This window comes from Rouxiella sp. S1S-2 (assembly GCF_009208105.1).
GTDB lineage: Bacteria > Pseudomonadota > Gammaproteobacteria > Enterobacterales > Enterobacteriaceae > Rouxiella.
Genome location: NZ_WFKL01000001.1, coordinates 1728062 through 1785732, shown reverse-complemented (window position 1 = coordinate 1785732; position 57671 = coordinate 1728062). Strand labels below are relative to the sequence as shown.

The 57671-nt window shown below is 49.8% G+C and carries 55 protein-coding genes and 1 tRNA gene (1 of these 56 cut by a window edge); 39 read left to right on the top strand and 17 right to left on the bottom strand.

What is annotated here, in order from left to right; all coding sequences use genetic code 11:
• Window positions 1–354, bottom strand: the start of a protein-coding gene (icd, locus tag GA565_RS08265) for an NADP-dependent isocitrate dehydrogenase (RefSeq protein ID WP_084983473.1). Its footprint begins 900 nt before the window's first position; the window shows 354 of its 1254 coding nt (coding positions 1–354); it begins with the start codon at window positions 352–354; its stop codon lies off the left edge, out of view.
• Window positions 355–486: 132 nt separating this feature from the next.
• On the opposite strand from icd, the gene rluE reads away from it, so the two are divergent.
• The 3 genes from rluE (at window position 487) to mnmA (ending at window position 2823) form a co-directional block, all read left to right on the top strand.
• Entirely contained in the window at window positions 487–1113 is a 627-nt protein-coding gene (gene rluE, locus GA565_RS08260; protein ID WP_152198080.1) for a 23S rRNA pseudouridine(2457) synthase RluE, read from the top strand.
• Window positions 1106–1546 carry an NUDIX hydrolase gene (locus GA565_RS08255; RefSeq protein WP_152198079.1) on the top strand — a complete coding sequence of 147 codons (441 nt, stop codon included), beginning with the start codon at window positions 1106–1108 and terminating at the stop codon, window positions 1544–1546. Before rluE ends, GA565_RS08255 begins: the two co-directional genes overlap by 8 nt.
• Window positions 1547–1716: 170 nt before the next feature.
• The gene (gene mnmA, locus GA565_RS08250; RefSeq protein ID WP_152198078.1) at window positions 1717–2823 is read left to right on the top strand and encodes a tRNA 2-thiouridine(34) synthase MnmA; all 1107 of its coding nucleotides are present in this window, start codon (window positions 1717–1719) and stop codon (window positions 2821–2823) included.
• A gap of 64 nt (window positions 2824–2887) precedes the next feature.
• Here mnmA and GA565_RS08245 read toward each other — a convergent pair whose 3' ends face one another.
• A complete protein-coding gene (locus GA565_RS08245; protein WP_152198077.1) occupies window positions 2888–3319 on the bottom strand; it encodes a lysozyme inhibitor LprI family protein in 432 nt (143 codons plus the stop codon).
• A 247-nt stretch (window positions 3320–3566) separates the two neighbouring features.
• On the opposite strand from GA565_RS08245, the gene hflD reads away from it, so the two are divergent.
• The 5 genes from hflD to GA565_RS08220 all read left to right on the top strand — a co-directional run bounded on the left by hflD (window position 3567) and on the right by GA565_RS08220 (window position 9275).
• Window positions 3567–4193, top strand: coding sequence for a high frequency lysogenization protein HflD (gene hflD / locus GA565_RS08240; RefSeq protein ID WP_152198076.1), 627 nt, complete (start codon window positions 3567–3569; stop codon window positions 4191–4193).
• Window positions 4194–4265: 72 nt separating this feature from the next.
• The gene (purB, locus tag GA565_RS08235) at window positions 4266–5636 is read left to right on the top strand and encodes an adenylosuccinate lyase (RefSeq protein WP_152198075.1); all 1371 of its coding nucleotides are present in this window, start codon (window positions 4266–4268) and stop codon (window positions 5634–5636) included.
• A 226-nt stretch (window positions 5637–5862) separates the two neighbouring features.
• Window positions 5863–6537, top strand: coding sequence for a two-component system response regulator PhoP (gene phoP / locus GA565_RS08230; RefSeq protein ID WP_055778939.1), 675 nt, complete (start codon window positions 5863–5865; stop codon window positions 6535–6537).
• 21 nt (window positions 6538–6558) lie between these two features.
• A complete protein-coding gene (phoQ, locus tag GA565_RS08225; RefSeq protein ID WP_152198074.1) occupies window positions 6559–8013 on the top strand; it encodes a two-component system sensor histidine kinase PhoQ in 1455 nt (484 codons plus the stop codon).
• 140 nt (window positions 8014–8153) lie between these two features.
• Window positions 8154–9275: a cupin domain-containing protein gene (locus tag GA565_RS08220; protein WP_152198073.1), complete on the top strand. Its 1122-nt coding sequence runs from the start codon at window positions 8154–8156 to the stop codon at window positions 9273–9275.
• 64 nt (window positions 9276–9339) lie between these two features.
• Here GA565_RS08220 and GA565_RS08215 read toward each other — a convergent pair whose 3' ends face one another.
• Together GA565_RS08215 and rsuA are read right to left on the bottom strand one after the other, a co-directional pair.
• A complete protein-coding gene (locus tag GA565_RS08215; protein ID WP_152198072.1) occupies window positions 9340–10557 on the bottom strand; it encodes a Bcr/CflA family multidrug efflux MFS transporter in 1218 nt (405 codons plus the stop codon).
• Window positions 10558–10601: 44 nt separating this feature from the next.
• Complete coding sequence (rsuA, locus tag GA565_RS08210) at window positions 10602–11306, bottom strand: 16S rRNA pseudouridine(516) synthase RsuA (RefSeq protein ID WP_152198071.1); 705 nt, start codon at window positions 11304–11306, stop codon at window positions 10602–10604.
• Window positions 11307–11620: 314 nt separating this feature from the next.
• Here rsuA and GA565_RS08205 point away from each other — a divergent pair, with 314 nt between their 5' ends.
• Complete coding sequence (locus GA565_RS08205) at window positions 11621–13381, top strand: DEAD/DEAH box helicase (protein WP_152201369.1); 1761 nt, start codon at window positions 11621–11623, stop codon at window positions 13379–13381.
• 148 nt (window positions 13382–13529) lie between these two features.
• Window positions 13530–13814 carry a 50S ribosomal protein L25 gene (gene rplY / locus GA565_RS08200; RefSeq protein ID WP_045047279.1) on the top strand — a complete coding sequence of 95 codons (285 nt, stop codon included), beginning with the start codon at window positions 13530–13532 and terminating at the stop codon, window positions 13812–13814.
• A gap of 96 nt (window positions 13815–13910) precedes the next feature.
• Here the strand turns inward: rplY and yejK are convergent, their stop codons facing one another.
• Complete coding sequence (gene yejK / locus GA565_RS08195) at window positions 13911–14921, bottom strand: nucleoid-associated protein YejK (protein WP_152198070.1); 1011 nt, start codon at window positions 14919–14921, stop codon at window positions 13911–13913.
• 210 nt (window positions 14922–15131) lie between these two features.
• On the opposite strand from yejK, the gene GA565_RS08190 reads away from it, so the two are divergent.
• The 4 genes from GA565_RS08190 (at window position 15132) to GA565_RS08175 (ending at window position 17892) form a co-directional block, all read left to right on the top strand.
• Window positions 15132–15359, top strand: a complete 228-nt coding sequence (locus GA565_RS08190) for a YejL family protein (protein ID WP_055778961.1) — start codon at window positions 15132–15134, stop codon at window positions 15357–15359.
• Window positions 15360–15383: 24 nt separating this feature from the next.
• Window positions 15384–17153: an LPS biosynthesis-modulating metalloenzyme YejM gene (gene yejM, locus GA565_RS08185; RefSeq protein ID WP_152198069.1), complete on the top strand. Its 1770-nt coding sequence runs from the start codon at window positions 15384–15386 to the stop codon at window positions 17151–17153.
• Between the two features lie 76 nt (window positions 17154–17229).
• A tRNA-Pro gene (locus tag GA565_RS08180) sits at window positions 17230–17306 on the top strand.
• A gap of 175 nt (window positions 17307–17481) precedes the next feature.
• Window positions 17482–17892, top strand: a complete 411-nt coding sequence (locus GA565_RS08175) for an Exc2 family lipoprotein (RefSeq protein ID WP_152198068.1) — start codon at window positions 17482–17484, stop codon at window positions 17890–17892.
• A gap of 115 nt (window positions 17893–18007) precedes the next feature.
• On the opposite strand, the gene GA565_RS08170 is transcribed toward GA565_RS08175, so the two are convergent.
• Window positions 18008–18778, bottom strand: coding sequence for a DeoR/GlpR family DNA-binding transcription regulator (locus GA565_RS08170; RefSeq protein WP_152198067.1), 771 nt, complete (start codon window positions 18776–18778; stop codon window positions 18008–18010).
• Window positions 18779–18877: 99 nt separating this feature from the next.
• Here GA565_RS08170 and GA565_RS08165 point away from each other — a divergent pair, with 99 nt between their 5' ends.
• The 10 genes from GA565_RS08165 to GA565_RS08120 all read left to right on the top strand — a co-directional run bounded on the left by GA565_RS08165 (window position 18878) and on the right by GA565_RS08120 (window position 31052).
• Complete coding sequence (locus tag GA565_RS08165) at window positions 18878–19651, top strand: inositol monophosphatase family protein (RefSeq protein ID WP_152198066.1); 774 nt, start codon at window positions 18878–18880, stop codon at window positions 19649–19651.
• 39 nt (window positions 19652–19690) lie between these two features.
• A complete protein-coding gene (locus tag GA565_RS08160) occupies window positions 19691–20827 on the top strand; it encodes an MFS transporter (RefSeq protein ID WP_152198065.1) in 1137 nt (378 codons plus the stop codon).
• A 1-nt stretch (window position 20828) separates the two neighbouring features.
• Window positions 20829–21212 carry a VOC family protein gene (locus GA565_RS08155; RefSeq protein ID WP_152198064.1) on the top strand — a complete coding sequence of 128 codons (384 nt, stop codon included), beginning with the start codon at window positions 20829–20831 and terminating at the stop codon, window positions 21210–21212.
• 222 nt (window positions 21213–21434) lie between these two features.
• Window positions 21435–22466 carry a Gfo/Idh/MocA family protein gene (locus GA565_RS08150; RefSeq protein WP_152198063.1) on the top strand — a complete coding sequence of 344 codons (1032 nt, stop codon included), beginning with the start codon at window positions 21435–21437 and terminating at the stop codon, window positions 22464–22466.
• A 106-nt stretch (window positions 22467–22572) separates the two neighbouring features.
• Window positions 22573–23304 (top strand): MurR/RpiR family transcriptional regulator, encoded by a 732-nt coding sequence (locus tag GA565_RS08145; protein WP_152198062.1) that lies wholly within the window; start codon window positions 22573–22575, stop codon window positions 23302–23304.
• Between the two features lie 146 nt (window positions 23305–23450).
• Window positions 23451–24959 (top strand): PTS transporter subunit EIIC, encoded by a 1509-nt coding sequence (locus GA565_RS08140; protein ID WP_152198061.1) that lies wholly within the window; start codon window positions 23451–23453, stop codon window positions 24957–24959.
• Window positions 24960–24982: 23 nt separating this feature from the next.
• Window positions 24983–26416 (top strand): 6-phospho-beta-glucosidase, encoded by a 1434-nt coding sequence (locus GA565_RS08135; protein ID WP_152198060.1) that lies wholly within the window; start codon window positions 24983–24985, stop codon window positions 26414–26416.
• A gap of 414 nt (window positions 26417–26830) precedes the next feature.
• Window positions 26831–28714: a beta-glucoside-specific PTS transporter subunit IIABC gene (locus GA565_RS08130; protein WP_152198059.1), complete on the top strand. Its 1884-nt coding sequence runs from the start codon at window positions 26831–26833 to the stop codon at window positions 28712–28714.
• Between the two features lie 17 nt (window positions 28715–28731).
• Window positions 28732–30153 (top strand): glycoside hydrolase family 1 protein, encoded by a 1422-nt coding sequence (locus GA565_RS08125; RefSeq protein WP_152198058.1) that lies wholly within the window; start codon window positions 28732–28734, stop codon window positions 30151–30153.
• Window positions 30154–30218: 65 nt separating this feature from the next.
• Window positions 30219–31052 carry a PRD domain-containing protein gene (locus GA565_RS08120; RefSeq protein WP_152198057.1) on the top strand — a complete coding sequence of 278 codons (834 nt, stop codon included), beginning with the start codon at window positions 30219–30221 and terminating at the stop codon, window positions 31050–31052.
• 77 nt (window positions 31053–31129) lie between these two features.
• Here the strand turns inward: GA565_RS08120 and GA565_RS08115 are convergent, their stop codons facing one another.
• A complete protein-coding gene (locus tag GA565_RS08115) occupies window positions 31130–32116 on the bottom strand; it encodes an aldo/keto reductase (protein WP_152198056.1) in 987 nt (328 codons plus the stop codon).
• A gap of 173 nt (window positions 32117–32289) precedes the next feature.
• On the opposite strand from GA565_RS08115, the gene GA565_RS08110 reads away from it, so the two are divergent.
• Entirely contained in the window at window positions 32290–33204 is a 915-nt protein-coding gene (locus tag GA565_RS08110) for a LysR family transcriptional regulator (RefSeq protein ID WP_152198055.1), read from the top strand.
• A 190-nt stretch (window positions 33205–33394) separates the two neighbouring features.
• On the opposite strand, the gene GA565_RS08105 is transcribed toward GA565_RS08110, so the two are convergent.
• Window positions 33395–33598, bottom strand: a complete 204-nt coding sequence (locus tag GA565_RS08105) for a hypothetical protein (RefSeq protein ID WP_055779014.1) — start codon at window positions 33596–33598, stop codon at window positions 33395–33397.
• A gap of 456 nt (window positions 33599–34054) precedes the next feature.
• Here GA565_RS08105 and GA565_RS08100 point away from each other — a divergent pair, with 456 nt between their 5' ends.
• A complete protein-coding gene (locus tag GA565_RS08100) occupies window positions 34055–34360 on the top strand; it encodes a hypothetical protein (protein ID WP_152198054.1) in 306 nt (101 codons plus the stop codon).
• A gap of 139 nt (window positions 34361–34499) precedes the next feature.
• Entirely contained in the window at window positions 34500–35186 is a 687-nt protein-coding gene (locus GA565_RS08095) for a LexA family transcriptional regulator (protein WP_152198053.1), read from the top strand.
• 81 nt (window positions 35187–35267) lie between these two features.
• Here GA565_RS08095 and GA565_RS08090 read toward each other — a convergent pair whose 3' ends face one another.
• Both GA565_RS08090 and GA565_RS08085 read right to left on the bottom strand, forming a co-directional pair.
• The gene (locus tag GA565_RS08090) at window positions 35268–35495 is read right to left on the bottom strand and encodes a YgdI/YgdR family lipoprotein (RefSeq protein WP_152198052.1); all 228 of its coding nucleotides are present in this window, start codon (window positions 35493–35495) and stop codon (window positions 35268–35270) included.
• A gap of 16 nt (window positions 35496–35511) precedes the next feature.
• Window positions 35512–35718 (bottom strand): YgdI/YgdR family lipoprotein, encoded by a 207-nt coding sequence (locus tag GA565_RS08085; protein ID WP_139804115.1) that lies wholly within the window; start codon window positions 35716–35718, stop codon window positions 35512–35514.
• Window positions 35719–36054: 336 nt separating this feature from the next.
• Here GA565_RS08085 and GA565_RS08080 point away from each other — a divergent pair, with 336 nt between their 5' ends.
• Window positions 36055–36585 carry a glyoxalase superfamily protein gene (locus GA565_RS08080; RefSeq protein WP_152198050.1) on the top strand — a complete coding sequence of 177 codons (531 nt, stop codon included), beginning with the start codon at window positions 36055–36057 and terminating at the stop codon, window positions 36583–36585.
• A gap of 60 nt (window positions 36586–36645) precedes the next feature.
• Here GA565_RS08080 and GA565_RS08075 read toward each other — a convergent pair whose 3' ends face one another.
• Entirely contained in the window at window positions 36646–37914 is a 1269-nt protein-coding gene (locus GA565_RS08075) for a phosphatase PAP2 family protein (protein WP_152198049.1), read from the bottom strand.
• 209 nt (window positions 37915–38123) lie between these two features.
• Here GA565_RS08075 and GA565_RS08070 point away from each other — a divergent pair, with 209 nt between their 5' ends.
• Together GA565_RS08070 and GA565_RS08065 are read left to right on the top strand one after the other, a co-directional pair.
• Window positions 38124–38879: a DUF3750 domain-containing protein gene (locus tag GA565_RS08070; protein WP_152198048.1), complete on the top strand. Its 756-nt coding sequence runs from the start codon at window positions 38124–38126 to the stop codon at window positions 38877–38879.
• Between the two features lie 212 nt (window positions 38880–39091).
• Entirely contained in the window at window positions 39092–39916 is an 825-nt protein-coding gene (locus GA565_RS08065) for an alpha/beta fold hydrolase (protein ID WP_152198047.1), read from the top strand.
• Between the two features lie 53 nt (window positions 39917–39969).
• On the opposite strand, the gene cybB is transcribed toward GA565_RS08065, so the two are convergent.
• Together cybB and GA565_RS08055 are read right to left on the bottom strand one after the other, a co-directional pair.
• Window positions 39970–40545: a cytochrome b561 gene (gene cybB / locus GA565_RS08060; protein ID WP_152198046.1), complete on the bottom strand. Its 576-nt coding sequence runs from the start codon at window positions 40543–40545 to the stop codon at window positions 39970–39972.
• Between the two features lie 121 nt (window positions 40546–40666).
• Entirely contained in the window at window positions 40667–40828 is a 162-nt protein-coding gene (locus GA565_RS08055; protein WP_072156479.1) for a YqaE/Pmp3 family membrane protein, read from the bottom strand.
• 187 nt (window positions 40829–41015) lie between these two features.
• On the opposite strand from GA565_RS08055, the gene GA565_RS08050 reads away from it, so the two are divergent.
• The 4 genes from GA565_RS08050 to GA565_RS08035 all read left to right on the top strand — a co-directional run bounded on the left by GA565_RS08050 (window position 41016) and on the right by GA565_RS08035 (window position 44461).
• The gene (locus GA565_RS08050; protein WP_152198045.1) at window positions 41016–41354 is read left to right on the top strand and encodes a hypothetical protein; all 339 of its coding nucleotides are present in this window, start codon (window positions 41016–41018) and stop codon (window positions 41352–41354) included.
• 118 nt (window positions 41355–41472) lie between these two features.
• Window positions 41473–41715: a DinI family protein gene (locus tag GA565_RS08045; protein ID WP_055779050.1), complete on the top strand. Its 243-nt coding sequence runs from the start codon at window positions 41473–41475 to the stop codon at window positions 41713–41715.
• Window positions 41716–41826: 111 nt separating this feature from the next.
• On the top strand, window positions 41827–43590 hold the full coding sequence (locus GA565_RS08040) for a penicillin-binding transpeptidase domain-containing protein (protein WP_152198044.1): 1764 nt from the start codon (window positions 41827–41829) through the stop codon (window positions 43588–43590).
• A gap of 484 nt (window positions 43591–44074) precedes the next feature.
• A complete protein-coding gene (locus GA565_RS08035; protein ID WP_152198043.1) occupies window positions 44075–44461 on the top strand; it encodes a helix-turn-helix domain-containing protein in 387 nt (128 codons plus the stop codon).
• Here GA565_RS08035 and GA565_RS08030 read toward each other — a convergent pair whose 3' ends face one another.
• The gene (locus tag GA565_RS08030) at window positions 44462–44947 is read right to left on the bottom strand and encodes a nuclear transport factor 2 family protein (protein ID WP_152198042.1); all 486 of its coding nucleotides are present in this window, start codon (window positions 44945–44947) and stop codon (window positions 44462–44464) included.
• Between the two features lie 140 nt (window positions 44948–45087).
• Between GA565_RS08030 and GA565_RS08025 the strand changes: the two genes are divergently transcribed.
• Window positions 45088–45699, top strand: a complete 612-nt coding sequence (locus GA565_RS08025; protein ID WP_226950924.1) for a TetR/AcrR family transcriptional regulator — start codon at window positions 45088–45090, stop codon at window positions 45697–45699.
• A 64-nt stretch (window positions 45700–45763) separates the two neighbouring features.
• Here the strand turns inward: GA565_RS08025 and ompC are convergent, their stop codons facing one another.
• Window positions 45764–46864, bottom strand: a complete 1101-nt coding sequence (gene ompC / locus GA565_RS08020; RefSeq protein WP_152198041.1) for a porin OmpC — start codon at window positions 46862–46864, stop codon at window positions 45764–45766.
• 849 nt (window positions 46865–47713) lie between these two features.
• Here ompC and GA565_RS08015 point away from each other — a divergent pair.
• From GA565_RS08015 to rcsB, 4 genes are all read left to right on the top strand, one after another.
• Window positions 47714–49756 (top strand): DUF4034 domain-containing protein, encoded by a 2043-nt coding sequence (locus GA565_RS08015; protein ID WP_152198040.1) that lies wholly within the window; start codon window positions 47714–47716, stop codon window positions 49754–49756.
• A gap of 182 nt (window positions 49757–49938) precedes the next feature.
• Window positions 49939–51105 (top strand): MFS transporter, encoded by a 1167-nt coding sequence (locus tag GA565_RS08010; RefSeq protein WP_152198039.1) that lies wholly within the window; start codon window positions 49939–49941, stop codon window positions 51103–51105.
• Window positions 51106–51126: 21 nt separating this feature from the next.
• A complete protein-coding gene (gene rcsD, locus GA565_RS08005) occupies window positions 51127–53871 on the top strand; it encodes a phosphotransferase RcsD (RefSeq protein ID WP_152198038.1) in 2745 nt (914 codons plus the stop codon).
• A gap of 4 nt (window positions 53872–53875) precedes the next feature.
• Window positions 53876–54526, top strand: a complete 651-nt coding sequence (gene rcsB / locus GA565_RS08000; protein WP_055779076.1) for a response regulator transcription factor RcsB — start codon at window positions 53876–53878, stop codon at window positions 54524–54526.
• Between the two features lie 113 nt (window positions 54527–54639).
• Here rcsB and GA565_RS07995 read toward each other — a convergent pair whose 3' ends face one another.
• A complete protein-coding gene (locus tag GA565_RS07995) occupies window positions 54640–56112 on the bottom strand; it encodes an aspartate aminotransferase family protein (protein WP_152198037.1) in 1473 nt (490 codons plus the stop codon).
• Between the two features lie 18 nt (window positions 56113–56130).
• Window positions 56131–57513: a diaminobutyrate--2-oxoglutarate transaminase gene (locus GA565_RS07990; RefSeq protein WP_152201365.1), complete on the bottom strand. Its 1383-nt coding sequence runs from the start codon at window positions 57511–57513 to the stop codon at window positions 56131–56133.
• Window positions 57514–57671 lie beyond the last annotated feature (158 nt).

Genomic DNA, 57671 nt, shown 5'->3' with positions numbered 1-57671 from the left:
GGCTACGTTCAGGGAACGAATGCCGCCGCCGACCGGCGTAGTGAGCGGGCCTTTGATGGCAACGCGGTAATCGCGGATCAGATCCAGCGTTTCCTGCGGTAACCAGACGTCTTGGCCGTACAGCTCTACAGATTTCTCACCGGTGTAGATTTCCATCCAGGAAATTTTGCGCTCACCGTTGTAAGCCTTCTGAACAGCTGCATCGACAACTTTGAGCATTGCCGGAGTAACATCAACACCGATACCGTCTCCCTCAATAAAAGGGATGATAGGATTATTAGGAACAACCAGTTTACCCTTGGCATCAACGGTAATCTTGGTACCTTTAGCCGGAACAACTACTTTGCTTTCCATTAACCTCTCCTTCAGCGCATTATTTGTTAAATATTTGTAGGATGCGGGTCAATACTACTTGAATATTTTCCCGACGCCAATCGCAAACAATTTTCAAGTATAATGCGCCAATAATTCGCCATCACAACGACTATGAATAAATTCTTTGTTAAAAATCACAGCATTAAACGTTTCAGCACCAAGCCACATAAGGATAAAATTTTGTTAAAAGAGGAACGAAAAGTCCTTCTTTTCAACAAGCCTTTTGACGTGCTGCCACAGTTTACTGACGAAGCTGGACGCGCCACGCTGAAGGACTATATTTCAGTCGAAAATGTGTATGCCGCGGGTCGACTCGATAGAGACAGCGAAGGTCTTTTGGTGCTGACCAATGACGGGCAACTGCAGGCAAAATTGACTCAACCCGGCAAACGCACGGCCAAAATATATTTTGCACAGGTCGAGGGCGTGCCCGACGAAGCTGCACTGATGGCCTTTAGCCGCGGGTTGCCGCTTAAAGATGGGAAAACATTGCCCGCTGGTATTGAGGTCGTAGACCAGCCCGCGTGGCTTTGGGAACGCGTTCCGCCAATTCGTGAGCGCAAAAGCATTCCTACCAGCTGGCTAAAAATCACCCTATATGAAGGTAAAAACCGTCAGGTGCGACGCATGACCGCGCATATCGGCTATCCTACGTTACGGCTTATTCGCTACAGCATGGGTGAGCTGACACTGGGTGATTTGGCGCCGGGTGAATGGAAGGAGATAACGCATGTTTAAACCGAATGTCACCGTCGCCTGCGTGGTTCAGGCCGAAGGCAAGTTTTTGCTGGTTGACGAAATTATTCACGGCAGGCTAACGCTAAATCAGCCGGCCGGTCACCTTGAAGCGAATGAAACGTTGATTGCCGCCGCGCGTCGCGAACTATTTGAAGAAACCGGCATAGACGCAGCCCCGCAATTTTTCATGGGTTTGCATCAATGGCAGGCGCCAGATCAGACCTCATTCCTGCGTTTTTGTTTCGTGATTGATTTACCCGAAATTGTGGCTACAACCCCGCAGGACAGCGACATTTCCGGCTGCCGGTGGCTGAGCGCCGAAGAAATATTTAGCTCCCATCATCTTCGCTCGCCGCTCGTTGCCGAGAGTATTCGCCTGTATCAACAGACCGCACGTTACCCGTTGGAAGTTCTCGGCAATTATAATGTATAAGCCATCACCGTCTGCGGCGTAGCACCATTCACCTGTGCAGCCCTACGTACAACGTGATAAAATTTTGCCTGCTATTTTTTATGCCCCCGAACGAAATGCAGTCGGCGCGCGGCCTTCATCCTCGTGTGGACGGCGTTTAACGGGTTATGATTCTATGTTTTGGAACTGCTATGTCTGACAACAGCCAGAAAAAAGTGATCGTCGGAATGTCCGGCGGTGTCGACTCCTCAGTATCTGCTTACCTGCTGCAACAACAGGGGTATCAGGTCGAGGGACTCTTTATGAAGAATTGGGAAGAGGACGACGATGAAGAGTACTGCTCGGCCGCAACTGACCTTGCCGATGCGCAAGCGGTAAGCGACAAGCTGGGTATCAAGCTGCACACCATTAATTTTGCCGCAGAGTATTGGGACAACGTATTCGAGCATTTTCTGCAGGAATACAAGGCCGGACGCACGCCTAATCCCGACATTCTGTGCAACAAAGAGATAAAATTTAAAGCATTCCTTGAGTTCGCAGCGGAAGACCTGGGCGCGGATTATATTGCAACCGGACACTACGTGCGCCGCCAGGACAGCCATGGCAAGAGCCAGCTTTTACGCGGCCTCGACGGCAATAAAGACCAGAGCTACTTCCTTTATACCTTGGGAAGCGACCAGATTGCCAAAAGTCTGTTCCCAGTGGGCGAGCTTGAGAAGCCAGAAGTGCGCCGTATTGCCGAAGAGCAAGAGTTAGTTACCGCCAAGAAAAAAGATTCGACGGGTATCTGCTTCATCGGTGAGCGCAAATTCCGCGATTTTCTTGGACGCTACCTGCCCGCGCAGCCTGGCCCAATCAAGAGCGTTGACGGCCAGGACATGGGCCAGCATCAGGGCTTGATGTATCACACGCTGGGTCAGCGCAAGGGTCTGGGCATTGGCGGTCAAAAAGACGGCGGTGAAGATCCTTGGTACGTGGTGGATAAAGATGTTGCCAACAACATTTTGTATGTTGCGCAGGGTCATGAACATCCACGCCTGATGTCGGTTGGTCTGATTGCTCAGCAACTTGACTGGGTCGATCGACAGCCAATAACAGCTCCTCTGCATTGCGTTGTCAAAACACGCTATCGCCAGGAAGATATTCCCTGCGTGATTACACCTTTAAACGACAATCGCATCGAAGTTCGCTTCGAATCGCCCGTTGCTGCTGTAACACCAGGCCAGTCTGCCGTGTTTTATCGGGGTGAAATTTGCCTTGGCGGCGGCGTTATTGAACAGCGCATTCCGTTAGTTTAACGGTTAAAGATATCTTAAAGTACAGGGCAGCAATGATGTCCTGTACTTTATCTCTCGTTACCGCTTATCCCTGCCCTCCGCTCACATCCGTACTTCCCTGCCAGGTATTTAACTCAATCGCTTTTGCGCGGATAAAATCCAGCTTGGCCTGCGCATCGACTATGCCCCAAATAGTCCCCTGCTGTTGACGATAAAAACTGTCCAATGCGGCAAAATAGGATTTTTGGTACGTCAGCCAATCGCGCTGGGACTGAACAATGGCTTTTTTTGCCTCAGCGGATTGCCCTTTAAGCAGCGCCTGATATTGCACGTTGAGCTCTTTGTCCCACTCCGCATAGCCATTTTGCAGGCAGGTTTCTGAATCTATCGTTGTTACCGCATTTTTAGAGCAGCTCTGTGTTCGTTGATCTATCGACTTACCCGGCATCTCGGCAACAGCGCTAAATGCTGTCAAAGAAATCATTGAACACACGGCATACCACGCTAACGTCTTCATCTACTCTTCCTTTTTTGATAAATATTGAAAGTGGCTTCTGCGCTTATTTAATCAACAAATCTAGGCGAAGTCTCATGACTAAAGCAAAGTTTAGGCTATAACCCCTATCTTATCGGTTGATGAGGGAGATTCCCTGCTTTTCGGCTCTGTGTTTAGCCGTCATTTTATGGCATGATCTGTCGCCATTAGTTGGACATCCGCAAAAGTCGCAGAACCTTGCTGTCGAACAGCGCTTACAGGAGTAACCGTGGCCAAAAATTATTATGACATTACGCTGGCATTGGCTGGAATGTGCCAGTCTGCGCGTTTAGTTCAACAGCTTGCCCACGAAGGTACTTGCGCCAAAGAAGAGATGACTGTTTCCCTGCGCAGCCTGCTCGAAATGAATCCGGCGTCTACGCTTGCGGTATACGGTAATAATGAAGCTAATCTCAAAATGGGTCTCGAAACGTTGCTGGGCGTGCTTAACGCGAATCGGCAGGGTTTGGGCGCTGAACTTACGCGCTATACGTTGAGCCTGATGGTGCTGGAGCGTAAACTTCATGCCAAGAAATCATCAATGGATCAATTGAGTCTGCGTATCGATCAGCTTGATCGTCAACTGGCTCACTTCGACCTTGAATCTGAGCAGGTTATCAGCTCTCTGGCCTCGATTTATGTCGATATCGTTAGCCCGGCCGGTCCGCGAATTCAGGTTGTGGGTTCGCCGGCGATTTTGCAGAACACCCAGATTCAGGCTAAAGTTCGTGCCTTGCTTCTCGCGGGTATCCGCGCAGCAGTACTGTGGCAGCAAGTAGGCGGTGGTCGCCTGCAGCTAATGTTTTCTCGTAACCGATTGTTCGAACAGGCAAAAGCTATTCTCGCCCGTTGCTGAAAATCTGATTTACCATACCTGCACCGCGCAGGTATGAAATTCTACTGTTAATAAGCTCTGGAGTTGCTACCGATGGAATTATCCTCACTGACAGCCGTTTCCCCCGTTGATGGACGCTACGGTGACAAAGTCAGCGCGCTGCGCACAATTTTCAGCGAGTTTGGCCTGCTGAAGTTTCGCGTGCAGGTTGAAGTACGTTGGCTGCAAAAACTGGCCACCTGCGCAGAAATTAAAGAAGTCCCTGCTTTTGATGCCGACGCAAACGCTTTCCTTGACCAGTTAGTGGCCAATTTCGATGAAAAAGACGCTCAGCGTATAAAAGATATCGAAAAAACCACTAACCATGACGTTAAGGCTGTGGAATATTTCCTGAAAGAAAAAGTGGCCAATATTCACGCGCTGCATGCTGTTTCTGAGTTTATCCACTTTGCCTGTACTTCAGAAGACATTAACAACCTGTCGCACGCGCTGATGCTGCAAACCGCGCGTCAAGACGTCGTATTGCCTTACTGGTTGAAAATTATCGATTCTATCAAAGCACTGGCGCACCAGTATCGCGACATTCCACTGCTTTCCCGCACGCACGGCCAGCCAGCAACGCCCTCTACCGTAGGTAAAGAGTTTGCCAACGTGGCCTACCGTATGGACCGTCAGGTCAAACAGCTGCAACAGATCGAAATTCTGGGTAAAATCAACGGTGCAGTAGGCAACTATAATGCCCACATCGTTGCCTACCCTGAAGTGAACTGGCACCAGTTCAGCGAAGAATTTGTGACGTCACTGGGCATTAACTGGAACCCGTATACTACGCAAATCGAGCCGCACGACTATATCGCCGAACTGTTTGACTGCGTGGCGCGCTTTAACACCATTCTGATCGACTTCGACAGAGACATTTGGGGTTACATTGCGCTTAACCACTTCAAACAAAAAACCATTGCCGGTGAGATTGGTTCTTCAACCATGCCGCATAAAGTTAACCCGATTGACTTTGAAAACTCCGAAGGCAACTTGGGTCTTTCAAACGCCGTGCTCGGCCACCTGGCAAGCAAACTGCCTGTTTCGCGCTGGCAGCGTGACCTGACCGATTCGACCGTGCTGCGTAATCTCGGTGTCGGCCTGGGCTATGCGCTGATTGCCTATCAGGCAACCCAAAAAGGCATCAGCAAGTTGGAAGTCAACGAAGCCAATCTGGTGGGCGAACTCGATCGCAACTGGGAAGTGCTGGCTGAACCTATCCAGACAGTCATGCGTCGCTACGGCATCGAGAAGCCTTACGAGAAGTTAAAAGAGCTGACACGCGGCAAACGTGTTGACGCAGAAGGCATGAAAGTGTTCATCGACAGCCTCGAACTGCCGGAAGAAGAGAAAGTGCGCCTGAAGGCCATGACGCCGGCCAATTATATTGGTCGTGCTGCCACGATGGTTGACGAACTGAAGTAATTTCTCGTAAATTTCAGTCCTGATTCAAAGGGGAGAAAACGTCGGTTTTCTCCCCTTTTTTATTATCGTAACGGCCACGTAATGCCGAAATACTCACAGTATGAAAAAATAACCAGGCGTGCCTTTCTTTTCTCGTTTATATTTCGTTTATATTTTCCATCTTATGGTTGATATCAGGTTTATCTTCTGACGATGATAATGAGCCAAGCCGAAACCGGAGAAAGTTATGCGAATTTTAGTCGTTGAAGATAATGCGTTATTACGCCATCACCTTTCAGTGCAACTGCGCGAAATGGGCAATCAGGTTGACTCGGCGGAAGATGCCAAGGAAGCTGACTATTTTTTGCAGGAGCACGCGCCTGATATTGCTATCGTCGACCTCGGACTGCCGGGCGAAGACGGGTTGAGCATGATTCAGCGCTGGCGTAATCATCAGGTCAAACTGCCTATTCTGGTTCTGACTGCCCGCGAAAGTTGGCAGGATAAAGTCGCCGTGCTTGAAGCCGGTGCTGATGACTATGTCACTAAGCCTTTCCATCTTGAAGAAGTCATCGCCCGCATGCAGGCACTTATGCGTCGCAACAGCGGACTCGCTTCGCAGATTATTGCCCTACCGCCGTTTACCATTGACCTGTCACGCCGCGAATTGACAGTAAATGAGCAACCGGTAAAACTGACCGCTTTTGAATACACTATTATTGAAACGCTGATCCGTAACGCCGGAAAAGTAGTAAGTAAAGACAGCCTGATGCTTCAGCTTTATCCCGATGCGGAGTTGCGTGAAAGCCACACCGTTGACGTGCTGATGGGCAGACTGCGCAAAAAACTGCAGGTGGAGCATCCGGTTGAAGTCATTACAACTGTTCGTGGTCAAGGCTACCGCTTTGATATTCGTGCCTAAAACTTATTCGGCCATAAAACAGTGATCCCGAAAAACAAGAATCCCTTCTCGCTCCGCTCGCGCTACATGATGGCTACCGCCGCAGTCGTGCTGGCGCTTTCTCTCGCCTACGGCCTGGTGGCCGTGGTCGGGTATCTGGTCAGCTTCGATAAAACAGCCTATCGTTTGCTGCGGGGCGAAAGTAATCTGTTTTTCAGCCTGGCGCAGTGGCACGACGATAAATTAACGATCAACGTGCCACCCGACCTGGATATCAACTTTCCAACGTTGGTATTTATCTATGATAGCAACGGCAAGCTGCTGTGGGCTCAGCGCCGCGTACCGGATCTGGAAGCGCAAATCAGCAAGTCCTGGCTCAACAAAGCTGGTTTCTACGACCTTGATACCGACACCCTCACCTCCAGTGAAGTGGTGGGCAATAACCCGCAGGCGCAAGACCGACTAAAATCCTATGACCAGACCAACGCTACCGCCATGACCCACTCGGTAGCGGTAAATACCTATCCTGCAACCTCACGCTTGCCTGCGCTGAACATTGTCGTGGTCGACAGTATTCCACAGGAGTTACAGCACTCCGATTTAGTGTGGCAATGGTTCAGCTATGTGCTGCTGGCAAACCTGCTGCTGGTGGTGCCGCTGCTGTGGCTGGTTGCCTACTGGAGCCTGCGACCTATCAAGTCGCTGATTATTCAGGTTGCCGAGCTTGAGACCAAAGAGCGTGATTTGCTTGATGAGCAGACGCCGCTTGAGCTGCGCGGCCTGGTACGTAACCTGAATATTCTTCTCAGCAGTGAACGTGGCCGTTACGATCGCTACCGCACGACGCTTGCCGATTTGACTCACAGTCTTAAAACGCCGCTGGCGGTCCTGCAAACTACACTTCGATCCCTGCGTAACGGCAAAGAAATGAGCATCGAAAAAGCTGAGCCGATTATGCTGGAACAGATAAGCCGCATTTCTCAGCAGATTGGTTATTATCTGCATCGCGCCACACTGAGGTCCGAGCACCTGATTCTGGTCCGTGAGATCCACTCCGTGCCCGCCCTTCTCGACAGCCTTTGTTCCGCCTTGAATAAAGTTTATCAGCGCAAAGGCGTGGTACTGACGCTGGACATCTCGCCCGAAATTACCTTCATCGGTGAGAAAAACGACTTTATGGAAGTGCTGGGCAACGTCATCGATAATGCCTGCAAATATTGCCTCGAGTTTGTGGAAATCAGCGCTATTCATACAGAAAACGAATTAGTGATTCTGGTCGAGGACGACGGTCCAGGGATCGCCGAGCATCAACGTGAGCTTATTTTCAAACGCGGCCAACGAGCCGATACCCTCCGTCCGGGTCAGGGCCTTGGCCTTTCGCTTGCCAGCGAAATCATTGAACAATATAGCGGCAAAATTCTGATTGGCGACAGCGAGCTTGGCGGTGCCAGCATGCGTATCTCCTTTGGCCAGCAGTATGACAGCGACCAAGCCTAAAAGAAGCGCACTTTGCCCACTCTGGAATACGTCTCGAAGAATTAGCGCTATTGTGAAAAATTGCTGGCGATTGCCTAAGCCAGCACGGTGATGTTCCGTTATAATCCTTGTCAGACATCAGCAATCCGTGGAAAAGACAAATGGATTATCAACTTGATTTAGACTGGGACGACTTTCTCGCGCGTTATTGGCAGAAACGTCCGGTCCTGCTTAAACGTGGCTTTAAAAATTTTATCGATCCCCTTTCCCCGGATGAGCTGGCGGGGCTGGCAATGGAAAGCGAAGTAGACAGCCGTCTTGTCAGCCACGAAAAAGGCCGCTGGCAGGTAAGCCACGGTCCCTTTGAAAGCTACGATCACCTTGGCGAAACAAATTGGTCCATTCTGGTTCAGGCCGTAGACCATTGGCATGAGCCTTCAGCACGCCTGATGTGCCCTTTCCGTCAAATCCCCGATTGGCGAATGGATGACCTGATGGTCTCCTTCTCAGTGCCGGGCGGTGGCGTGGGACCACACCTCGACCAATATGACGTCTTCATCATTCAAGGTACCGGCCGTCGTCGCTGGCGCGTGGGCGAGAAGATTGCGATGAAACAGCACTCTCCGCACCCCGACTTGCTGCAGGTTGAACCTTTCGATGCCATCATCGATGAAGAGATGGAACCCGGTGACATTATCTATATTCCGCCTGGATTCCCGCACGAAGGCTATTCGCTGGAAAACGCCATTAACTATTCGGTTGGGTTCCGCGCACCAAGTTCACGTGAAATGGTCAGTGGATTCGCTGACTATGTGTTATCACGCGAGCTGGGCAGCAAACGCTACAGCGATCCTGAATTGGTCAGGCGCGAACATCCTGCCGAGGTTCAACAGCACGAGCTCGACGGACTGCGTAATATGATGACCGACCTGGTGGCCAGCCCGGAACACTTCAACAGCTGGTTTGGCGAGTTTATTTCACAGTCGCGCCACGAGCTTGACGTTGCGCCACCGGAGCCGCCTTATCAGCCAGGCGAAGTTTACGAGTTTCTCGAATCAGGCGAGGCACTGCAACGTTTGGGTGGACTTCGCGTCCTGAAAGTCGGCGATCGCTGCTATGTGAACGGCGAGCCAATCGTCACCGAGCATACTGCGGCTGCGGATGCCTTAAGCCGTAATCTGAGCGTAACCCAGGCTATGCTCGGCGACGCGCTGGAAGACCCTTCCTTCCTTGCACTGCTCTGCGCACTAGTGAATAGCGGTTACTGGTACTTTGACGAGTAATGTTTGAAGACCCTCTCCCTGCCTACGTTTTCGCATTGCAGGGAGAGGATTGAAGGGCACTGAACTACGAGGAGTTAGCCGTTTTATCTACTGCCACCTTTGGCGGCCTGCTGGCGTAAAGATACAGCACGACTGACGCGATAATACAGAACGCCATTGACCCCACCATCGGCCAGGCGCTGTGCGCCGGGAACATCGCCAACAGTGAACCCACCAGCGCGCCGGTGCCAAAACGAATCGTCCCTGCCAGCGATGCGGCAGTTCCAGCCATGTGCGGGAAGTCATCCATAATCACCGCCATGGCATTCGACGTTACCATTGCGATACAACCCACATAGCCCGCTACACCGAATACCAATGCCCAGAAGCCTAATCCGAAAGCGCTGACAGCCAGCAGCCAAAGGCCCATTGTCAGCTGAATCATCAGGCCGAGACGGAACATTTTTACCGCACCCAAGCGACGCACGTTGCGGCTGTTAAAAAAGGTCAGGATCACCAGAAACACCACGTTCAACGCAAAATAGAAGCCGAAATTCTGTGGTGAAACACCGTTAAGTTCGATGTAAACAAATGGACCTGCGCTGAGAAACGAGAACATGCCGGCAAACGAGAAACCGCTGGCCAGCATATAGCTCAGCACGCGCTTGTGGCGAAACAGTGTGGCAAAGTTGCCCAGACTGGTGCGCATGTGAAATCGCTGCCTGCGCTCTTTGGGCAGCGTTTCTTTAATAAACACCGCGACCAACACTGCCGCTATCAGGGCGGCAATCGCCATCGCCCAAAAAATAGCGTGCCAGCTGAACCACAGCATCAAAGCCCCCCCAAGCATTGGGGCCAGCAGAGGCGCAACGGTCATCACCAGCACCACGAAAGACATCATTCGCGAGAATTCGTCTTTAGTGAACATATCGCGCATCAGGGCATTTATAACTACGCTGGCTGCCGCCGCTGAAAGGCCGTGCAAAAAGCGCATATTGACCAGTTGTTCTACCGAGTTTGACAGTGCACAGGCTGCGGCAGCAATGGCAAAAACCAGCGCGCCCCAAAAAATGACCGGTTTACGACCGAGGCTGTCAGCCATCGGGCCATAAAATAGCTGCCCCACGGCAAAGCCCAATACATAGGCACTCAGCGTCATTTGCACACTGCCAGCCGGAACGCCAAACTCCTGAGCAATCATTGGCATACTCGGCAGATACATGTCGATAGCCAACGGCATCAACATCGACAACAGTCCCAATATCAGGATCAGACCTAAATGGGATGTCCGCGGTTCTTGCACTTTTTACAGCTCCTGTTAAAAATGAAAACCTGTCATTCAGATGACTAGCGAGGAACGACCACGGAGGCAATCTCTGCCTCAGTCAATGGGCGGTATTCGCCTGGTTCAAGGTCTTCGTCCATAGTAATGTCGCCAATACGCTCACGGTGCAACTCAACCACGCGGTTACCCACGGCGGCGAACATGCGTTTCACTTGGTGATAGCGACCTTCGCTGATGGTTAAACGCACCACGTGCTCACTTACCTGCTCAAGCTGTGCAGGCTTGGTCAGCGAGTCTTCATTATGCAACTGAACACCGGCGGTGAACTGCTCGGCGGTATCTTCTGCCAGCGGCAGCTCAAGCGTTACCAGATAGGTTTTTTCACAGTGATGTTTCGGTGAGGTGATACGGTGCGACCACTGGCCGTCGTCGGTCATCAGGACTAAACCCGTGGTGTCGATATCAAGACGACCCGCGGCGTGAAGCTTGTAGGCAACCGGCTCTTCAAGGAAATAAAGCACGGTAGGATGATCAGGATCATCGGTCGAACAGACGTAGCCCTGCGGCTTGTTCAACATGAAATAACGGAAGCCGGTAATTTGCTCCAGCACGTTGCCGTCAAATTCAACAGACATTTCTGGGGTCAATTTTAACGATCCGCTCTTGACCACTTCGCCGTCTACGGTAACACGCTTTGCACGCAGTTCACGCGCGACTAACGCACGGCTTACGCCTAACTGTTGAGATAAAAACTTGTCCAATCGCATTGAATCTACTTAGCCTGTCCTGGCGAGCATGGAGTGCTCGCGCTTTAATAAAACACAACACCCCGCTGCTGCATAATGCTGCAACCGCAGGGTGTAAAAGTATTATTTAATGAATTTGAATGGGCAGTCTGCCTGCCGTTGAGAGCGTCTATTATAGCGGGCCTTGCGATTAAATGTCGCGTCTATCTGTAAAACTTAGCAGACTAAATTTTAATGCAGGTTACTTGAGCGCCGTTCGCCTTGTGAGAGAATAATTGGCATACTGCCACTCTGTTTTTATCTGCCACAGAAAGTTTTGGGTCGTCATGCAAGCCATTCCCTTTACACTCCGCCCTTATCAGCAAGAAGCCGTAGACGCCACGCTGCAGCATTTTCGACGCCACGATGCGCCTGCCGCTATCGTACTGCCTACCGGTGCGGGGAAAAGTCTGGTGATTGCCGAGCTGGCAAGGGTTGCCCGAGGGCGCGTATTGGTGCTCGCGCACGTCAAAGAACTTGTGGCGCAGAATCACTCGAAATATCTCTCTTACGGACTGGATGCCGATATTTTTGCCGCTGGGCTAAACATCAAGCAAAGCCAGGGGAAGGTGGTATTTGGCAGCGTACAGTCGGTTGCGCCCAATCTGGATAAGTTCGACAGCGCATTTTCTCTGTTGATTATCGACGAATGTCACCGCATCAGCGACGATGACAACAGCCAGTATCAGCAAATTATTACTCATCTGCGCAGTCAAAATCCGCGTCTCAGATTATTGGGACTGACCGCCACGCCTTATCGCCTCGGTAAAGGCTGGATTTATCAGTTTCACTATCAGGGTATGGTGCGCGGTGATGATAAATGTCTGTTTCGCGACTGTATTTACGAGTTGCCGCTGCGCTACATGATAAAACATCAGTTTCTGGTACCGCCGGAGCGTCTAGATATGCCGGTGGTGCAGTATGATTTCAGCCGCCTGCAGCCCAACAGCAATGGGCTGTTCGCCGAAGCGGATCTCAACCTCGAACTGCGTCAGCAGGCGCGCATCACGCCACACATTGTTAATCAGATTGTAGATTTTGCAAAAGATCGCAAAGGTGCGATGGTTTTCTGTTCGACGGTGGAGCACGCAGGCGAAGTATTCAAACTGCTGCCCGCCGGAGAGACGGCACTGGTGAGTGCGCAAACGTCAGCCCAGGACAGAGACCAGTTAATTAACGCATTTAAACAGCAAAAATTGCGTTATCTCGTTAACGTTTCGGTGCTTACTACCGGCTTTGATGCGCCGCACGTTGATTTAATTGCTATTTTGCGCCCTACCGAGTCAGTGAGTCTTTACCAGCAAATTGTGGGCCGAGGGCTGCGACTGGCACCGGATAAGACCGATTGCCTGATCCTTGACTACGCAGGCAATCCGCACGACTTGTTTACCCCTGAAGTAGGCAGTCATAAACCCGCCGGTGACAATAAACCGGTGCAGGTTTTTTGTCCCGCCTGCGGCTTCGCCAATATTTTTTGGGGAAAAACCACGGAAGACGGCACTGTTATCGAACACTTTGGACGCCGCTGTCAGGGCATTCTTGAAGATGATGAAGACAATCGCGAGCAGTGCGATTTTCGCTTTCGCTTTAAAAGCTGCCCACACTGCGGTGCGGAAAACGACATTGCTGCCCGCCGGTGTCATCAGTGTCAGGAAATATTGGTCGACCCCGACGATATGCTCAAAGCGGCACAGCGGCTGAAAGACGCTCTCGTGCTGCGCTGCGGCGGTATGAGCCTTGAAGCCGGCAAAGATGACAAAGGCGAATGGTTAAAAATTACCTATTACGATGAGGACGGCGCGAACGCCAGCGAACGCTATCGCCTGCAAACGTCGGCCCAGCGAACGGCCTTTTTGCATAACTTTATGCGCCCGCATCAGCGCGCACCTGGCGTTGAACTGGTGTGGAACAGCGCGGCAGATATCATTGCCCAACAGGCGCTACTGCGGCATCCCGATTTTGTTGTCGCGCGTATGAAAGGCAGGTTCTGGCAAATTCGCGAGAAGATCTTCGATTATCAGGGCCGTTTTCGCCGTGCCCACGAGCTGCGAGGTTAGCGGTTTAAGACATATTCAGGGATTAATCATTTGCCGTGCGGGTGATACTTCGGTAACATACCGCCCGCTTTCGCCATGTGCGAAGCGAAGATCTATCACCTGTTGCTGGGTCGCCTGTAACAGTAATTTTCTTATTAAGAGAAAAATCATGACTACTATTAATGCACAAGTACGTACTGCGCAGGGTAAGGGTGCGAGCCGCCGCCTGCGCGCAGCAAACAAATTCCCAGCTATCGTTTACGGTGGCTCTGCTGAACCTATCTCTATCGAGTTGGACCATGACTCTGTAAAGAACCAGGAACTGAAAGCGGAATTTTACAGCGAAGCAATTACTCTGGTTATCGACGGTAAAGAAACCAAAGTTAAAGTTCAAGCTGTACAGCGTCACCCGTTCAAGCCAAAACTGGCTCACATCGACTTCGTTCGCGTTTAATCGCAAACTGAGTAGATGCGCATAGGGACGCCTACGCGAGAACAATAAAAAACGCCGCTTAATGCGGCGTTTTTTATTGTCTGATTTTGGTGAAACTCAGCTGTTACCGCTGCCAGAACGACGCTGCAACTGGTCACGCAGGTTCGGCGGCGTGCCTTTAATCGTCAACGTATCAGTCGCCGGATCCCAAAAGATTCGTTCGCCCATCAGCATGGCGTCGAAGTTGATACTCACGCCCCCGCCGCTGCCGGCAAACTTAGTCAACTGACGCAGCGTACTGCGGTCGGCTGGGAAGCTCTCTTCCAACTCATAACCCTGATCGGTCGAAAATTGTTTAAAGTCTTTATCGCCCAGCGGCGGCAACTCCTGCGCCAGCTCCTGCAATTCAATCTCTTCACCCGCCTGCAACTGATCATTGCAGTAGGTATACACCTGCTGACGGTAGTTCTGTCGTTCATTCTTATCTAGCTGCGCTTGTGCGCAGTAGTCATCAACGGCCTGCAACAGCCCGCGGTTTTGCGCCTTGGTATCCAGACCCACTGAAGCACCGAGAAAATCCATAAAGAAGTCAGAGACTTTACGGCCTACTCGGCCCTTGAGGAACGTCAGATAACGCGTTGATTCCGGGTTAGTTTCCCATTCGGTCAGATCAATACGCGCCACGATATCGGCGTGGTTGATATCGAGATAATGAATGCTGCTCACGTCAAGCTGCTCGTTTACGCGCATGCTGCTGCGGCTGCTCAGCACGGCAACCAGCAAATACTCGACCGCCAGAAAACGATAGTGGCAGAACAGCACAACGCCGCCTTCGGCAAAAGGATATTTCGCCAGCTCGTCGCGCAGACGACCGGTCGCGGCACGACTAAATCCGAGAAAATCTTCGTCACCCTGGCGACAGCCGCGCAGCGCAGTGGCCAGCTCGCTGTCTTCATTAAACAGGCCATAAGCTTTGTTCTTGGCGCTGTAAACACGATGAAGCTCGGCCATCATCTCTTCAACCGCCGCATTCGGGGTTAAAAGGGTATCGCGCAGCACAACATCCAGCGTCTGCTCGTCGCGTTTATTCAACTGGTGTAGAGCAATTTGCTCGAGATCCAGACTCATTTGACCATCTCCTGTTCATTTAGGGTATTCCCCTGCGCCGCGTATTCAAACACTGAAGCGCACCTGCTGCAAGCCATTACCCGTACACTCGAAACCTCTGGTAACAGGGGCAGACACTAACCCAGCGTTATTAACGTTATAAAAATGCGGAAACTCATGCCGCGATAAGTTAAGATATTGGACTTTGTAAAGCTTTGAGCACATTAATCTATGCCACAATCATCCCGTTATAGTGACGAACACGTTGAGCAACTGCTGTCTGAGTTAGCCACCGTTCTGGAAAAACACCGCGCGCCAACCGACCTTTCTCTAATGGTTTTAGGCAATATGGTGACTAACCTTATCAACACCAGCGTCGCTCCTGCTCAGCGTAAAGTTCTGGGACGTTCGTTTGCCGATGCCTTGCAAGCATCTATAAGAGAAGACAAAGCCCATTAATTTAATATTTAGCCAAATCCTTTTATGGTGACAAATAGTCCACGCTATCGCGAAAAAGTATCCCAGATGGTTAGCTGGGGGCACTGGTTCGCCCTATTCAATATTCTGCTTAGTCTTGGACTCGGTAGCAGATATCTATTTGTTTCTGACTGGCCCTCCTCGCTTGAAGGCAGGATTTACGCGCTGGTCAGTTGGCTAGGTCATTTCAGCTTTGTCGGCTTTGCCGTTTATCTGCTGATCGTTTTCCCACTGACGTTTGTGGTGATGTCGCAGCGATTGCTGCGATTCCTCTCGGCCATACTCGCCACAACAGGGCTCACGCTGCTGCTGGTAGACACTGAAGTGTTTACCCGTTTCCACCTGCATATTAACCCCGTGGTGTGGGAGCTGGTGGTGAACCCCGGTCAGGCCGAATTGGCACGTGACTGGCAGTTAATGTTTATCTGCGTGCCGATTATTTTCCTGATAGAGATGCTATTTGGCACTTGGGCATGGCAAAAACTGCGCAGCCTCAACCGCCGCAGCTTTGCCAAGCCGTTGGTAGTCCTGTTTATTTGCTGCTTCTTTGCTTCGCACCTGATGTACATTTGGGCTGACGCCAATTTCTACCGCCCTATCACCATGCAGCGCTCCAATCTGCCACTGTCGTACCCGATGACGGCGCGTAAATTCCTTGAAAAGCATGGCCTGCTTGATGCTCAGGCTTATCAGCAGCGTCTAATTGAACAAGGTGATCCTGAAGCGATTTCAGTCGAATATCCGCTGAACACCATCAGTTTCCGTGATAAAGGCAGTAACTATAATTTACTGATGATCGTGGTCAATGGCCTGAATGCCACCACAATGTCGAAAAGTCTGCCGCAGTTGAGCCAATTTGCCAGCAACAATGTGAATTTCACGCATCACTTTAGCTCAGGTAATCAGGATGATACGGGGCTGTTTGGGCTATTTTATGGCATCTCCCCAACCTATCTTGAGGGGATTATAACCTCACGCAAACCGTCGGCATTGATGACCTCTCTTGCTCAGCAAAATTATGAATTTGGCCTGTTTGCCTCCGACGGTTTTAACAGTCCGCTTTATCGACAGGCACTGCTTTCCGACTTCTCACTGCCGCCGGCAACAAGTCAGGACGATGCGCAAACCACCCAGCAATGGGAGCAGTGGCTGAACGCAAGAAGCACACGCCCGTGGTTCTCTTATCTCAGCTTTAGCGGTACCACTGGCGCTATAGCTCCTGGTAAAGACGGTAAAAAATCTTCTGCAGCAACGATCAATCGACGCTATCAGCAAGGGGCCGAGGAAGTTGACCAGCAAATCGCCGAGGTACTCAAAAAGCTCCAGGACAAAGGCATGCTCAGCAATACGGTGGTAGTCATTACCGGTTCGAAGGGCGTTGACCTTAATGCCCAGCAAAACGCGATGGATACAGCACAGATTCAAGTTCCGCTGGTTATCCATTGGCCGGGCACGCCGGCTCAAACGGTAAACAAACTGACCGCCCATGAAGACGTAATGACGACACTAATGCAGCGCCTGTTGCACGTCACCACCTCACCGGCTGACTATTCACAGGGTGAAGACCTGTTTGCCGCACGTCGGACCAACAACTGGGTTTCCAGCAGCAACGACGGCGCACTGGTGATAACGACACCTACGCAGACCATTCGACTGGACAATAACGGCAACTATCACGCCTATGACAGCAATGGCCTTGAGCTTAAAGACCAGCGCCCGGAACTGGGCCTGCTGTTACAGGTGCTGACCAATCAGAAACGATTTGTAGCGAACTAACTGTTTAAAATTGAAGCAGTCGTGAGCACAGCATATTGATTTTAAAGCCCGAATGCGTAGACTGTTTAAACAGAATCGGCATGTAGCGCAGCTTGGTAGCGCATCGTCCTGGGGGGGCGAGGGTCGGAGGTTCAAATCCTCTCATGCCGACCAACTATTGTAGATAGATCAAGGGGTTAATCGAAAGGTTAGCCCCTTTACTTTATGTTTGAAACTGCATAACCCTCTAGCCCTACAAATATTCCCGTTATCAATCTGAACATATTTACTTGCCGATCACTCTGGTGTTTAATGGTTTTTCAGCTAATAAAATCAGGAAGATAACCTAATGTTGAAGAAAGGGATTTTACCTCTCGCCGTTTCTATTTCGCTTGTACTTTCCGCCTGCAACAGTCAACAAACTAGCGTTGACAGAAATGCTCGCCACGTCGCTCAAGAAATTGCACAAAACCACTTTGATCCCAATACTCGTCCTTTAACGGCCGACAATATCAGAGTGATGAAACCCGTTATGCAGCAGTTCTATGATATCGGTAAACGAGATCAGGCTTCTGGGATGACCCCCGTTCAAGCTATGGAGCGTGCCCATTTAATAGGTACAAGCGGCGTAATTCAGGGTGGCGACAAAGCCATGTATGCCGGTCATACCTATACCGTTGATGATCCGATTACGCAGCAACAAATGATTGCTAAAGGCGCAACTGAAGCTTATCTCGATGGTTATAACGGCGTCCCTTAATCGTTAATTGATGCGCTAACTTCCCGACGACACTGAATATCAATGCACCGGCCAAGAGGCAATCACCCAAGGTTGCCTCTTCTGATTAAATCGGCGCTGAATTGCCCATCACTCATTACACCGTGTAGATGCGGATATCATGCTCACGAAAGGCGGAGTAGTACTCGCGGCTGATATTTTCTTCAACCACCATCACATCAATCTGACTGCTGTCGGCGACAACGTAGCGGGCCACGGCCGGAATTTTATCGGCAGTGAGTCCAACAAGGGTTTCATTACACTGACCAATGATGGCTTTTTTAAATTCGCAGTCTGCATAGTCAAACCCCGTTAGACCTGTTTCTGGGGCCATCGCGCAACCACCAATAAACCCTTGATCAAACATTACCCCTTTCAACTGAGTGACGGCGGAAGTCCCCACGCATCCTCCGGAGGCTCGCTGAATCTGCCCTCCCAGCATAATCACTTCAAATAACGGTTTTTTTAACAAAATGACGGCAATCTCCGCAGAGTTTGTCACGACCGTGAGGGCCATATCGGCAGGCAGCGCGTCGGCAATGGCTAAATTAGTCGTCCCGCTGTCGATAAAAATACAGCTGCCGTGCTTGACCAGTTGTGCACATTTATGCGCGATACTGCTCTTTTTATCTCTATTTATATCCCGACGACCAGAGAAATCACCGGCTTCAGGCAATGCTATTACAGCACCGCCATAGACTTTCTTACACACCCCTTTCTTACTAAGCTCATGTAAATCACGACGAATAGTGTGTTCTGACACCTTGAGCTGCGCAGCAAGTTCGTTGCAAACCACCCGGCCACTGTCCAGGAGTATCTGTTTAATGAGGGCTTGTCGTTCCTTAGGGAAAGCTGCATAATCGAGCACGTAAACTCCTAAATAAATAAACACTGAGCAATAAGGAGCATGATCGTGCATCGCTACTGTGTCTGTCAACGTCCCTTTACCGGAGAAGTGTCCTGAAAAATGTTAACCCTGCCTGATATCAACTTTCTCCATCAGCTGGCTGCGCTGGCCGAGCATAAGATTCTCACCCCCTCTCGTCCACGTTATGCAACTGAGGAAGCAGGATCGCTCAACGGTGAATTGCGGGAAGACATACCTCAAGAAATTGAGGAGGAGATAAAAAAACACATTCTTAACGCTTACCCTACCCACGTAGTTCACACCTCTTGTCTGATGCCAGCCTCAGCGAGCAGTGAATTTGAATGGGTTATCAAACAGTTCGCCAGCAAGGTGCAAGGCGTTTCCTGCATCGGCATGTTAATCGGGCTAGCCATCAATGGCGTTACTGAAATGTGCATGTTAAGTCATCCTTTTACCCGTGAACGTTTTTGGTCTGACGGTACGCCGACGCGAATCTTCAGTCCGATGGGCGAATTTACGCTGTCAACTCGCCAGAATATTCGTTTGGATCAGGCAATTCTGCATATCAATACCGACTTTGATTTCACAACCGGCAGCGGTTGGGTTAAAGAAATACGCCAGCGGGTATTAGTGACACGCCAGGGCGACCCTTATTACGCCATGGCGATGTTGGCAACGGGTTACCTTGATATTTGCATCATTGCGGCAGAGTCGATCGCCGAATTTATGCCTGCGCTTATTCTGATACAGAATGCCGGTGGCCTTTTCACGGTTTATGAAAGCCGCCTGCCCGGTGCCAGCAATATGATCATCGCCAGCGGATCGCAGGCCGTGCACCAGCATATTTTGCAATTACTGATGCCTATAACTTGAGCATTTAAGCTTCAATAACTCACCAATTAGAGATTTAAGATGAATGAAAAGATAGCGACGAGATGTGTATTTTTTATTGCCGGTTTGGCCACATCATCATGGGCGGCAATGGTGCCCTTCGCCAAAATGAATACCGGTGTAAACGACGCACTGCTCGGCGTGCTGTTATTGTGTTTGGGCGGCGGAGCCATTATTTCTATGCCATTAGCCGGACTATTATCCTCCCGCTTTGGCTGCCGAAAGGTCATTTCCTGCGCGGTAATTATTATTCTGCTGTCGATGCCCTTTTTAATTCTGGCCAATAATCCCGTCATTCTAGGTCTACTTTTGCTTATGTTTGGCGTTGGCGTTGGGCTGACCGACTGCACGATGAATATTCAGGCCATTTTGGTGGAGAAAAATGAAAATACGCCACTGATGTCGGGATTTCACGGCATGTATAGCGTGGGGGGCATCGCAGGCGCGGGGCTGATGACCAGTCTGATGAGTCTGGGGTTCAGCATATTCATCTCAACGCTCATGGTGGCAGTCGTGGTCTGCGTGCTGATCACTGTCAGCTTTCGTCATTTACTGTCGTATGCCAATCCGGCAGAAGGCCCGGCCTTTGCCATCCCGAAAGGAGAGGTTCTGCTCTTGGGCGTGATTTGCTTTATTGTTTTCCTTGCCGAAGGGACGGTGCTCGACTGGAGCGCTGTTTATCTGGTTGAAGTCAGAAACGTAGCCGATTCTCTGGGTGGGCTTGGCTTTATCTGCTTTGCCACGGCAATGACCGTCGGGCGTCTTGGCGGTGATGCGATTATAAAACGCTTTGGTCAGCTTCGCGTGGTGGTGTACGGCGCCATCATGGCCTTCATTGGGTTTTGCTTAATATTTACCTCCGACGCCCTCCCTCTTCTGCTAACAGGCTATCTGCTGATTGGTGCGGGTTGCGCCAATATCGTACCCGTGATGTTCAGCCAGATAGGCAAACAGAAAAGCATGCCGCAAAGGGTCGCCGTACCTGCCGTTACCACTCTGGGCTATATCGGCGTGCTGGCTGGCCCGGCATTGATCGGCTTTATTGCTCACCACAGTTCATTACCGCATGCCTTTGTTTTTGTGGCGGCGCTAATGGTGGTGGTTTTAATGCTCAGCATTATTTTGAACAAAAATATGAAAATCCGAGGAGACGCTTAACATGAAAATCGCACACATTGCTTTATGGACCTCGAGTCTGGAAACGCAGGCGCGTTTCTGGGTCAATTTTTTCGACGCAGAGATTAACGAGAAATACAGCAGCCAGACCAATCTGGGGTTTGAGTCCTATTTTGTAAAAATAGCGGACGACATTGCCGTAGAATTAATGACCAAGCCAGGGCTTACCGAATGGCTGCCTGATAATAGCACCTGCGGATGGGCGCACCTGGCAATATCAGTGGGTGGGAAGGATAAGGTGGATGCTCTGGCAAGAAAGGCTGAAGCACTCGCAATTCTGGTCTCTCGCCCGCGTACCACTGGCGATGGTTATTACGAGGCAGTGATTAAAGACCCCGATGGAAACTTGATTGAAATTGTCGAATAGGCTGTGTTTTTGATAGCAGCGCATGATTACCCGCCCTCAACGATGCTATCTTGGACAGCTCGGATTATGTCAGCATCCTGGACGAGTTCGAAGACGTGTGGGAGCGCGGTAAACATGACAGCAAAGCGCTGACAAAACGTTTAATGAAATTGATACTGCCCGTTTGAACGAAATGAGCGCAAGATAAATACATATAATTATCAATAAAATAGGTTGTTTTGCATGCCAGATAACTCACGCATTGAAAGTTCAACGCCTAAGGCTGTTCCTTCTGTACCGCTACGCTGGGGGATTGTTGGAGTCGGTAACATCGCAGGACGATTCGCGCAGGGGCTCAATTTTGTGCCAAACACTACGCTGACAGGCGTGTGGGCGCGTCGCGAAAGCGAAAGTGCAAGATTTGCCGCGCAGTATTCAACCCAGGCATTTGCGACTTTTGAGGAAATGGTTAACAGCATCGACGCACTTTATATTGCGACCCTGCAAGACAGCCATGCGGACTATGCGCTGCGGGCTTTCGCAGCAAAATGTGCAGTGTTGTGTGAAAAACCCGCCGCCGTCAGTGCCAAAGCGCTTAAAAAGATCCAGGACGCCGCCATTGAAGCTAATGTACTGTTTATGGAGGCAATGAAACCGCCATTTTTCCCGCTTTTTCAACGTTTAACCCAACAGCTCAACGATGAGCCTATTGGTGACATCAAATTCGTTCGTGCAGGCAGCTCAATCCCCGACGCGCCAGAGAATCATCCCTCCTTTAAATTAGAATTAGGCGGCGGATCATTATTAAACATCGGCATCTATGAAGCCTTTTTGGCCATTTACTTCTTGGGCAAACCGCTGAAAGTGCAGACATTGGGCCGAGTCGGCGAATCTGGCGTCGATATTTTTGCCAGCCTTAATGTATTGCACGAAAAGGGTATTTCCCAATTATTCAGCGGGCTGGATGTAGACGGTAAAGGTGATGCCGTGATAGCCGGTACGAAGGGAAGCGTAACAATACACGAAAACTGGTGGAATCCGTCTCGCGCCACCGTTCACTATGTTGGAGGTCGCGTGGTGGAGCTTGACGTGCCTTTCGAAGGCGGCGGTCTGAACTACGAAACCGACCATTTCTGTGAATTACTGCGTCAGGGGGCTACCGAAAGTCCAATAATCAGCCATGCGCTTTCACAGCAAATGATATCTATCCTCGACGTAGCTCGTGAAGCGCTAGGCGTGGTATATCCTTGTGCTATCGATCACACTTTTGAATAGTAGTTTCAATAGAAATGGAGTTGAGCGCCTGAAAATAATCATAATGTCACACGGTGTATCACTGCCGTTGGCCTCAACTTGACAACCTGAACAAAGAGATAGATGAATGTTTAACCATAAAACCGTATCGACATTTAATTCTCTTGAGAACAAAGTTTATAACTACGTCATAAAAAATTTGAACACCGTTATTTATATGACCATAAGAGAGTTGGCGGTTAATTCTGAAGTATCCACCGCTACAGTATCGCGCTTTTGTAAGAAAATGGAATTCGAAGGTTATTCCGAATTCAAGGCTTATTTAAAACTCTATCTCGAGCAAGAGAAGAAAATACATCTCCCACACGGCGCGGATGAAATACTCAGTTTCTTTAAAAGTATAAATAACGATGATTTTGACCAACTGATTGACAATGCGGCAGAACATATTGTTGCCGCAGAGCGTGTCATTTTCGTCGGCGCAGGCAGCTCAGGAACGCTGGGCAAGTATGGTGCGCGGTTCTTCTCCAACATCGGCAAGTTCAGTAATCACATTGATGATCCTTACTATCCGGTAACGACCGACATGTACAAAAATGCAGTTGCCATCGTGCTTTCCGTGTCTGGAGAAACGCCGGAGATAATTAAATTAGCCAAGCAATTTCTTATTCACCACTGCAAGGTCATTAGTATCACCAGTAATAACCAATCAACACTGTCAAAAATGGCAGACTTTAACGTTTCCTATCACGTATCCAGACTGTTAATAGAGAATGAATACGATATTACGACTCAGGTACCGGTTATATATATACTTGAATCGATCGGCAGGAAGCTGGTAAATAAAATTTCCGTTTAACGTCACAGGGCGTTTCGGATATGTCACAAGTTACATCCGTTGAATATTGTTATCGCGTGACATTGGTTGCTTCTTTTTCTACCATTCGTTTTGAATATTTAAGCACTTTTGACTTAAATTAAACCAATCGCAATGGAAGACACCTCATGGCAATTAACTATGCTGAATCGGCGAGAGAAATCGTCAACTTGATCGGTGGCGATAATAATGTGATTAGCGTCACACATTGTGCCACAAGATTAAGATTTATTTTAAAAGATAATTCGCAGGTTGATAAAGACACATTAAAACGAGTTAAAGGTGTAATAACGGCCGTCGAGGCCGGTGGACAATTACAGGTTGTCATTGGCAACCACGTCGGGGACGCTTACCGTGAAGTGCAAAAGCTGTTAAATATTGATGAAAGTGTGGCCGTGACCGCGCCGAATGTCGGTATCGTCAATCGCCTGATGGACATTATTTCCAGCATTTTTGCACCGTTCCTCTACCCATTGGCTGCCTGTGGCGTTTTACAGGGCATAATTTCTCTTTTTGCCGCCCTCGGCTGGGTCGATCCGGCCAGCGGTACCTATCGCATACTTAATTTTGTTTCGTGGACAGGTTTCACATTTTTGCCGGTGATGGTCGCCTTCACCGCGGCGAAAAAGTTTAACGTTAACCCTTTCACGGCCGTCATTGCCGCCTGTGCGCTGGTTTCGCCCGACTACCTCAGCATGCTGTCGGCCAACAAGATCCTGATGGCCAATTCCGCCGACCCTGCCATGCAGGCGCTGATGAAATCGGCGGTAGAAAACCCGGACATCGCCAAAGTATTGGTCGAAGTTGCCGGCATTCCGCTTAACGCCGCTCCCCTCACCTTCCTTGGGTTGCCGGTTGAATACCTGAGCTACACCTCATCGGTGATACCTATCATCTTGATGGTGTGGATCATGTCTTACGTGCAGCGATTTTTTGAGCGCATTCTGCCGCTGGTTATTCGCAATATGTTCACGCCAATGTTTTGCCTCGCCATTATGGTGCCATTAACGCTGCTGGCGTTTGGTCCGGTGGGCAACATGATTGGCGGCGCAATCGGCGGAGTCTACAACACGCTTTACCACCTTAGCCCGTCGATTGCCGGATTTGTGGTCGGTGGCGCCTGGATGCCGCTGGTTACGCTGGGCGTTCATTGGGGGATTACGCCGGTCACCGTAGGCAATTACGCCACGTTAGGGTATGACACCTTCACCGGCCTTCAGGCCTCCGCAGTCTTTGGCATGGCTGGCGCGGTGTTTGGCGTGTATCTGAAATCAAAAGACGATGAAATGAAACGCCTGTCCCTTTCCGCTGGCCTGACGGCGCTGTTCGGCATTACCGAGCCTGCAATTTATGGTGTTGCGTTGCGACTGAAAACACCGATGATTTGCGGTTGTCTGGCGGGCGCGATTGGCGGTGCCGTTGCGGGCGCTTTTAATGCGGTTTCATGGAGTTACTGCATTCCAGGTATTGCCGTGCTGCCGGTGTTCTTCAAAGAAGGTCATATGACCCAATTCCTCGGCTTTATTTTGTCTATCTGCGTCGCCTTCTCGCTGGGGATTGTATTTACCTGGCTCGGCGGATTTAAAGAAGACATTCCTGCCGAGAAACGCGTCGCTGCTGCGACGAACGCGGCCTGATCGACTACCGAAAGAAGTGAGTTATGAAAAATAAATTATCTAATGATTTTATGTGGGGTGGCGCAGTCGCGGCACACCAGGTTGAAGGCGGCTGGGATCAGGGCGGCAAAGGACTCAGTATTGTTGACGTTTTAACCAGCGGTTCGCACGGCGTAGACCGCGTAATTACCGATGGTATTAAAGAGGGCCTGCGCTACGCTAACCATGAAGCGTCTGATTTTTATCATCATTACCGCGATGATATCGCGTTATTCGCCGAGATGGGTTTCAAATGCTTCCGAACGTCGATTGCCTGGTCGCGCATCTTCCCAAACGGTGACGAGCTGGAGCCAAATGAAGCAGGCCTGAAATTCTACGACGACATGTTTGATGAACTGCTCAAACATAATATCCAGCCGGTGGTCACGCTGTCGCATTTTGAAATGCCTAACCATCTGGTCACCGAATACGGTGGCTGGAAAAACCGTAAAGTTCTGGACCTGTTCGTCAGATTCAGTGAGGCGGTTATCAAGCATTTTGAGCATAAGGTCAAATACTGGATGACCTTTAATGAGATAAACAACCAGCGTAACTGGAAAACGCCGTTGTTTGGATACTGCTGCTCGGGGGTAGTATTTACCGAGGAAGAGAACCCTGAAGAGTGTATGTATCAAGTTTTACATCACCAATTTGTGGCAAGTGCGCAGGTGGTCAAGCTGGGGCATGACATCAACCCGAGTCTGCAGATTGGTTGCATGATTGCCATGGTTCCACTCTATGCCTACTCCTGTAATCCAGACGATGTCATGTACGCGCAAGAAGCTATGCGCGAGCGTTTTTTGTTTGGCGATGTGCATATGCGCGGCTACTACCCTTCTTATATTTTGAAAGAGTGGCAGCGTAAAGGCTATCAGATTGCCATGCATGCCGATGATGACAAAACGCTGCGTGAAGGCTGTGCTGATTACATCGGCCTGAGCTATTACATGAGTAATGCCGTCAGCAGCGCCGAAGCGGGGACCGGCTCTGCGTTATCTGGTTTTGAAGGCAGCGTGCCTAATCCTTACGTGAAGGCCTCGGACTGGGGATGGCAGATTGACCCGGTCGGGCTGCGCTATGTGCTCAATATTTTGTATGAGCGTTATCAGAAACCGCTGTTTATCGTTGAAAACGGATTTGGTGCTATCGATGTGAAAGATGATAAGGGGCAAGTAAACGATGATTATCGTATTGCCTACCTGCGTTCGCACATCGAGCAGATGAAAATCGCTGTACTCGACGACGGTGTTGATGTCATGGGCTACACCCCATGGGGCTGTATCGACTGCGTTTCTTTTACCACCGGACAATATAGCAAGCGCTATGGTTTTATTTATGTTGATAAGAATGACGACGGCACAGGCACCTTTGCCCGCTCGAAGAAAAAAAGCTTTGACTGGTATCGCCAGGTCATTTCCAGCAATGGCGAGATGATGTAAGGTCCTCTCATCGGAGGCGGCGGAATATTTTTATCCGCCGCCGATATTATTCGCCGCCGTAGACATCTTCCCAGGCTGATAATAAACAGCACAATGAGAAATTACGCCGAAAAATCACGCTCCACCTCATTTTATTCACTGATTATTATTTATTTTCTAATGGGAATTTTATTAACACTTCCCCTCTACTTCCAAAATTTCGTAAATAAAATTGTCACTTATCATTGTGACTTTCCTCACAGACTTATAAACCGGTGATTGTGTTCGGCCGCCTATTTTCATTAGCATAGGGATCTGGACGTTATCGGTTTATCCGAGCGAAACCTGACGCGCAATGCATAAATATATATGCATTGCGCGTCAGGTTTTTTTTTGCCTAAAAAAACTCACTAATATGCTTACACTGGGGCAGCAATGAATAATCAGGAACTGGCTGAAAAAATTCTTATCAAAGTGGGTGGCGATAGCAATGTTGCCGAGTTAGTTCACTGCGCAACGCGGCTGCGCTTTACCCTTAATAATAAAAGCAATGTTGACATTGCCGGGCTGGAACAGCTGGATGGGGTCATCACTACGGTTCAGTCCGGCGGACAATTTCAGGTGGTCGTCGGCAATAAAGTCGCTGAAATCTATCGTGAATTAGAGAAGTTTATTTCTCAGGACGACAGTGCTCAGGCTCAGAATAAATCCTCGGATGCAAAGGGACCGCTGATAGGCAGACTGATTGATGTTATCTCGTCAATTTTCACCCCTTTGCTCGGCGCTATGGCCGCATCCGGTATTATCAAAGGCCTGCTGGCAATAGCCTTTGCTAACGGATGGCTCGATAAAAAAGAAAGTTCGGCGGTTATCCTGCAGTCCGCCTCCGACAGCCTGTTTTACTTCTTGCCAATGCTGCTGGCGATTACCGCGGCACGTAAATTTAAAACCGACGTTTTTGTTTCAGTCACATTAGCCGGCGCGCTGGTGTATCCCGATATTGTGGCATTCTTCAGCAATCACAGTGAGGTGAGCTTTTTTGGCCTGCCCGTGATGATGATGAAATATACCGGTACCGTATTGCCCATCATTTTAGCGGTGTACGTCATGTCACTGCTCGATCGTTTAATCAAAAACTATATTCATGAAACGGTCCGTAACGTCATTCTGCCGTTTATTTTGCTGCTGGTAATGGTGCCATTAACATTACTGACTATAGGTCCGGTCGGGGTATTTGCCAGTGAGGCCGTGGCCAGTGTATTTGTCAAAATATTTAGTTTTAATCCGATTATTGCCAGCGCACTCTTCGCCGCAGGCTGGCAGGTGTTTGTTATTTTCGGCATGCACTGGGCCTTCACACCGGTGATTATTAATGAAATAAGCGTGTTGGGGAAAAGTACGCTCAAGGCCGCGACCGTCCCTGCCGTTTTTGCTCAGGCGGGTGCCGTATTGGCCGTGCTGCTGAAAACCAAGAATAAAAAACTGAAGACGCTGGCCAGCGGTGCCTTTGTTTCCTCAATATTTGGCATCACCGAACCCGCGGTCTATGGCATAACCCTGAAGCTGAAAAAGCCGTTTATATGCGCGGTCGTGGCGTCGGCCGTCGGCGGTGGCATCGTCGGTTATTCAGGCAGCGGCGCTATTTCACTCGGCATTCCAAGCCTGGTCACATTGCCTATTTTTTACGGCGATGGATTTATCGGTCTGCTTATCGGTATCAGCGTCTCCTTCGTACTTTCAGCGGTATTAACTTACCTCGTCGGCTTTGAAGACCCGATTGAAGAAGCACCTACGCCGGTGAATAAAGAGGTCGAGTTACAGCCGATTGGCAATGTGCCTTCCCCCGCTCGTGCAATGAACGCCATCACGGCGGAGCAAATTTGGGCACCGGTCAGTGGAAAAGTGATCCCGCTGGAAAAGGTCAATGACAATGTCTTTTCATCCGGCGTCGTCGGCAGTGGCGTCGCTATAGAGCCACTCTGCGGACACATTGTTTCCCCCATCAATGGAACCGTGGTTTCAACTTTTGCCAGCGGTCACGCCATGCACCTGCTGTCAGACAGTGGCGCAGAAGTGCTCATCCACATTGGGCTAGACACCATCAAGCTCAAGGGGCAGTTCTTCAAAATGCGGGTCAGTGAGGGCCAGCGTGTCACCCAGGGTGAACTGTTGGTGGAATGTGACCTCGAGGAAATTCGTCATGCCGGATATGACACGGTTATCCCGGTCATTGTCACTAATCCTGAAAGATATCAATCCATTAAACATCAGCAGACGGAGCGCACGGAATCGGGCGCGGTGTTACTGTCACTTTCATAAATAGAATGGGAGCAAATATGCGCTATAAAAACCTCAAACCTTTTCCTGATGATTTTTTCTGGGGAGCCTCAACCTCAGCCTATCAAGTCGAAGGCGCATGGAATACCGACGGCAAAGGCCCCTCAGTTATTGATGCACGCAAGGAATATCCTGAGGGCACGACGGACTTCACCGTCGCCAGCGATCATTATCATAAATATAAAGAAGATATTGCCCTTTTGGCTGAAATTGGCCTGCGCGCCTACCGTTTTTCAATAGCCTGGACGCGCATCATCCCTGCCGGTGAAGGCAAGATAAATCAGGCGGGTATCGACTTTTATCACCGACTGATTGATGAAATCAGAGCACAAGGCATGGAGCCGATTGTCACCTTGTATCACTTTGATCTTCCGCAGGCACTGATGGAAAAAGGCGGCTGGCACAATCGCGTTACGGTCGACGCCTTCGTCCGCTATGCCGACGTGGTGTTTGATGCGTTTGGTGACAAGGTCAAGTATTGGTTGACTATAAATGAGCAAAACCTGATGATTTTACAGGGAAATGCGCTAGGTACCGTTGACCCCAAAGTCCAGCACGACAAGAAAAATCTCTACCAGCAGAATCATCATATGATGGTGGCTCAGGCGCAGGTGATGTCTCGGCTGCATGAAAAATACCCGTCATCTAAAATTGGACCCGCTCCAAATATTGCCCTGATTTATGCGGCAACGCCAAAGCCTGAAGACGTTTTGGCCGCCGAAAACTACAACGCTATCCGTAACTGGCTTTATTTGGATATGGCGGTGCACGGAAAATATAACCATCTGGCGTGGGCCTATCTGCAAGAAAAAGGTCTGCTTCCTGACATGCAGCAGGGGGATGAGGCGATATTGGCGGCAGGAAAGCCGGACTACCTCGCCTTTAACTATTACACCACGCAAACGGTTGAAGCCAGTCGGGGCGACGGGCATGACGAAGTCGTTCGCGGGGGCAATAAATATTTGAAGTCGGGCGAAGACGGCGTTCATCGCGGGGCAGCAAACGACTATTTACCGCGCACCCAATTCGGCACCGAAATTGATCCCGTGGGCTTTCGCAATACGCTACGCGCCATTTATAGCCGCTATAACCTGCCGCTGCTAATAACCGAAAACGGCATTGGCGCGTTTGATAAATTGGAGAAAGACGGCACCATTAATGACCAATACAGGATTGATTATCTGCAGGCGCATATTCACCAAATGCAGTTGGCCATTACCGACGGCGTGGAGGTCCTGGGGTATACGCCATGGTCAGCAATAGACCTGATTTCCACTCATCAGGGCTGCGCCAAGCGCTATGGTTTTATCTTCGTTAATCGCGATGAGTTTGACCTTAAAGACCTGAAACGTATCAAGAAGAAAAGCGCTTACTGGTATGGTGAGCTGATAAAAAACAACGGCCTTAGTCACCATGCCTGAGTGAACAACAGTGTGATGCCGCAGGGCATCACACGCCACCCCGATTTATTACCGGTAAGCGTGCCATGAAAATAATAAAAGTATTAAGCAACAATGCGATTGTGGTAGAAAACCTGCAGGAAGAAACGCTTGTGGCATTGGGTCGGGGAATTGGTTTTGGCAAAAAGCCGGGAGATGCGGCTGATCCCGCGCTGTTTGAAGCGCAGTATCTTGAGAAAAATGACGATGTCACAAATTCATGGCGCCAGCTGTTCAGTAATATCCCCGATGAAATCATTCAAACGTCGAGAAAAATAGTCAGCAATATAGAGCGCACATTCGCCATAGCCTCACAGCTGTCTCTTATTCTGGCATTAAGTGACCATATTTATTACGCCATAACCCGCGCCAGTAAAAACCAGCTGATTCGTAATCCTCTGGCCTGGGATATCCAAATTTTCTATCCCGAAGAGTACGGCATGGCGAAAGAGGCGATTGACTTAATTAACCGGTCGATGTCAGTCACCCTTCCGCAGGAGGAAGCCGGGTTTATTGCCTTGCACATCGTTAACTGCCGGCACAGTGGCAACATGCACGATACGATGCACTCCGCAAATCTGATTAAAGATATACTGAATATTATAAAGCTGTACCTGCGCATAGAGTTGAATGAAAACTCATTAAGCTTTCAGCGCATCGTCACCCATCTAAAGTTTTTCTCAATGCGTATGATGAATAACAGCCCGTTCTCACTCGACGACGCGTCGCTTTATGTCGACATTAAGGAAAAACTGCCTACATCCTATCGCTGCACGGAAAAAATTGAGGGTTGGTTAAATAGCAATCACAACTACACCATGAGTCTTGATGAAAAGATGTTCCTTACTATTCATATTGAACGTCTGCGGACGCCCGCATAAACCCGAGAAACACCGTTAATGTGTGGCATGCCACCCGTATTCGGGGTGACAAACTCCACATGAGTAACCACGGATGATTACCAGCGCTGATGGACCCACGGCGCGATTTTTTCCTGATAGATGCTTTTCAGCGCAATCATTGTTTCGTCAGAAAGTGCAGCGATTTCGCTGGCGCGGGCATTCGCCTCAGACTGCGCTTTGCTTTTCGAGCCGGGAATAACCACGGTGACGTTTTCGTTCATCAAAATCCAACGCAGCGCAAACATCGCCATCGTGACGTCGCCGGTGACAAAACGTCGGATATCTTCGACGGCGTCCAGTGCTACGTCGTAAGGTACGCCGGAAAACGTTTCGCCCTTGTCGAAGGCTTCGCCGTTGCGGTTAAACGCACGATGATCGTCTGCCGAGAAAGCGGTATCAGCACGCATTTTACCCGTTAAAAGGCCTGATGCGAGCGGAACGCGGGCAATAATGCCGACATCACGCCTTTTAGCTTCGTGGAGAAGCAGCTCCGCCGGACGCTGTCTAAAAATGTTATATATCAGCTGGATAGAAGAAACATTGGCAAACTCTAGCGCCTTAAGCCCCTCTTCAACTTTCTCGACGGACACGCCATAGTGGCGAATTTTGCCGGCGGCAACCATGTCATCCATCACGCCGAACACTTCCGGCGTGTAGTAAATCTCAGTCGGTGGACAGTGCAGCTGCACCAGATCCAGCGAGTCCGTTTGCAAGTTTTCTAACGATCGGTCAATAAACTCATTCAGATTTTTCGCCGTATAGCCCTGTGCAACGTGCGGGGAGAGACGTCTTCCCAGCTTGGTGGCAACATAAGGGCGTTCTCCGCCACGCTCATTGAGCACCTTGGCAATAATTTTTTCTGAACGGCCATCGCCATACACATCGGCTGTATCAATAAAGGTAATGCCCGCATCCAGCGCGGCGTGCAGCGCAGCTTCGGCATCCTGCATACTGACTTCGCCCCAGGTTCCCCCAATGGCCCATGCCCCAAACCCAATTTCTGAGACACTCTGTCCTGTGCGACCCAAAATTCTCTGTTTCATGCATTCATTCCTTAAGATTCAACTGACATAACCGGCACTGAAATACTCGTAAACTCAACGCGTTTCGCAATAGCGGAAAAGAGTTCAGCGAGCTTATCGTTTACGCGCGGGGAACACTCGTGATAAAAGATGAGCTACATTCATCCAAACAGTGATTATGATTCATCTTGAATATGCAACGGATTGACTTCGCTGACCTACAGGTTTTCTTGACGGTGCTGCGCTGTAGAAGCTTTAAGCTCGCCGCCATCGAACTGGGGCTTTCATCTTCAGCCGTAAGCCATGCGGTACGTCGCCTGGAAACACGTTTAGATGCAAGATTACTCAACAGAACCAGCCGCGCCGTGTCCTCTACCGCGCTAGGGATGGACTTGGCCGAAAGGCTCGCCGGAGGATTTGATGCCATTTCATCGGCACTTGAGACGATTAATGCACCGGGCCGAGGGCGATTTGGCGAGCTGCGGATCAACGTGTTTGCCGATGCTGCGCATCTGCTTATCACCCCAGCATTGCAGGCATTTTCAGAACGTTGCGCGGACGTCAAACTGACCATTGTGATTGAGGACAGGCCGGTGGATATTACCGCCGAGGGTTTTGATGCTGGCGTGCGCTACGGCCACCTGGTGCCGGAAGACATGATTGCCGTGCCGCTTACCGGCGACCAGCAGTGGATAATTGCCGCTTCACCCGATTATCTCGAGCGCCACGGTACACCTTATACCCTTTCAGACCTCGCGCAGCACAACTGTCTGCAACTGTTGCTAGGAAATAATGCAAGTTTCAGGTGGGAGCTTGGCAAGGCAGAAAACACTGTCACCATGAACGTACCCGGACTGATCTCAATAAAAGATACAGCAACAACGATTTCTGCCGCCAGGGCGGGTTTGGGATTGGGCTATTTTTTGGAATCAAGAATAGAAGAGGAGTTAACTCAGGGAGTATTGGTAAAGGTACTCGGTGACTTCGCCGCCTACGGTGCACCGTTTCATATGTATTACAGCAGCCGCCGACACGGTCATCCCGCCCTCAGAGAGCTTGTAAACATTATTCGCCAGCAACATGGTCTGCAATCACTTCCCGATCTTTAATGTTTATTACGAGGTTAAAATTCGCAACATCTGAAAAGGGTGATCGGTGAAGAATGTGAAAAACCATTAACTGAAGCTAACAAGACAGTCCTGAGATATTTAGAAATAGCATAATTTAAGTTTACTTAAATTATGGCTTTGCGAGCTATACCCCGGCGTTATAATATACCAAACGGGCAATTAATGGGGATCAGTTCATTTTCTCAGCTATAAGGCGCAGCGCGTTTAGGCAATTATGTTTGAACACTTCATTAGAAGCCTTTTCTGCCTCATGCTTAAGCAAGGCCGCAATCTCATGCAGATGTACAGGCCGCTCTGCCTCAAGCAATAACGCTACTGCATAACCTATTACAGCATGGACATCATCCTGGTTCGCTGCTTTTTCATCGACCAATTGTTATCTCCACCTTCCCATTACTTGATGTACATCGGGTTTAACTCATAAATGAATGCCTAGCTTAACGCTTCACATATTTAAAATATAGCCAGTTTATGTCCATCCCCGAAACCGGCTATTTTTTGCACAGCAAACAAAAGCGTTCGCCATTCATTTTGTTAACTTTAATTAAATTTACACATATTAACATTTCGCTCAAAAAAGCGTTAATTATTGTTAGGTCATTGAAAAATCGTTTGCAGATTATTAATTACATTAATATTTACTCAACTCAGAGTGAGTGACAGAGATCGGCATTTTTCACTCCCTCACGCTGACGCTTTACGTCAATTAATCATTTTAGTTGCTAAGGTTAAAAGCAATTAGTTAGCATGTAAATCGATGCGGCTTATGACATCCTTCGCCCTCTTAATAATTATTATAAATTAGACCCTGCGGCCTAAAAGGAAAAAGATGAAGTGTGATTGTATTGTCTTTGGTCACGGTTATAACGGTGCAGTACTGCCTCTCGAATGGCAGGGAGAACGGTTTGTTGAGTTTTATCCCTCGCCGATGACACTTGAAAAGAGATTAAAAGATACTACAAAAAAGGCCCCCCAATTGCAAAGAAAGGAAAAATTCTTGATAACCAGGCACTTATCAAGAATTGACAACTATATCTATCTTTTGGCCCACGCTGAGGATGAACATGTCGAGGATATTGACATTCATATTTTAATGGCCCGCCCTCGACCTAAACCTTTATCTTTCGAAGACTAATTTATGCAATATCCAGCATCATCCCCCTCAAAATTTAAATAGTATTTGATATAACCTAAATCAGTCATATGATAGGCGCTCGCCAGAGGCAGTACCCGGCAAAGTAGTCTGATAAGTTAAACTGATTAGGATTTTGAAGATGGATAAGAAACAAAGAGATATCCTGGCGAAACGTTTTATTCTTGAGGGGAATATTGGCGACCGTATTTACAAGCTAAGGAAAAGCAAAGAACTTACCCAGAGGGAGCTTGCCAATTCACTGCGTGTTTCCCACGTCACCATCTCTCAGTGGGAGAATGGTGAGAGCGAACCTAAAGGAAGTAATCTTATATCCCTTAGCTTTGCATTAGACTGTTCCCCCACGCATCTGATGTATGGGATTGACTTTGATAAAACAGAATCGGAAATCCAACCCAACACATTGTGTATTAGGTATCCGGTATTAACGCACGTTCAGGCTGCGAACTTGGGCGTTCCGTTGGATGTTAATTCATTAAAAAATATAAACTTGTGGTTTGAATCCGATGCCCCTTTAATGGGCGACGGGTTTTGGACTCAGGTCAATAATGACTCGATGACTGCCCCTTTGGGTATTAGTATTCCTGAAGGGACTTATACGCTTTTTGATACCTCGCGTGACGCAGTCAGTGGAGACCTGGTCATCGCCAAATTCCAGGACTCAACGGAGGCGACGTTCAAAAAATATGTTATCGATGCCGGGCAGAAGTATTTGAAAGGGTTAAATCCAACCTGGCCAATGGCGCTTATTAAAGATGATTGCGAGATTATTGGCGTAGCCGTAGAGACCAAACTACGACTTATTTAGGTTGACGTAACGCCAACGTTTCAACGTAAAAAGCTGCCCGCAGGCAGCTTTTTTAACGAGCAAAGAGGCTCATTTTTACAATCAGTTAGGTATTTCGGAGACTTCCTTGACCTCTGATTTATTTATCTGCTGCTTAACCCCGTTGGCATCGGTGTAGCCCAGCAGGCCCGCGTCAGTTTCTTTCGGTTTACCATCACTGATTATCGTACGCGCATCATTAGTATGAATTGCATAGCTGGTACGTGTACACCCCGTCAATGCAGCCAGACACAGCACGGCAGCCATAGGTAAGATGATGAGTTTTTTCATTGACCTCTCCTTCGGATTAATTGTCCAGTTCACTCATGTTACTAATCTGATTACGGTTTATTTGCTCAGTTTTGCCCGTTTGCGCATTTTTATAAGAAACCAGTCCGGTGTCGTTATCAATTTGCGGCTTGCCGCTTGTCACTATCGTTTTTCCATCCGTCGTTTTGATTGCCTGATTTGAAGAGCATCCGGCTACGGTAAATACTGACAGTGAGGTTAGGATAAATACTACTAAAGCTGTTTTTTTCACTAGGTTCTCCTTGAATGTGAAATATTGTCGGCGCCTTTCAAGTATAGACAATTGTTCCTTTCTGGCTTTGTCCGCCGACAAATTCATGATTTACCCCACAAAACGCGGCCTAAATCAGCGCCGCCGTTACTTATAAGATAGCTTCCGAATTCCATGTCCGTTGTGTATTATCAATACGGGCCCATGCTGCCCGCCGCTCGCACCCGACAGGGGATGGTGAAAGCATGTTTATCTCCGAATCGTTCGTCTCTCTTGAACGCCGAGGTTTGGCAATGCGAGTACCAACACGCCTCGGCTACAGGAGGAACAATGTTTTCTATCGATCAGGCCAAACAAATGGCCAAACGACTGCACACGTCACTCACATCGCGTAATCAAGACATCTCTTACTCGGCAGCGCTCGAATTAGTGGCTCAGCAAATGGGTTTTCGAGACTGGAATACCGCCTCTGCGATGCTCGAGCGGCAAGCCCCCTCCCCTGCGATTACTTTCGACAAAACCATTCCGATATTAAGAATGTTTGATGAAACCAAAGCACGTGAGTTTTATCTAGATTTCATGGGTTTTAACGTGGAGTTTGAACACCGCTTCGAGCCGCATCTGCCGCTGTATTTAGGACTGGTCAGGGACGGGCTGCACATCCATCTTTCTGAACACCACGGCGACGCCAGTCCCGGCTCGACGATATTTGTCTCAATGCAAAATATTGAACTGCTGAGGGATGAGCTACAGGCCAAACAGTATGGCTACGGACGTCCAGATATTGTTGAACAGGACTGGGGAAAGGTTCTCGAAGTTTATGATCCGTTCGGCAATCGAGTTCGTTTCTGCCAAAGTTAAGAGGGCATAAGCCTCAACGGGGAAACTGCCTTACCTTTCTCCCCGTTGAGCTTTTTACAATTAACGAGCGTGTTCTGACTTACCCAGCGCGTAGGCAGCCGGTAAATCAAGACGCTGCCAGAAGGCCTGCTCAGGCGTAGTGCCTGAAAGCGGATAGCCAGCCGGTAGTGCGGTTTTCACCATCAGCTGGCGAAGCTGGGACGTAGAAACCTTTGGCAGAGCCGCATGCAGCAACACTTCAGCTCCTTTTGGCACAGTAAGCTGCGATGCCGCCTGCTGTTTCGGCAGGTTGTAACTCATGGTGAAACGATAAAACGCCTTCATGTCGGCAGAACGATAAGGGTCATCCTTGCCTGCGGTTTTGGCGCACTCGGCAAGCGAGGTTCCACACTCTTTCTCCAACGCGGCGCGCAGTTGATCTTTGGCCTCGTTAAACAAAACCACATAACGCGGATCGTTGAGATAGTGCGCAACGTTGCGCTGGGTGATCATCCTGGAGCCCATAATATCGAGCGGGTAATGCACCCCGAGCACAATGCGTGAGTAGCCGTAACGCGCACCACGCTCCACCAGAGAGTCATAGCGCTCGGGTATCATTTGGGCCATCAGCAGGGCGTCGGTGTAGCCAGTATTCGTGTGCCCACTTGGAAAAGAGCCGCCGTCGGCGGTATAGGGCTGATTATCTTTAACGACCGTATCGTCAGGCACTAAATGAATGGTATTACCCTTTATAAGGAACGGTCGGGCATAGTTAAAGTGTTTTTTAGCGGCACCGGTGCTGACTTCACTGGCCTTGATAAGCGCCGCAGCTTTGCTGATTTCGCCTTTGTCATACGCCGTTAAGAAGGCTTTACCCAAGCGTGGACCCATGGCATCGGCCAAAAAATAGAGATAGCTGATGCCTTCGGCGTCGGCAAGTGCCTGATGACGCATCCCCTGCGTGGCATCACGATTAATCGCCGTAACGGTCTCGAGGCTGGCCTTCAGCGTTGAGTCCGGCAGCTTGCTAAAACCAGACAACAGTTCTATTCCAGCCTGCTGATTGGCCTTGGTCTGAAAGTCATAACCGCTGGCTTTCAGCCATGCGCCGTCGGCCTGAGTACTATTTTGCCTGGCCTTCTCCAACTGCCCGCGAGTCAGCGATGCGGCACTGCCTTTCAAGGCGTTGATTTCCGCCTGCAGTGACTGAGCCTCCAGCGCGTTAAACGCCTGACTGGTTGAAGCCGGAGAGGTGCCGTTCGCCAACGAAGCCGCCTGTGGCAATGAAACCGCCTGTGCCTGCTGAGCGAGCAGCAAAGTGGCCGCAATGAGCGATAACCGAATTTTCATTAACTTTCCCTTATAATCAAATCATTAGCCTGTAATAACTCAACGCTAGCACCGCTGTATGACATTTTTATTGCAAAAACATCTTTGGAAGGCTCACGACGGCGGTAATTTCGTTACTCATTGCATGTTGCCGCCACGGTCCGCGCGCTTGCCACCCGCAGGGGTTTACATTAGGTTAGTGATTCATGGGAATGCCAAAGAGAAAAGCAATGAATTACGTGAAATGGTTCAGTCTGGTTTATATCGTCGTCTTGCTTTTGTCGTTTGGCTATAGCTATGCCAAAGCATCGCAAAGTAAGGGCGATGCCGTGGGGCAAAACTGGTCAACGGCACGTCGCGACTCTGCATTGCTGGCACCCAATCCGACTCAGCTTAGCAATACCGCCATTGTTCAAGTTTATGCGGCCTCTACCTACGGCTGGCGCGGATTGTTTGCCGTTCATACCTGGATAATATTCAAGAAGGCCGGCGAAAATGAGTTCACTCGTTTCGATGTGATTGGCTGGGGCAGCGGCGGAGTGGTTCGCCGTAACTATGCAATACCCGACGGCTACTGGTTCGGTGCTAAACCGACTCTCCTCGTCGACCACCGCGGCGCAGCTGCCGAAGCGATGATCCCGCAAATTCAGGCCGCGGTCGCCCGTTATCCTTATCCACAAACCTATCACGCGTGGCCTGGCCCAAACAGCAACACATTTATTGCTCACATTGGCAGAGAAGTTCCCGCACTTGAGCTGGATATGCCCTCCAACGCCATCGGTAAAGACTATCGTCCTCTGTCCAGTCCCGTGGGATTACCGCCCTCAGGTAAAGGTGTACAAGTTTCTCTGCTAGGCGTTCTGGGCCTAAACGTAGGGGCTCAAGAAGGGGTTGAAGTCAACGTGTTAGGCTTGAATCTTGGCGTAGATTTTAAATCGCCAGGCCTGCGCCTGCCGTTTATTGGCCACGTGGGCTTTGAGGGCTGAGGCGACGCTCGTCCCGCCCTGTTTTTAATCACCTCTCTGAGGCCCGTCTATAATTGTTAATTGCGCCTGCATTAACAGCTTATAGAGGGGCCTGATTCTGATAAATTTATTCAACAAGTTATCAAAAATCTTGCCTTATCATTATTTGTTTCAACGAGGTAGTGTTGTTGCTACACAACGCAACTTTTACGACTGACAGATAAGGGATCAGCATGAGCAAATTCACAACACAAGACGGCACTCAACTCTATTATAAAGACTGGGGTACGGGTAAACCCATCCTTTTCAGCCACGGCTGGCCTTTGGATGCAGATATGTGGGACAGCCAGATGAATTTTCTGGCCGAACGTGGCTACAGAGCGATCGCCTTCGACCGGCGCGGTTTCGGACGTTCCGATCAGCCGTGGACAGGGTATGATTACGATACGTTTGCCGCCGATATTCGTGGGCTTATTGAGCATCTAGACCTGGATGACATTACCCTAGTGGGTTTCTCAATGGGCGGCGGAGACGTAACTCGCTACATTGGCAACTATGGCACTGACCGCATCAGCAGCCTCGTTTTGCTCGGCGCGGTTACGCCTATTTTCATCAAAACTGACGATCACCCAGAAGGCGTTGAAAAGTCAGTGTTTGATGGCATAAAAGACGGATTGCGTAAAGACCGCGCGCAGTTTATCAGTGATTTCGCCACCCCGTTCTATGGCATTAACAAAGGGATGACCGTCTCGGAAGGTGCGCTCACCCAGACGCTGAACATCGCGCTGCTAGCCTCGCTGAAGGGCACCATCGATTGTGTGACGGCATTTTCAGAAACGGATTTTCGCGGCGATATTTCTAAAATCGATGTTCCCACTCTGGTCATTCACGGCACCCAAGACCAAATCGTACCTTTCGAAGCCACCGGTAAGCTGGCGGCTAAAATGATTGCCAATGCCCAGCTCAAAACGTATGACGGTGCGCCGCACGGTTTTGCATTAACGCATCAGGATAAGTTAAATGAAGATCTGTTGGCATTCGTAAAAACGGTCTATTGAGACATCTTAATTTATTAGCCAGCTTGTGCATGTTATCACCGGCCCCCTCTTCTCTACTTTTGTGATATAGGGGGCTTCTTACGTTGTGTATTTATGCTTTTGTTACCTGGCATCATTCTGAGCAGCGTATTATCGTGTAGGCAGTAGTGATGGAAAAGCGCGGCCGCGGCGTGCAGCCCGATTAAATAATATCCGCAGTTTGCCATCAGTTCGTGAAGCGATTTAATCTTTTTTGACAGCAGTGGATTATGCTCGAAAGAAACCGGCATATTAAGCGTGAAAAGTGTCCACACGTCGCCCTTAAAGTATAAAGAGAGCACACCGAGTATGGGGATACTGATAAATAATATATAGACAGTCAGATGCATTAACTCACCGAGCCTGTGCTGCCATACTTTTGGCGCGGGGTTAATTGCGGGCGTAACGTACATCAGTCTAACAAAAACGCGCAGGACCATCATGGCCAGTACGCTGGCACCAAAACTGAAATGCAACAGAGTAAGCCATTGATGTTGAGGAAGGCTTTTAGGAATGTAGCCACGAAGTTCAATAGTGCTATAGGTAGCGGCCACCAGCAGGAATATCAGCCAGTGAAGTGCAATTTGTACGGGTTTATATTTTGTACGCATTAAGGTTTCTCTCAAACGATACTTCGCTTAGCGTATCGTGATGACCTTAACCACACATTAAGAAAGGCAGAGGAGCGGCAGGAAACCCTTAACCCGCCGCAGCAGGTTAAGGGGATAATGCTTAAGATTTTTTGGTCTGAACCCAGAAGCCGTGAATCAGACCTGGGAAATAGCCGCAGATAGTCAGAATGATATTAATAATAAATGCCCAGCCAAAGCCTTTGCCGATTAAAACACCCAGCGGTGGGATAAGGATGGTAAAAAGTATTCTCCAGAAACCCATAATGCTCTCCTTTTCGAGTTTGTCGTTCTTGTTTCATCTTTCTTTTTACACAAATAACGTTAGCCGTTTTATGTTTATTAGACAATAAGAGTTCTCTTGTTTACCGATTGCCTCCCTTCCCTCACGGGATTAGTATTCAGTTATGCAATGATGCAACAAAACACTGATTCGAGAGGAGACGCAGTTGATGAAACAGGAAGTCCTGATACTTATTGTAGCGATTGTGTTTATCGTTATCATTTTTGGCACCGTGATGAGTCTCGCCGTCCGTGCAAAAGGTCTGAAAAAAGCCTATTGGCTGTTGTGCAGTTTTCTCATTGGCATCGGCAGTTTGTCGTTCATCTATTTCCTTTCATTTCCTGAGCCGTCCATGCCCTCCAACAGTAATATGGCGGGTGAAATGCCACCGGAGTTAGGCTTTGCAGGTTTCATCACCCGCACGGGAATTGCCGCCGCTCTGCTCGGTTTTTTGGTGATGGGACTTTGGCGCCTGGCGGGCCTGTTCAACAAACCAAATTCTCGATAGCTCTCTCAATAAACTCTGAATAAGGGCTTGGCCCCGCGGAGGTTTAACTGTATATTTATCCAGCCAAAAATGTGGCATTGGCTTTTCCGATGAGATAGATAAGATAAGAGAGCGGGCTATGCGGGTTGAACTAAGCTATGACAAAAGAAACGTTGCGGGTATTCCCGGCGCGAGTGAAAAGATAACGCAGGAATTAACCAAGCGGGTTCACCGAATGTTTCCCGATGCGGAAATAAAAGTCAAAGCAATGCAGGCGAACGGCTTGAGTACGCACGGCGCGTCTAAGCAAGAAAAGTCACAGCTGAATCAAATGCTTGAAGAGATGTTTGATGAGGCCGACGAATGGCTCTCTTATGAGTGATCCATTCTTATTTACTTACAAAGCGCAATTGAAATAAACATATCAATACGGTGGCTTATTATAAGATAGCCCTAGAAGATAAAATATTTTAATGACATTGCGAAGTAATAGATGCCAAATCCAAAGAAAAACAGCGCCCAACCCAATTTTTATTCTAAACGTTTCGCGTTGATTTGCTTAGGTATCGTCTGCTGTATGGGGCTGCTTCTGGGACGTGTCGGGTATTTGCAGTTGCTCAATCGCCCGATGCTGGAACGACAAGCCGATCAGCGCTCGCTGCGCACACAAATTATTCCTGCCGGTCGCGGTACTATCGCCGACCGCAATGGCCACCCTCTTGCCCTGAGCGTGGCTTCAAAAGACGTGATTGCCGACCCTTATCGTATTGCTCAGCTGCACAGTGATTTAAACAGCCCAAAATGGCAGTATCTGGCCTCGGCGCTAGATATGCCGCTTTCCCAGCTCCAGCAAATCATCACCGTTGACCCTAAACGTCGCTTTGTGTTCCTCGGCAGAAAAATCGAACAGGGAATTGCCAAAGATATTGGTGAACTGCACCTCGGCGGCATAATTTTACAGCACGACGACAGCCGCTATTATCCTATGAGCGAAGCGGCAGCCAATCTGGTTGGCGTAGTGGGAACGGATAACGAAGGTTTGACCGGTCTAGAGCGCGGTTTCAATACCCTGCTCCAGGGCAAACCGGGTATGCGTGAATTTCGTCAGGACGGTCAAGGCAATGTGATCGGCATTCTCAAGGACGTGCCACCCGAGCAGCCGCCGACGGTAAATCTCAGCATCGACAGCTATATTCAATATGTGGTCTATGCCGCGTTGCGAAAAGGCGTGATGCTCAACCAGGCGGACTCCGGCGCGGCAGTCATGGTAGACGTGAACACCGGCGAAATATTGGGGATGGCCTCCTATCCGTCATTCAATCCAAACAACTACGCAGGCGTCGATGCCAAAGACATGCGTAACGTGGCGGTTAGCGACAGTTTTGAACCCGGCTCAACCGTTAAGCCGCTGGTGGTGATGTCCGGCCTCGCACACAATATTATTCGCCCTGACACAGTGCTCGATACCCGCCCTTACACCGTCAATGGCCACTTGATCCGCGACGTTGGACACGAATCGGCACTGACCATTACCGGCGTACTGCAAAAATCCAGTGACATTGGCGTATCACATATTGCTTTGGCAATGCCTGCGCAGGTGCTTGTCGACCAGTATCACTCCTTTGGTCTGGGCAAGCCGACCGACTTGGGCATAGGTGGCGAAAGTGGGGGTTACTTCCCTCTGCACCGCGAACGCTGGGCAGATATCGAACGCGCCACCTTTGCGTTTGGCTATGGCCTGCGCGTGACGCCTCTACAGATTGCTCGTGAATATGCCACCATCGGCTCCTTCGGTATTTATCGTCCATTGTCGATAACTAAAGTCACCCCGCCGGTGCTGGGTACGCGCGTTATGGATAAGAACGTGGTCGAAACAGTAGTACACATGATGGAAAGCGATGCCTTGCCCGGCGGCAGCGGATTAAGCGCGGCGGTTCCGGGTTATCGTCTGGCGATTAAAACCGGTACGGCCGAGAAAATGGGCCCTTCTGGCAAATATGACGGCGGTTATATCAACTACACCGCAGGCGTTGCTCCCGCCAGTAACCCGCGCGTCGCGCTGGTGGTAATGGTGAACAATCCGCAGGCAGGTAAGCACTTCGGCGGATCGGTAGCCGGTCCAATATTCGGTGAAATTATGGGTCAGGTATTGAACCATATGAATATCGCGCCGGATGCGCTGGTTCCAGAAACACCGCCAACAACGGTTGTATCAACCAACAAGGCTGTTAAGCTGAAAGAGAAAGGCGCTCAGTGAGCGCCATGACGGCGCGGTAAATGAACGGAATCAGGCTGATTTACCGTTTTCTGGGTAAATAACGGTAAAAGCCATTTATTTCCTGGCGGGTCACTGGATTTATAGCGGTAAATTTTGTACCTTTCGCCTCTATTTCCCACTCATTAACAGTGACTACCGGTATGAAACGGCTATTTATCGTTGCTTTTGTTTTTCTCGCAGTCTGCATAACCGTGATAGCCCTGAATATGCACGGAACCAGTCCCTGGAGTTAACAACCTAGGCAGCAAGAGTCAGGAGACAGAATTTTGCCCACCGGTAAGCGTTTTATTTTGATGGTGCTCGCAATCCTCGTTGGCATTGTGGTGTTAGACGATGCCATTGCCCGCATTATCCACTGGATCCTGCTACGCTAACACCCTCAAGCGCCTGACCCTTTCTCACTATCCGCCTCGGCGGGGAATTTGTGTATAATCATCTCATCGAAACTAATCACTGACAGGCTATGGCACAAGACCTCCACCTGACTATCGTCAGCGCACTCAGCAAATGGATTGAAGGCCATTTGGGAAGAGTTATCCATCTCGAGGAGCTGGCGGAATACTCCGGCTACTCACTTTGGCACATGCAGAAGATCTTCAAAGAATCGACCGGCATTTCTCTGGGCAAGTACATCCGCGAGAGGCGTCTGGCCAGCGCGGTTTATCAGTTGAGCAGCAGTGATTCATCGATTTTTGATATCGCAATGGACTTTGGTTTTGGTTCGCAGTCCCACTTTACCTACATGTTCCGCAAGCGTTTTAACATCACCCCTCACGAATTTCGTCAAAACCCGGATATCACACTCGATGTTGCTCCACCGCTGCACCTTATTCATCAAAAATCTGCCTGACTAAAAGCCCAGCTCGCTGAGACCCGGATGATCGTCGGGTCTACGCCCCAACGGCCAGTGAAATTTGCGTTCGGACTCTTTAATTGGCAAATCGTTAATGCAGGCGTGACGTTCAAACATCAGCCCCTGCTCGTTAAAAGCCCAGTTTTCGTTGCCAAAGCTGCGGAACCAATTCCCCGAGTCGTCGTGCCACTCATAGGCAAAGCGAACGGCAATACGTTCGCCGTCAAAGGCCCATAGCTCCTTGATCAATCGATAATCCAGCTCCTTGGTCCATTTACGCGCCAAAAAATCGACGACATTGTGCTGCCCGCTAACAAACTCGCTGCGGTTGCGCCAGCGCGTGTCCTCGGAATAAACCTGGCTAACGCGCTGCGGGTCTCGGCTGTTCCATGCATCTTCAGCCAGTCTCACCTTTTCAGCTGCGCTTTCGCGGTTAAAAGGAGGAAGCGGTTTTTTCAATGGGGATAGGTTTTTTTCAGACATAACGACCTCAATAATTTTTAAAAAGAAGGGATAACTCATCACGTAGACAACTCTGTCTACATCAAATACACTAGCGCAGGTAGACAGAATTGTCTACACTCACGTAATGAAATAGTTTGATAAAAATAAAGAGCAGCGAAATGAATATGCAATCCCCTACTGTCGTCGAAACACCGCTACTGGCGGCGAAAGAACGCATCCTGCACACCGCGCATGCGCTTTTTTATCGTGACGGGATCCGGGCGACGGGTATCGACCTGATTATTAAACAGGCCGGTGTAACCAAAGTGACGTTTTATCGGCATTATCCCAGTAAGGACGCACTGATTCTGGCCTTTTTGCACTATCGTCATCAGCATTGGATGGTGTGGTTTCGCCAGGCGTTAGGCCGTTATTCTACAGCGTTGCCGCTGCCTGCCGCGCTGGCATCGACTCTGCAGGAGTGGTTTACAGGAGACGATTTTCGTGGCTGCGCCTTCATCAACAGCAGTCTGGAATATGCCGTGGCACTGCCCGAGGTTCAGAGGCTTTCCGTTAGTCATAAACGCGAAATGGCCGCAGTGGTCGCCGGTTATCTGGCGGAATCCGAGAATATTTCCGAACAGGCCGAATGCGTGGCGCTGCTCATTGACGGCGCGATTGTTAAAGCTCAAATGGAGAACCAGGCGCAGCCCGCCGTTCGGTTTATACAAAACATGCTGGAGATTTTAATCAGCCAGTGGTCGGCTAAGGCGGAAGCAGTTAATAAGTGAGCGCCTACAAAAAAACGCAGCCTGGGCCGCGTTTTTTTGTATCTGTGTCTGTAAAAGGCAATGCTTAGAACTGATAAATCAGGCCCACTGCCACCACGTTGTCGGTATTGACACCGGCAGCGCGGGTAAATTCTGTGTCGTCCAACAGGTTGATTTTATAATCAACGAAGGTAGACATATTCTTATTGAAGTAGTAGTAAGTACCGACATCAATATACTTTTCAATATCCTGGGTACCGTACTGCCCCATATCTTTACCGCGTGACTGCAGATATGCCAAAGAAGGACGCAGTCCGCTGTCAAACTGGTACTGAGCCACGGCTTCAAAGTTGTTTGCCTTGCTGGCAAAACCGTCGACGTCGTTGTCAGCAGAACCGATGCGGGTCAGGTTCTCTGTGTGGGTATACATGGCGGCGAGGTAAACATTGTTGGCATCGTACTTCAAGCCGCCGCTGGTTGCCTGCGCTTTATCGCCGCGGCCATAAGCCAGTTCATTTTGACCCGTGGTGCGGTCAGAACTGCTAAATGCCGCCGCTGCGCTAATGCCCCAACCGAGGTCATAGGAGGCAGAGAGGCCATAGCCGTCGCCGTTTTCAGCCTGAGCAGATCGACCACTCGCTTCGCCGCCCGGGTTGTCATTTTTACCCTGGTATTGCAGAGCAAAATGCAGTCCATCAACCAGACCAAAGAAGTTGTTATTACGGTAAGTGACCATACCGTTGCCGCGCTGCTCCATAAAGTTGTCTGAGCTGTAAGTGTCACCACCGAACTCAGGCAAAACGTCGGTCCATGAACCCACGTCATACATTACGCCGTAATTGCGGCCATAATCCAGTGAACCCCAGTCACCAAATTTCAAACCGGCAAAACCTACGCGCGTGTAGCTGTTGGCTGTACCTTCGGCTTCAGAGGTATTCAGAGCTGCCTGATACTCCCATTGACCATAGCCAGTAAGCTGATCGCTGATTTTAGTTTGACCGTCAAAACCGAAACGCAGGTAAGACTGATCGCCGTCATCGGCTGCATTGCTTGAGAAGTAATGTTCTGCGTCAATTTTACCGTTCAGGTCTAATATATTGCCGTCTTTATTGTAGATTTCTGCCGCACTGGCTGTTCCCGCAACCAATAAAGCAGGAATCAGGATTGAAAGAGCACGAAGTTTCATTTGTCTATCCTCATAAAAGTGTCGAGCGGCCGCCACTGGATCGTAAATTTACGAATGTTTAAAAATTGATTTGCTCGACAGGCAGACCTATTCTCAGGATTTATAACTATTAATCTACCGAGAAAATGATACTGAATACGCGATAGTGTTGCTTATTAATTAATAAATGTAAGTAAAATTGTAATTTAGGAGGCAATTGTCAGCAACGTAAATGCGAAAAATATAGCACATAGTGTTAAGGAACAAAAAAATTACTTATTTTCAATGGGATAAAAAAACACAAAGCGCACTAAGTGATAAATCAAAATTAACTCCATCCTATATAATCACTCTCGCTATCATCATTATTTGTTATTTATTACTTTCATTATCCCCTGTATTTGGAAACAACAGCCGGCCTTTTGGCCGGTTTTTTTTTGCTATTTGTGCGGTAGTTTCGCGACGTCATAACTCTGTTATTTACGTATCTTTTCGTTTATGCACAAAATTTCTTCATTAATCATTTATTTTACTCCGTGAATTAAAATCATTATTCCTTCTATTTTCCGCATTCATTACAGAATAAAAGCATTTTATGCTCAATATTTTATTAATATTTGGTATTTAAATCAGTAAATAAAAACAAGGCGTTGGCTCCTGATGATTAATTAATACTCAGGTAGGGATCGCTTATTCTGGGCCACAGAGCAGTACATCCCGTCTGCCTTACTGCCTCAAGGATTTTTTGTCGACAGTTAGGCAAGAAGACCTTCAGGGATTCCGTTACTATAAGAGCAATCCCGCTGTCGCGAGCCAACAGGGTCGTTACACTGGCATATTTCGACTATCGAACAGGTCAAAAGGAATCGCATGCAACAACCGGACAAGCAAGACAACATCGCCAGGGCACAGATGCTGCTGGCAACCCGCCGTTTTCTCAAACTCGACGAGTGGCTGTTGTCACAAATGCGCGGTTGGCAAAATCAGAGTGAGGCTGACAATGCCTACGGTCTGATGATGCATCCCGATACGTTGTTTTCTAAGGAAGAAACGGCCACTCAGCGTCTCGAAATTCTTGGGGACTGGCAGCAGCAGTACCCAACCAGCTACCATGCTCACTGTTTATTGGGTATGTTCTGGCACGAACAGGCCTGGGTTATCCGCAATGAACACGGGCCCGAGCACGAAGTCGAAGACTCGCAGTGGCTGGGCGCGCAGCTGTGCTGTGATTATGCCGTTATCTCCTTTTTAAATGCCATTGCCTGTCACCCCCGTCCTACGCACGCTTTTCGCCACATGATGAACCTAAGCGGCGGATTTGGAGAGCCTTACTGGCTGCGTGCCCTGTTCGCCGGTAAACAGCCAAAACCGTTGCATGAGCAGTTCAACATTCAGGGCAGCCAGGTGTGGCAACAGGGCGTTGCCTATCTGTATCAAATTGGCGTTTCGCCCGTGACCCACTGGCCGCAGCAGCTTCCTGCCTCGCTGCAAAATACCCGTCGCCATGAAGAAGACGCGCTGGATTACTGGCTACGCATGGCAATGTCTGTGCGCCACAGTGACGTAGGAAGCATGGAGTCTTACCTGCTGTTTCACTCAAGCTACTGGGGCGGAAACGACGAGCAACAAAACCAGATAATCGACGGCCCGCTTTGCGCCGAATTCAGTGAAGATGAGCGTAATCAGTTTAGGGCCAATGCACTGCTTGAGGCTCTAGGCGGAGATATCGCCGACCGTGACTCTCCTCGCGCCGTGCAGCTACAGCAGCAGTTGGCCACTTTACTGGCACAGCCTCTTGAGCCTGCTACACGCATTGCATTACTCAATCACGCCGGAACCTGTGTTGCCTATTGGCAGGACGATGACCTCGCAGGTCTGCAAGTCTATGCCGACCTTTTTGCCGTCTCCCCGCAGGCGATGCCGGGCAAATTTGCTGCCCTGTTTATTTCTCGCGCCGTACTGGCCAATGAGCAGTCGGTTGATGAGCAACCGCAAGCGCTCTCAGTGCTGACTTCGCTGCTGGTGCGTGCCATAAACCGCGCTGATGACCCGTTGCTCACCGCCTTCGCCGCCGCCGCCGTGCAGTATGGCCTTTACGGCCTGCCCCATGATCCGGATTTAAGCGAGGCGCTTATGGACCGCGCCGGCTCACTGATGCAGCAGCAGCACGTCACCGAAAGCGTCGGCAAAGACTTGCTGGTGCTAGCCCACGACATGGCAATAAATGATGATATTGAGGCCACGCATTACCTGATGACTGAAATGGCACGTCGCGGCAGCGCTCTTCACAGCTATGAGCTGTTCTTTTTTTACCGTAATGCCTGGCATCAGGACGTGCCTGCAGCGTTGCACAACGACAGTAACGCGCTAGACTGCGTGCTCAGCGCCGCCCGCTCGGGATTAGTGCCCGCCATGTTCAGCTGCGCCAACGCGCTGCGCGAAGGGTTGGGCGGCGAGGTTGACTACCAGCAGGCAATGCAGTGGTATCAACGCGCCAGCGATGCGGGCCATGCCTCAGCCGACTACTGGCGGGCAAGCTGTGCGTTGGATTTAGGCTCGGAGGCTGAAAAACGTCAGGCGGTAGACGTTTCCTTGCCCACTATATTGGCGAACGTTGAACATCCTGAACGTTTTGAGGCGGCTTATACGCTCGGCATGGCGTGGATGCAGGGCGTCGGCACTAAAAAGAACAAATACATCGCCTGGCAGTTAATGAACTTTGTGCTTGAGCTTAACCCTGAGTCAGAGCCAGCCCGACAGGCAGTGAATGAACTTGAAGGGTCACTGCGCGCGCGCATGGGCCTGTGGCAGGACAAACGCAAAGTTGAGGGCGCCGACTTCACCGCTGCCTATCGGCAAAGCAGTGCACCTGCGTTGCCGGACGAGCAGCCGACGGCAGAAAACCGAGATTAAGACGACCGGTAATAACGATAGCCTGGCGTTTCTGATATAATTCGCGGCCAGTTTTCGCTAAAACTGGCTTTTTTTACGTTAGAACTGGCTTTTTTTGATTGAAAGACTGCCGTTTTTCGACAAGTATTCGTTATGTCCTGTAAATGGATTTCATAAAATTATAAGAAGGGATTGACGAACGCATGCCTGCAGAATCCACGCTAAACCTCTCAGTGGCTCAAACTCGGCCGGGCACCGCACAGCAGGTGGCCACCCGCATTATCTTCCTGCTTTCCGGCTTTGCCATGTCTGCATGGGCACCGCTGGTTCCGTTTGTTAAAATTCGCCTCGATATTAGCGACGGAACCTTGGGCTTACTGCTGCTGTGCATTGGCGCTGGCTCGACCTTCTCCATGCCCCTAACCGGCTATCTGACCGGAAAAATGGGCTGCAAAGCGGTTATTATACTTTCCACTGTGGTGCTCTGTCTGGATCTTCCGCTGCTGACGCTGATGGACTCGACGGCGGGAATGGCATGGGTACTGCTGATATTTGGCATGGCGATTGGCATGGTTGACGTGGCGATGAACGTGCACGCCGTGGTGGTTGAAAAAGCCAGCGGGCGCGCAATGATGTCGGGCTTCCACGGATTTTTTAGCATCGGCTGTATTTTGGGTGCGCTGGCAGTCAGCGGCATGCTTTCACTGGAACTGACGCCTTTTATCGCCGCGGTGGTCGTCATTAGCTTGGTACTGGTTTTGCTCGCGGGTATCAGTAAACATTTTTGGCATGACACCAAAAGTAAAAAAGGCGAACCGATGTTGGTTATGCCGAGAGGCTGGGTTATTTTTCTCGGGATGCTGTGCTTTGTCATGTTTTTAACGGAAGGCGCCATGCTCGATTGGAGCGCGCTATTTCTGACCACAGAACGCGGAATGAATCCGCATAATGCCGGTCTAGGCTATACCCTTTTTGCTATTGCCATGACGGTGGGACGTCTGTCGGGTGATAAAATCGTCAACTATTTTGGTCGTTTTAAGGTATTGCTGATTGGCAGCCTGACTGCCTGCGCAGGACTGCTTCTGTCGGTGGGCGTAGATAGCCTGTATGCTGTCGCAGCCGGCTTTATCATGGTCGGTTTGGGCGCCTCAAATTTGGTGCCTATCATGTTCAGCGCGGCAGGAAACCAAAGCACGATGCCTGCCAATCTGGCAATTGCTTCAGTAACCACGCTGGGTTACGCCGGAATATTGGCCGGTCCAGCGCTGGTAGGATTTATTGCACAAATCAGTAATCTCTCGATTGCATTGAGCTGCGTTGCGGCTCTGCTGCTGGTCGTTGCCGCCAGCGCGCGTGCCGTTACCCGCTAACTTAGGAAAAGCGTCACCATCATGCCAAGTAAATACTTATCGCTGACCTCGACCAACATCACGCGATTTTTTTGGATCTTCATTCTGCTGCTGGCAGTGGGGCTGGGACTCTACGGCTACAATTACACCAATGCCTACCTCAATGACAAGCTGCGCACGCTGCAATATACCGGCGATCGTCTGCAAAAGCGTATCGATCACTACCGCTATTTGACCTATAAAATCTACGACAACTATACCGGTCAGCCGCTGGCGCAAATTCCGCCGAATGTGCAGGAAGTTAAGCTTCGTCAGGACATGTTCTTCATTAACAAGCCGCATAAAAAAACTGATGCGCTGATTTATGGCACCCACGATGCGGCCACCCTCGATTTAACGCTAAAAATTTCGAGTTTTCTTGATGAACAGTGGGGCTCTAAAAACCAGCCCTACTCGATGTATTACCTCAACGGCCAAGACAACAGCCTGATGCTGATAACCACCCAAGGCATGCAGCAGCAGGATTCACGCCTTAAAGAGAACTATTTTAACGCTGCATTACAGGCGCGTCGCGCCGAGATGCTGCAGCAGGCCAATACCCTCGACGAACGCGAAAGTTACTCCAACCTGCGCAAATCGCGCAACTCTAGCGAGTACTTCTTCTCGCTGCGCACCACGTTTAATAACCCGGGCAATCTGGCAACGGTAATCGCCTTTGACCTGCCGATGAGCGATTTGCTCCCGTCGAGTATGGCACGCGACAATTTCCAGCTTACCAGCAACAACGATACGGTTAACGAAGGCGATGCACCGCAGGAGCCAAACGCGGGCAGTAGCATCAGTCTTGAGGGCTGGTCGGTATTCATTAGCGTGCCGTTAAGCAACTCGCCGCTGAATCTCACCTACCGCGTGCCGGTGGTAGCGCTGATTGTCGATTTGTCACATAACAACTTCTGGCTAATTCTGATCAATGTCATCCTGCTGGCGATGGCCATGGCGGGCATCTATCTGATCCGTCATAAATATATTCGCCCAAGCGAAAATCTGGCGCAACAGTTGCACACTCAGCAGGCGCTGAATCAGGAGATCATTTCCAACCTCTCCGTTGGCCTGCTGATTTACAACTTCAGCAGCCACAGCGTGGTGGTAAGCAATAAAATTGCCGAGCAGTTGCTGCCTCATCTCAGCCTCGACAAAATTGCCAACATGGCTGGAGAGCACCACGGCATTATTCAGGCTACCGTCAATAATGAAGTGTATGAAATCCGTATGGTCCGCAGCCAGATAGCGCCCGAGACTTATCTTTTCCTGATGCACGATCAGGATAAAGAGGCGATGGTTAACAAAACGCTGCAGCAGGCGCGCCGCGAGCACGAGAAAAACCTGCAGGCGCGTAAGCTCATGCTGCACAATTTGGGCATCGAGCTTAATCAACCCCTGATTGAACTGCACGCTCTGGCCGAAAAGCTGACGACGGCAGTTGCCGACGACGAGCGTGAAAAAACCCATAATTCTCTGCTCACCGAGTCTAAAAGCGTGCTGACGCTGATTGATAACATCACCCTGCTCACCCGTCTTGAAACTCAGGACTGGCAGCCTGTGCAGCAGCACTATTCGCTGGCTGCGCTGACCGACGAGCTGTTGCTTGAAGCATTACCCAAAATTAATCAAAAAGGGCTGGTGCTGCTCAATCACTTCCAGCCCAACCCACTGGATAACTACATCGGCGACCCGGTGGCGGTGAAGAAGATCCTTTCGCTGCTGCTTGATTACGCGATTGTCTCCACCTCCCTGGGTAAAGTGACATTGACCAGTGAGCAGGACCCCGAGCATCCCGACCAGCTGCTTTTCCACATTACCGATACAGGCAGCGGCCTGTCGAAAGAGGAAATCAGCAATCTTAATTATCCGTTCCTCAGCCAAACGCTGGTAGACCGTTTTAACCACGGCTCGGGACTGACCTTCTATCTGTGCAACCAGTTATGCAAAAAGTTAGGTGGCCAGCTGGAAATACGCAGCAAAATTGATATCGGCACGCGTTACACGGTACGAGTTAAACAGACGTTTGAGGCGATTGATACCGAAGCGACCGATGAAAAACTGCTGGACGATGTCACGGTACTGCTCGACATCACGGCGGATGAAGTCCGCGGTATGGTGACGCGCATCATGAGTGCCTATGGCGCAATTTGTATTGTTGCCGACGAAAGGCAGCCAACCCGCGAATACGATGTATTATTAACCGATAACGCGCAGCACAGTGACAACTACACGCTGCTGCTGACCAGTGACGAGATTGGATTTCACAAGCTGGAAAAAAGCTATATTCGCGTCAATTACAATATCGGCAGTGCGCTGATAGACGCGACCCTACTGTTAATTGAGCAACAATTACTGGAAGAAGAGGAGTTTGAAGTCGAGTCTTCGTCCCTGGAATTCAGTCATGCTGGCACAACTAATGGTAATTTAGATTCCGGTACCGGCGACGATGAAATCGAAGCCTACGTGAGGCAGCTGCTGGCGAGTGACTATTACCCGCTATTTGTCGAGACAGTACCGGAAGATATCGAGAAACTGTATAATGAAAATCAACGTCGTGATTTTACATCGCTTTCCCAGACCGCACATCGGCTCAAGGGAGTGTTCGCCATGCTTAACCTGACGCCGGGTAAGCAACTGTGTGAAAAATTAGAACAACATCTCGCCGAAGGTGAAGTGTTGATGATCTCAGACAATATTAATCAGATCGATTCTTTTGTCTCCAGACTGCTGCAGCAAGGTAGCTAATCACATGAACAATATGAACGTAATTATTGCCGACGACCATCCTATCGTCTTATTCGGGATCCGTAAGTCCCTTGAACAAATTGAGTGGGTTAACGTGGTGGGTGAGTTTGAAGACTCGACTGCGCTTATCAATAGCCTCAGCAAGCTTGATGCACATGTACTGATAACCGACCTGTCGATGCCGGGTGATAAATACGGTGACGGTATTACGCTTATCAAATACATCAAGCGCCACTACCCGCAGCTGTCGATTATCGTGCTAACCATGAACAACAACCCCGCTATCCTCAGCTCGGTACTGGACTTGGATATCGAAGGGATTGTGCTGAAACAGGGCGCACCAACTGACCTGCCAAAAGCACTGGCCGCATTGCAAAAAGGTAAGAAGTTTACCCCTGACAGCGTAGCCAAACTGCTCGAAAAAATCAGCGCCAACGGCTACGGTGACAAGCGTTTATCACCCAAAGAGAGTGAAGTACTGCGTCTCTTCGCCGAAGGCTTCCTGGTAACCGAGATTGCCCGCAAGCTGAACCGCAGCATCAAAACCATCAGCAGCCAGAAAAAATCAGCGATGATGAAACTGGGCGTTGAAAATGATATTGCCCTGCTCAACTATCTCTCATCAATCAGCAATACGCCGATTGATAAAGACTAGTTTTATTGGCGCTTTATAAGCGTCAATAAAACATGCAGGCAGTGGCAATAAAAAAGCCGATAACATTTGAGTGTTATCGGCTTTTTACTGCGCGTTAGCACAGGACGACGCGATTAAACGGCCAGCAATTGCTGTGCAGTTTCATCTACCAGCGTCAGCAAGACAATGATGTCCTGCAGCGTAACGGTCGGGTTCAACAGTGTCACTTTCAGACAGGTCACGCCGTTAGACTCGGTCACGCCAACGTTGGCACGTCCGGATTCCAGCAATGCATCACCAATCTTCTGATTTAACAACGCGACGGCCGCATCATCTGCACCAGCCAACTGCAGCGGGCGAGAACGGAACAGTACGCTGGCCAACTGCGGCTGCATCACCAGTTCCATTGAAGGCTGTTCCGTCACGTAATGAGCTACCTGCTGAGCCAGCGTAACGCCGTGGTCAATAATCTCGGCATATTGCTTCTGTCCCAGCGCTTCCAGACCCATCCACAGTTTCAACGCATCGAAACGACGCGTGGTCTGCAGAGATTTGGATACCAGGTTTGGTACGCCCTGAGCTTCATCAAACTCGGAGTTCAGGTACGCCGCCTGATAGCGCATCAACTCGTAGTGACGGGCTTCTTTCAACAGGAATGCACCGCAGCTGATGGTCTGGAAGAACTGCTTGTGGAAGTCCAGAGTGATGGAGTCCACCAGCTCAATGCCGTCCAGATAATCGCGATACTTTTCTGAAAGCAGCAACGCGCCGCCCCAAGCCGCATCGACGTGCACCCAAATACCGTGCTCTGCCGCCAGCGTGGCGATAGCGCGCAGGGGATCGATAGCACCCGCATCAGTGGTACCGGCCGTCGCGACAATCGCTAAAATCTGCTCGCCGTTGGCCTGCGCCATGGCGACTTTTTCGGCCAGATCGTTCAGGTCCATGCGGGCAAAGCGGTCTGTTTTGACCAGCGTTACAGACTGGTAGCCGAGGCCCATCAAAGCCATGTTCTTCTGCACCGAGAAGTGGGCATTTTCAGAACAGAATACTTTGATTTTTTTCAGGTCGCCGATCAGGCCGTCCTGCTGCACTGAGTGTCCCTGACGCGCAAAGAAGGCGTCACGCGCCAGCATCAGGCCCATCAGGTTGCTCTGCGTGCCACCGCTGGTGAACACACCAGCATCGCCAGGCTGGTAACCCACCTGAGTACGCAGCCATTCGACCAGCTTCATCTCAATGATGGTCGCTGACGGGCTTTGGTCCCAGGAGTCCATGCTCTGGTTAGTCGCATTGATCAACACTTCTGCAGCCTGGCTTATCACCAGGCTTGGGCAGTGTAAGTGTGCGACGCACTGTGGGTGATGCACCGACAGGCTGTCTTTTAAAAAGTACTCAATCGCACGCTCAATAGCGGCCTGGTTGCCCAGGCCCTGAGGATTGAAGTCCAGCGTGATGCGTTCGCGCAGTTCGGCAACGGTTTTACCCTGATACATCTCGGGCTGCTGCAGCCACTGCACTACGGCTTCACTACTCTGGGCGATCGCCTGCTGGTATGCCTCGGTGCTTTGCGCGGAGGCCGCCAGGATCGGGTTTAACTTGGACATCTCGGTCAATCGCTCCACTTAGACAGGTTTGACGCCGGCCGCTAACAGCGCCTGCTCAAATTTGTCCAGGAAAATACCCAACTCGTCGTTGGTAATCAGCAACGAAGGCAACAGGCGCAGAACACAACCGTTGCGTCCGCCGCGCTCAAGAATAAGCCCTGCTTCGAAACACTTCTTCTGCAGCAGTGCAGACAATTGACCATCGGCCGGGTAGCAACCCATGTGATCCTGCGCTTCTTCAGGTTTCACAATTTCGATGCCTACCATCAGACCCGGACCGCGAATGTTACCTATCACCGGATAACGTTTCTGCAGCTCGGTCAGCTTGCCGGTCAACCACTCACCCTGAGCGGCAACTTTATCGGCAATCTTGTTGTCTTTGAGGTGTTGCAATGTCGTCAGGCCGGTTGCCATAGCCAGTTGGTTACCCCGGAAAGTACCGGTGTGATGACCTGGTTCCCAAGCGTCGAACTGCTTCTTGATACCCAGAACAGCAAGTGGCAAACCACCGCCCACGGCTTTAGACATTACGATAATGTCTGGCTCGATGCCCGCGTGTTCAAAGGCAAAGAATTTACCGGTACGGCAGAATCCAGCCTGAACTTCGTCGAGGATCAGCAGAATGCCGTGTTCCTGAGTCACTTTACGAATGCGTTGCAGCCACTCGACAGGGGCCTGGTTTACACCGCCCTCGCCCTGAACGGCTTCGAGAATGACGGCTGCAGGTTTGCGGACGCCGCTTTCAACATCGTTGATCAGGTTTTCGAAATAGTAGGTCAATGCTTTAACGCCAGCGTCGCCGCCAATGCCCAGCGGGCAACGGTAAACGTGCGGATAAGGCATAAACTGCACTTCTGGCATCATGCCGTTCACTGCTTCTTTCGGTGACAGATTGCCTGTTACCGCCAGTGCGCCGTGCGTCATGCCATGATAGCCGCCGGAGAAGCTTATCACGCTAGAACGGCCAGTGTGTTTTTTAGCCAACTTCAGTGCAGCTTCAACTGCATCGGCGCCGGAAGGACCGGTGAACTGCAGGCAGTACTCTTTACCCTGACCTGGCAGCAAAGAAAGCAGGTAAGCTGAAAACTCATCTTTCAACGGCGTCGTCAGATCAAGCGTATGTAACGGCAAGCCGCTAGTAATGACATTTTGGATGCTTTGCAATACGTCAGGATGATTGTGTCCAAGAGCCAGCGTTCCCGCACCGGCCAGGCAATCAAGATATTGATTATTCTCAACGTCGGTAATCCAAACGCCGAGCGCTTTAGCAATGGCTAACGGCAGCTTGCGTGGATAACTCCTAACATTCGATTCAAATTCAGCTTGGCGCGCCAAATAGGTTTCATTGTTTCCATTAAATGAATTAGCACCTAAAGTATCAATACGGACTTTATCCGTCATCATATCTCTCCTACAACCGGGGTTATCACTAACGTCCCGATTGAATCATTGAATTAAAAAAAAAGGCTGTGAAAAAGCGCGGCCAATATATGGCTTTTTAGGTCCCAGCTCAATGATTAATTTTGTTTAGATATGTTTATGGTTTTCTCATACGAATC

Excerpts from the sequence above, each read along its gene's own strand:
- rluE (WP_152198080.1), top strand. The coding sequence starts at position 487 with ATGAATAAATTCTTTGTTAAAAATCACAGCATTAAACGTTTCAGCACC.
- GA565_RS08255 (WP_152198079.1), top strand. The coding sequence starts at position 1,106 with ATGTTTAAACCGAATGTCACCGTCGCCTGCGTGGTTCAGGCCGAAGGC.
- mnmA (WP_152198078.1), top strand. The coding sequence starts at position 1,717 with ATGTCTGACAACAGCCAGAAAAAAGTGATCGTCGGAATGTCCGGCGGT.
- GA565_RS08245 (WP_152198077.1), bottom strand. The coding sequence starts at position 3,319 with ATGAAGACGTTAGCGTGGTATGCCGTGTGTTCAATGATTTCTTTGACA.
- purB (WP_152198075.1), top strand. The coding sequence starts at position 4,266 with ATGGAATTATCCTCACTGACAGCCGTTTCCCCCGTTGATGGACGCTAC.
- phoP (WP_055778939.1), top strand. The coding sequence starts at position 5,863 with ATGCGAATTTTAGTCGTTGAAGATAATGCGTTATTACGCCATCACCTT.
- GA565_RS08220 (WP_152198073.1), top strand. The coding sequence starts at position 8,154 with ATGGATTATCAACTTGATTTAGACTGGGACGACTTTCTCGCGCGTTAT.
- rsuA (WP_152198071.1), bottom strand. The coding sequence starts at position 11,306 with ATGCGATTGGACAAGTTTTTATCTCAACAGTTAGGCGTAAGCCGTGCG.
- rplY (WP_045047279.1), top strand. The coding sequence starts at position 13,530 with ATGACTACTATTAATGCACAAGTACGTACTGCGCAGGGTAAGGGTGCG.
- yejK (WP_152198070.1), bottom strand. The coding sequence starts at position 14,921 with ATGAGTCTGGATCTCGAGCAAATTGCTCTACACCAGTTGAATAAACGC.
- GA565_RS08190 (WP_055778961.1), top strand. The coding sequence starts at position 15,132 with ATGCCACAATCATCCCGTTATAGTGACGAACACGTTGAGCAACTGCTG.
- yejM (WP_152198069.1), top strand. The coding sequence starts at position 15,384 with ATGGTGACAAATAGTCCACGCTATCGCGAAAAAGTATCCCAGATGGTT.
- GA565_RS08175 (WP_152198068.1), top strand. The coding sequence starts at position 17,482 with ATGTTGAAGAAAGGGATTTTACCTCTCGCCGTTTCTATTTCGCTTGTA.
- GA565_RS08165 (WP_152198066.1), top strand. The coding sequence starts at position 18,878 with ATGTTAACCCTGCCTGATATCAACTTTCTCCATCAGCTGGCTGCGCTG.
- GA565_RS08160 (WP_152198065.1), top strand. The coding sequence starts at position 19,691 with ATGAATGAAAAGATAGCGACGAGATGTGTATTTTTTATTGCCGGTTTG.
- GA565_RS08155 (WP_152198064.1), top strand. The coding sequence starts at position 20,829 with ATGAAAATCGCACACATTGCTTTATGGACCTCGAGTCTGGAAACGCAG.
- GA565_RS08150 (WP_152198063.1), top strand. The coding sequence starts at position 21,435 with ATGCCAGATAACTCACGCATTGAAAGTTCAACGCCTAAGGCTGTTCCT.
- GA565_RS08145 (WP_152198062.1), top strand. The coding sequence starts at position 22,573 with ATGTTTAACCATAAAACCGTATCGACATTTAATTCTCTTGAGAACAAA.
- GA565_RS08140 (WP_152198061.1), top strand. The coding sequence starts at position 23,451 with ATGGCAATTAACTATGCTGAATCGGCGAGAGAAATCGTCAACTTGATC.
- GA565_RS08135 (WP_152198060.1), top strand. The coding sequence starts at position 24,983 with ATGAAAAATAAATTATCTAATGATTTTATGTGGGGTGGCGCAGTCGCG.
- GA565_RS08130 (WP_152198059.1), top strand. The coding sequence starts at position 26,831 with ATGAATAATCAGGAACTGGCTGAAAAAATTCTTATCAAAGTGGGTGGC.
- GA565_RS08125 (WP_152198058.1), top strand. The coding sequence starts at position 28,732 with ATGCGCTATAAAAACCTCAAACCTTTTCCTGATGATTTTTTCTGGGGA.
- GA565_RS08120 (WP_152198057.1), top strand. The coding sequence starts at position 30,219 with ATGAAAATAATAAAAGTATTAAGCAACAATGCGATTGTGGTAGAAAAC.
- GA565_RS08115 (WP_152198056.1), bottom strand. The coding sequence starts at position 32,116 with ATGAAACAGAGAATTTTGGGTCGCACAGGACAGAGTGTCTCAGAAATT.
- GA565_RS08110 (WP_152198055.1), top strand. The coding sequence starts at position 32,290 with ATGCAACGGATTGACTTCGCTGACCTACAGGTTTTCTTGACGGTGCTG.
- GA565_RS08100 (WP_152198054.1), top strand. The coding sequence starts at position 34,055 with ATGAAGTGTGATTGTATTGTCTTTGGTCACGGTTATAACGGTGCAGTA.
- GA565_RS08095 (WP_152198053.1), top strand. The coding sequence starts at position 34,500 with ATGGATAAGAAACAAAGAGATATCCTGGCGAAACGTTTTATTCTTGAG.
- GA565_RS08090 (WP_152198052.1), bottom strand. The coding sequence starts at position 35,495 with ATGAAAAAACTCATCATCTTACCTATGGCTGCCGTGCTGTGTCTGGCT.
- GA565_RS08080 (WP_152198050.1), top strand. The coding sequence starts at position 36,055 with ATGTTTTCTATCGATCAGGCCAAACAAATGGCCAAACGACTGCACACG.
- GA565_RS08075 (WP_152198049.1), bottom strand. The coding sequence starts at position 37,914 with ATGAAAATTCGGTTATCGCTCATTGCGGCCACTTTGCTGCTCGCTCAG.
- GA565_RS08070 (WP_152198048.1), top strand. The coding sequence starts at position 38,124 with ATGAATTACGTGAAATGGTTCAGTCTGGTTTATATCGTCGTCTTGCTT.
- GA565_RS08065 (WP_152198047.1), top strand. The coding sequence starts at position 39,092 with ATGAGCAAATTCACAACACAAGACGGCACTCAACTCTATTATAAAGAC.
- cybB (WP_152198046.1), bottom strand. The coding sequence starts at position 40,545 with ATGCGTACAAAATATAAACCCGTACAAATTGCACTTCACTGGCTGATA.
- GA565_RS08055 (WP_072156479.1), bottom strand. The coding sequence starts at position 40,828 with ATGGGTTTCTGGAGAATACTTTTTACCATCCTTATCCCACCGCTGGGT.
- GA565_RS08050 (WP_152198045.1), top strand. The coding sequence starts at position 41,016 with ATGAAACAGGAAGTCCTGATACTTATTGTAGCGATTGTGTTTATCGTT.
- GA565_RS08045 (WP_055779050.1), top strand. The coding sequence starts at position 41,473 with ATGCGGGTTGAACTAAGCTATGACAAAAGAAACGTTGCGGGTATTCCC.
- GA565_RS08040 (WP_152198044.1), top strand. The coding sequence starts at position 41,827 with ATGCCAAATCCAAAGAAAAACAGCGCCCAACCCAATTTTTATTCTAAA.
- GA565_RS08035 (WP_152198043.1), top strand. The coding sequence starts at position 44,075 with ATGGCACAAGACCTCCACCTGACTATCGTCAGCGCACTCAGCAAATGG.
- GA565_RS08030 (WP_152198042.1), bottom strand. The coding sequence starts at position 44,947 with ATGTCTGAAAAAAACCTATCCCCATTGAAAAAACCGCTTCCTCCTTTT.
- GA565_RS08025 (WP_226950924.1), top strand. The coding sequence starts at position 45,088 with ATGAATATGCAATCCCCTACTGTCGTCGAAACACCGCTACTGGCGGCG.
- ompC (WP_152198041.1), bottom strand. The coding sequence starts at position 46,864 with ATGAAACTTCGTGCTCTTTCAATCCTGATTCCTGCTTTATTGGTTGCG.
- GA565_RS08015 (WP_152198040.1), top strand. The coding sequence starts at position 47,714 with ATGCAACAACCGGACAAGCAAGACAACATCGCCAGGGCACAGATGCTG.
- GA565_RS08010 (WP_152198039.1), top strand. The coding sequence starts at position 49,939 with ATGCCTGCAGAATCCACGCTAAACCTCTCAGTGGCTCAAACTCGGCCG.
- rcsD (WP_152198038.1), top strand. The coding sequence starts at position 51,127 with ATGCCAAGTAAATACTTATCGCTGACCTCGACCAACATCACGCGATTT.
- rcsB (WP_055779076.1), top strand. The coding sequence starts at position 53,876 with ATGAACAATATGAACGTAATTATTGCCGACGACCATCCTATCGTCTTA.
- GA565_RS07995 (WP_152198037.1), bottom strand. The coding sequence starts at position 56,112 with ATGTCCAAGTTAAACCCGATCCTGGCGGCCTCCGCGCAAAGCACCGAG.
- GA565_RS07990 (WP_152201365.1), bottom strand. The coding sequence starts at position 57,513 with ATGACGGATAAAGTCCGTATTGATACTTTAGGTGCTAATTCATTTAAT.